The 52,770-nt window shown below is 49.8% G+C and carries 59 protein-coding genes, 4 tRNA genes and 1 riboswitch; of the genes, 59 read left to right on the top strand and 4 right to left on the bottom strand.

Going from position 1 to position 52,770, the window contains the following annotated elements; genetic code table 11:
- The 13 genes from OXH16_23710 to OXH16_23650 all read left to right on the top strand — a co-directional run.
- Nucleotides 1-810: acetate/propionate family kinase (locus OXH16_23710; protein ID MCY3684411.1), on the top strand; the 810-nt coding region annotated here is incomplete at its 5' end.
- Nucleotides 807-1,928 carry a mandelate racemase/muconate lactonizing enzyme family protein gene (locus tag OXH16_23705; protein ID MCY3684410.1) on the top strand — a complete coding sequence of 374 codons (1,122 nt, stop codon included), beginning with the start codon at nucleotides 807-809 and terminating at the stop codon, nucleotides 1,926-1,928. The genes OXH16_23710 and OXH16_23705, both read left to right, overlap by 4 nt.
- A 10-nt stretch (nucleotides 1,929-1,938) precedes the next feature.
- A complete protein-coding gene (locus OXH16_23700; GenBank protein ID MCY3684409.1) occupies nucleotides 1,939-3,333 on the top strand; it encodes a Gldg family protein in 1,395 nt (464 codons plus the stop codon).
- 84 nt (nucleotides 3,334-3,417) lie between these two features.
- Complete coding sequence (locus OXH16_23695; protein MCY3684408.1) at nucleotides 3,418-4,803, top strand: DUF4340 domain-containing protein; 1,386 nt, start codon at nucleotides 3,418-3,420, stop codon at nucleotides 4,801-4,803.
- 9 nt (nucleotides 4,804-4,812) lie between these two features.
- A complete protein-coding gene (locus OXH16_23690; GenBank protein MCY3684407.1) occupies nucleotides 4,813-5,730 on the top strand; it encodes a BatD family protein in 918 nt (305 codons plus the stop codon).
- Nucleotides 5,730-6,725: a VWA domain-containing protein gene (locus tag OXH16_23685; protein ID MCY3684406.1), complete on the top strand. Its 996-nt coding sequence runs from the start codon at nucleotides 5,730-5,732 to the stop codon at nucleotides 6,723-6,725. The genes OXH16_23690 and OXH16_23685 overlap by 1 nt, the downstream gene beginning before the upstream one ends.
- Complete coding sequence (locus OXH16_23680) at nucleotides 6,726-7,751, top strand: VWA domain-containing protein (GenBank protein MCY3684405.1); 1,026 nt, start codon at nucleotides 6,726-6,728, stop codon at nucleotides 7,749-7,751. It abuts the gene before it with no gap.
- Between the two features lie 17 nt (nucleotides 7,752-7,768).
- Nucleotides 7,769-8,485 (top strand): tetratricopeptide repeat protein, encoded by a 717-nt coding sequence (locus OXH16_23675; GenBank protein ID MCY3684404.1) that lies wholly within the window; start codon nucleotides 7,769-7,771, stop codon nucleotides 8,483-8,485.
- Complete coding sequence (locus OXH16_23670) at nucleotides 8,475-10,310, top strand: BatD family protein (protein MCY3684403.1); 1,836 nt, start codon at nucleotides 8,475-8,477, stop codon at nucleotides 10,308-10,310. Before OXH16_23675 ends, OXH16_23670 begins: the two co-directional genes overlap by 11 nt.
- Nucleotides 10,311-10,312: 2 nt before the next feature.
- Nucleotides 10,313-11,080, top strand: coding sequence for a tetratricopeptide repeat protein (locus OXH16_23665; GenBank protein ID MCY3684402.1), 768 nt, complete (start codon nucleotides 10,313-10,315; stop codon nucleotides 11,078-11,080).
- 25 nt (nucleotides 11,081-11,105) lie between these two features.
- A complete protein-coding gene (thrC, locus tag OXH16_23660) occupies nucleotides 11,106-12,455 on the top strand; it encodes a threonine synthase (protein ID MCY3684401.1) in 1,350 nt (449 codons plus the stop codon).
- A 93-nt stretch (nucleotides 12,456-12,548) separates the two neighbouring features.
- A riboswitch (SAM riboswitch) is annotated at nucleotides 12,549-12,624 on the top strand.
- Nucleotides 12,625-12,694: 70 nt separating this feature from the next.
- Entirely contained in the window at nucleotides 12,695-13,888 is a 1,194-nt protein-coding gene (locus tag OXH16_23655) for an aminotransferase class I/II-fold pyridoxal phosphate-dependent enzyme (protein ID MCY3684400.1), read from the top strand.
- Entirely contained in the window at nucleotides 13,875-14,648 is a 774-nt protein-coding gene (locus tag OXH16_23650) for a DUF4013 domain-containing protein (GenBank protein MCY3684399.1), read from the top strand. Before OXH16_23655 ends, OXH16_23650 begins: the two co-directional genes overlap by 14 nt.
- 71 nt (nucleotides 14,649-14,719) lie before the next feature.
- Here the strand turns inward: OXH16_23650 and OXH16_23645 are convergent, their stop codons facing one another.
- Nucleotides 14,720-15,634 carry a TIM barrel protein gene (locus OXH16_23645; protein ID MCY3684398.1) on the bottom strand — a complete coding sequence of 305 codons (915 nt, stop codon included), beginning with the start codon at nucleotides 15,632-15,634 and terminating at the stop codon, nucleotides 14,720-14,722.
- Nucleotides 15,635-15,797: 163 nt separating this feature from the next.
- Between OXH16_23645 and OXH16_23640 the strand changes: the two genes are divergently transcribed.
- From OXH16_23640 to rplQ, 44 genes are all read left to right on the top strand, one after another.
- Nucleotides 15,798-15,883, top strand: a tRNA-Tyr gene (locus OXH16_23640).
- A 215-nt stretch (nucleotides 15,884-16,098) separates the two neighbouring features.
- Nucleotides 16,099-16,175: transfer RNA gene (locus OXH16_23635), tRNA-Gly, on the top strand.
- A 24-nt stretch (nucleotides 16,176-16,199) separates the two neighbouring features.
- Nucleotides 16,200-16,275 (top strand) — tRNA-Thr (locus tag OXH16_23630).
- Nucleotides 16,276-16,287: 12 nt separating this feature from the next.
- Nucleotides 16,288-16,363 (top strand) — tRNA-Trp (locus OXH16_23625).
- Between the two features lie 15 nt (nucleotides 16,364-16,378).
- Nucleotides 16,379-16,564, top strand: coding sequence for a preprotein translocase subunit SecE (gene secE, locus OXH16_23620; GenBank protein MCY3684397.1), 186 nt, complete (start codon nucleotides 16,379-16,381; stop codon nucleotides 16,562-16,564).
- 29 nt (nucleotides 16,565-16,593) lie between these two features.
- Nucleotides 16,594-17,130: a transcription termination/antitermination protein NusG gene (gene nusG, locus OXH16_23615; GenBank protein MCY3684396.1), complete on the top strand. Its 537-nt coding sequence runs from the start codon at nucleotides 16,594-16,596 to the stop codon at nucleotides 17,128-17,130.
- Nucleotides 17,131-17,142: 12 nt separating this feature from the next.
- Nucleotides 17,143-17,568 carry a 50S ribosomal protein L11 gene (gene rplK / locus OXH16_23610; GenBank protein ID MCY3684395.1) on the top strand — a complete coding sequence of 142 codons (426 nt, stop codon included), beginning with the start codon at nucleotides 17,143-17,145 and terminating at the stop codon, nucleotides 17,566-17,568.
- 12 nt (nucleotides 17,569-17,580) lie between these two features.
- A complete protein-coding gene (rplA, locus tag OXH16_23605; GenBank protein MCY3684394.1) occupies nucleotides 17,581-18,282 on the top strand; it encodes a 50S ribosomal protein L1 in 702 nt (233 codons plus the stop codon).
- A gap of 17 nt (nucleotides 18,283-18,299) precedes the next feature.
- The gene (gene rplJ / locus OXH16_23600) at nucleotides 18,300-18,833 is read left to right on the top strand and encodes a 50S ribosomal protein L10 (protein MCY3684393.1); all 534 of its coding nucleotides are present in this window, start codon (nucleotides 18,300-18,302) and stop codon (nucleotides 18,831-18,833) included.
- Nucleotides 18,834-18,876: 43 nt separating this feature from the next.
- Nucleotides 18,877-19,245, top strand: a complete 369-nt coding sequence (gene rplL / locus OXH16_23595) for a 50S ribosomal protein L7/L12 (protein MCY3684392.1) — start codon at nucleotides 18,877-18,879, stop codon at nucleotides 19,243-19,245.
- A 73-nt stretch (nucleotides 19,246-19,318) separates the two neighbouring features.
- On the top strand, nucleotides 19,319-23,092 hold the full coding sequence (gene rpoB, locus OXH16_23590; protein ID MCY3684391.1) for a DNA-directed RNA polymerase subunit beta: 3,774 nt from the start codon (nucleotides 19,319-19,321) through the stop codon (nucleotides 23,090-23,092).
- 30 nt (nucleotides 23,093-23,122) lie between these two features.
- Entirely contained in the window at nucleotides 23,123-27,214 is a 4,092-nt protein-coding gene (gene rpoC, locus OXH16_23585) for a DNA-directed RNA polymerase subunit beta' (protein MCY3684390.1), read from the top strand.
- Nucleotides 27,215-27,269: 55 nt separating this feature from the next.
- Nucleotides 27,270-27,641 (top strand): 30S ribosomal protein S12, encoded by a 372-nt coding sequence (gene rpsL, locus OXH16_23580; protein ID MCY3684389.1) that lies wholly within the window; start codon nucleotides 27,270-27,272, stop codon nucleotides 27,639-27,641.
- Nucleotides 27,642-27,727: 86 nt separating this feature from the next.
- Entirely contained in the window at nucleotides 27,728-28,195 is a 468-nt protein-coding gene (gene rpsG, locus OXH16_23575; protein ID MCY3684388.1) for a 30S ribosomal protein S7, read from the top strand.
- 9 nt (nucleotides 28,196-28,204) lie between these two features.
- Complete coding sequence (fusA, locus tag OXH16_23570; GenBank protein MCY3684387.1) at nucleotides 28,205-30,298, top strand: elongation factor G; 2,094 nt, start codon at nucleotides 28,205-28,207, stop codon at nucleotides 30,296-30,298.
- A gap of 46 nt (nucleotides 30,299-30,344) precedes the next feature.
- A complete protein-coding gene (gene tuf / locus OXH16_23565) occupies nucleotides 30,345-31,538 on the top strand; it encodes an elongation factor Tu (protein MCY3684386.1) in 1,194 nt (397 codons plus the stop codon).
- A 20-nt stretch (nucleotides 31,539-31,558) separates the two neighbouring features.
- Nucleotides 31,559-31,867, top strand: coding sequence for a 30S ribosomal protein S10 (gene rpsJ / locus OXH16_23560; protein ID MCY3684385.1), 309 nt, complete (start codon nucleotides 31,559-31,561; stop codon nucleotides 31,865-31,867).
- A 2-nt stretch (nucleotides 31,868-31,869) separates the two neighbouring features.
- On the top strand, nucleotides 31,870-32,493 hold the full coding sequence (gene rplC, locus OXH16_23555) for a 50S ribosomal protein L3 (protein ID MCY3684384.1): 624 nt from the start codon (nucleotides 31,870-31,872) through the stop codon (nucleotides 32,491-32,493).
- Between the two features lie 17 nt (nucleotides 32,494-32,510).
- The gene (gene rplD / locus OXH16_23550; GenBank protein ID MCY3684383.1) at nucleotides 32,511-33,143 is read left to right on the top strand and encodes a 50S ribosomal protein L4; all 633 of its coding nucleotides are present in this window, start codon (nucleotides 32,511-32,513) and stop codon (nucleotides 33,141-33,143) included.
- Nucleotides 33,140-33,427, top strand: coding sequence for a 50S ribosomal protein L23 (rplW, locus tag OXH16_23545; protein ID MCY3684382.1), 288 nt, complete (start codon nucleotides 33,140-33,142; stop codon nucleotides 33,425-33,427). The genes rplD and rplW overlap by 4 nt, the downstream gene beginning before the upstream one ends.
- 3 nt (nucleotides 33,428-33,430) lie before the next feature.
- Nucleotides 33,431-34,255, top strand: a complete 825-nt coding sequence (gene rplB, locus OXH16_23540) for a 50S ribosomal protein L2 (GenBank protein MCY3684381.1) — start codon at nucleotides 33,431-33,433, stop codon at nucleotides 34,253-34,255.
- A gap of 16 nt (nucleotides 34,256-34,271) precedes the next feature.
- On the top strand, nucleotides 34,272-34,562 hold the full coding sequence (rpsS, locus tag OXH16_23535; protein MCY3684380.1) for a 30S ribosomal protein S19: 291 nt from the start codon (nucleotides 34,272-34,274) through the stop codon (nucleotides 34,560-34,562).
- Nucleotides 34,563-34,584: 22 nt separating this feature from the next.
- A complete protein-coding gene (gene rplV, locus OXH16_23530) occupies nucleotides 34,585-34,926 on the top strand; it encodes a 50S ribosomal protein L22 (GenBank protein MCY3684379.1) in 342 nt (113 codons plus the stop codon).
- A 10-nt stretch (nucleotides 34,927-34,936) separates the two neighbouring features.
- Nucleotides 34,937-35,587, top strand: coding sequence for a 30S ribosomal protein S3 (gene rpsC / locus OXH16_23525; protein ID MCY3684378.1), 651 nt, complete (start codon nucleotides 34,937-34,939; stop codon nucleotides 35,585-35,587).
- A 21-nt stretch (nucleotides 35,588-35,608) separates the two neighbouring features.
- Entirely contained in the window at nucleotides 35,609-36,028 is a 420-nt protein-coding gene (gene rplP, locus OXH16_23520; GenBank protein ID MCY3684377.1) for a 50S ribosomal protein L16, read from the top strand.
- The gene (gene rpmC, locus OXH16_23515; GenBank protein MCY3684376.1) at nucleotides 36,025-36,237 is read left to right on the top strand and encodes a 50S ribosomal protein L29; all 213 of its coding nucleotides are present in this window, start codon (nucleotides 36,025-36,027) and stop codon (nucleotides 36,235-36,237) included. Before rplP ends, rpmC begins: the two co-directional genes overlap by 4 nt.
- 20 nt (nucleotides 36,238-36,257) lie before the next feature.
- Nucleotides 36,258-36,518, top strand: coding sequence for a 30S ribosomal protein S17 (rpsQ, locus tag OXH16_23510; GenBank protein MCY3684375.1), 261 nt, complete (start codon nucleotides 36,258-36,260; stop codon nucleotides 36,516-36,518).
- A gap of 11 nt (nucleotides 36,519-36,529) precedes the next feature.
- Nucleotides 36,530-36,898, top strand: a complete 369-nt coding sequence (rplN, locus tag OXH16_23505) for a 50S ribosomal protein L14 (GenBank protein ID MCY3684374.1) — start codon at nucleotides 36,530-36,532, stop codon at nucleotides 36,896-36,898.
- A gap of 22 nt (nucleotides 36,899-36,920) precedes the next feature.
- Nucleotides 36,921-37,241, top strand: a complete 321-nt coding sequence (rplX, locus tag OXH16_23500) for a 50S ribosomal protein L24 (protein ID MCY3684373.1) — start codon at nucleotides 36,921-36,923, stop codon at nucleotides 37,239-37,241.
- 10 nt (nucleotides 37,242-37,251) lie between these two features.
- Nucleotides 37,252-37,800 carry a 50S ribosomal protein L5 gene (gene rplE / locus OXH16_23495; GenBank protein MCY3684372.1) on the top strand — a complete coding sequence of 183 codons (549 nt, stop codon included), beginning with the start codon at nucleotides 37,252-37,254 and terminating at the stop codon, nucleotides 37,798-37,800.
- 31 nt (nucleotides 37,801-37,831) lie between these two features.
- Nucleotides 37,832-38,017: a type Z 30S ribosomal protein S14 gene (locus OXH16_23490; GenBank protein ID MCY3684371.1), complete on the top strand. Its 186-nt coding sequence runs from the start codon at nucleotides 37,832-37,834 to the stop codon at nucleotides 38,015-38,017.
- Between the two features lie 21 nt (nucleotides 38,018-38,038).
- Entirely contained in the window at nucleotides 38,039-38,431 is a 393-nt protein-coding gene (gene rpsH, locus OXH16_23485; GenBank protein ID MCY3684370.1) for a 30S ribosomal protein S8, read from the top strand.
- Nucleotides 38,432-38,451: 20 nt separating this feature from the next.
- Nucleotides 38,452-39,018 carry a 50S ribosomal protein L6 gene (gene rplF / locus OXH16_23480; GenBank protein ID MCY3684369.1) on the top strand — a complete coding sequence of 189 codons (567 nt, stop codon included), beginning with the start codon at nucleotides 38,452-38,454 and terminating at the stop codon, nucleotides 39,016-39,018.
- An 18-nt stretch (nucleotides 39,019-39,036) separates the two neighbouring features.
- Entirely contained in the window at nucleotides 39,037-39,411 is a 375-nt protein-coding gene (gene rplR / locus OXH16_23475; GenBank protein MCY3684368.1) for a 50S ribosomal protein L18, read from the top strand.
- Nucleotides 39,412-39,427: 16 nt separating this feature from the next.
- On the top strand, nucleotides 39,428-39,943 hold the full coding sequence (gene rpsE, locus OXH16_23470; protein ID MCY3684367.1) for a 30S ribosomal protein S5: 516 nt from the start codon (nucleotides 39,428-39,430) through the stop codon (nucleotides 39,941-39,943).
- Between the two features lie 2 nt (nucleotides 39,944-39,945).
- On the top strand, nucleotides 39,946-40,134 hold the full coding sequence (gene rpmD / locus OXH16_23465) for a 50S ribosomal protein L30 (GenBank protein MCY3684366.1): 189 nt from the start codon (nucleotides 39,946-39,948) through the stop codon (nucleotides 40,132-40,134).
- 16 nt (nucleotides 40,135-40,150) lie between these two features.
- On the top strand, nucleotides 40,151-40,597 hold the full coding sequence (rplO, locus tag OXH16_23460; GenBank protein MCY3684365.1) for a 50S ribosomal protein L15: 447 nt from the start codon (nucleotides 40,151-40,153) through the stop codon (nucleotides 40,595-40,597).
- Between the two features lie 22 nt (nucleotides 40,598-40,619).
- Nucleotides 40,620-41,960: a preprotein translocase subunit SecY gene (gene secY / locus OXH16_23455; GenBank protein ID MCY3684364.1), complete on the top strand. Its 1,341-nt coding sequence runs from the start codon at nucleotides 40,620-40,622 to the stop codon at nucleotides 41,958-41,960.
- 27 nt (nucleotides 41,961-41,987) lie between these two features.
- Nucleotides 41,988-42,104: a 50S ribosomal protein L36 gene (rpmJ, locus tag OXH16_23450; GenBank protein MCY3684363.1), complete on the top strand. Its 117-nt coding sequence runs from the start codon at nucleotides 41,988-41,990 to the stop codon at nucleotides 42,102-42,104.
- 21 nt (nucleotides 42,105-42,125) lie between these two features.
- Nucleotides 42,126-42,500: a 30S ribosomal protein S13 gene (rpsM, locus tag OXH16_23445; protein ID MCY3684362.1), complete on the top strand. Its 375-nt coding sequence runs from the start codon at nucleotides 42,126-42,128 to the stop codon at nucleotides 42,498-42,500.
- 31 nt (nucleotides 42,501-42,531) lie between these two features.
- Entirely contained in the window at nucleotides 42,532-42,915 is a 384-nt protein-coding gene (rpsK, locus tag OXH16_23440; GenBank protein MCY3684361.1) for a 30S ribosomal protein S11, read from the top strand.
- Nucleotides 42,916-42,937: 22 nt separating this feature from the next.
- On the top strand, nucleotides 42,938-43,567 hold the full coding sequence (rpsD, locus tag OXH16_23435) for a 30S ribosomal protein S4 (protein MCY3684360.1): 630 nt from the start codon (nucleotides 42,938-42,940) through the stop codon (nucleotides 43,565-43,567).
- 26 nt (nucleotides 43,568-43,593) lie between these two features.
- Nucleotides 43,594-44,610: a DNA-directed RNA polymerase subunit alpha gene (locus tag OXH16_23430; GenBank protein ID MCY3684359.1), complete on the top strand. Its 1,017-nt coding sequence runs from the start codon at nucleotides 43,594-43,596 to the stop codon at nucleotides 44,608-44,610.
- 11 nt (nucleotides 44,611-44,621) lie between these two features.
- Complete coding sequence (gene rplQ, locus OXH16_23425; protein MCY3684358.1) at nucleotides 44,622-45,065, top strand: 50S ribosomal protein L17; 444 nt, start codon at nucleotides 44,622-44,624, stop codon at nucleotides 45,063-45,065.
- A 109-nt stretch (nucleotides 45,066-45,174) separates the two neighbouring features.
- On the opposite strand, the gene greA is transcribed toward rplQ, so the two are convergent.
- On the bottom strand, nucleotides 45,175-45,648 hold the full coding sequence (gene greA / locus OXH16_23420; protein MCY3684357.1) for a transcription elongation factor GreA: 474 nt from the start codon (nucleotides 45,646-45,648) through the stop codon (nucleotides 45,175-45,177).
- 231 nt (nucleotides 45,649-45,879) lie between these two features.
- Between greA and galT the strand changes: the two genes are divergently transcribed.
- Nucleotides 45,880-48,036 (top strand): galactose-1-phosphate uridylyltransferase, encoded by a 2,157-nt coding sequence (gene galT / locus OXH16_23415; GenBank protein MCY3684356.1) that lies wholly within the window; start codon nucleotides 45,880-45,882, stop codon nucleotides 48,034-48,036.
- Complete coding sequence (locus OXH16_23410; GenBank protein ID MCY3684355.1) at nucleotides 48,006-49,208, top strand: galactokinase; 1,203 nt, start codon at nucleotides 48,006-48,008, stop codon at nucleotides 49,206-49,208. Before galT ends, OXH16_23410 begins: the two co-directional genes overlap by 31 nt.
- A gap of 35 nt (nucleotides 49,209-49,243) precedes the next feature.
- On the opposite strand, the gene OXH16_23405 is transcribed toward OXH16_23410, so the two are convergent.
- Both OXH16_23405 and OXH16_23400 read right to left on the bottom strand, forming a co-directional pair.
- The gene (locus OXH16_23405) at nucleotides 49,244-51,532 is read right to left on the bottom strand and encodes a GWxTD domain-containing protein (protein ID MCY3684354.1); all 2,289 of its coding nucleotides are present in this window, start codon (nucleotides 51,530-51,532) and stop codon (nucleotides 49,244-49,246) included.
- Between the two features lie 39 nt (nucleotides 51,533-51,571).
- Nucleotides 51,572-52,770 (bottom strand): redoxin domain-containing protein (locus OXH16_23400; GenBank protein MCY3684353.1); only part of this gene is annotated, 1,199 nt, incomplete at its 5' end.

Here is a 52,770-nt window from a genome sequence, read left to right as displayed (position 1 = left end):
GCGATTCGCATTTTCGAGCAATGTGCTCCCAATCTGCCCCTGGTTGGACTTTTTTTTTTTTCTTTCCACGTCAACATACCCGATTATGCCTATATTTATAGTGTGCCCTACGACTGGTATGAAAAATACGGGGTTCGCAAATACGGCTTCCACGGCGCGTCCCATCGCTACGTTTCGCAACGCACGGCGCAAATACTCAACCGCGAGGATCTCCGCATGGTATCCTGCCATCTCGGCGGGAGTGCCTCTTTGTGCGCGGTTCGCAACGGTCAATCCATAGATACCACGATGGGCTTCTCGCCTCAAACAGGCATCATCAATAGCACGCGCATTGGAACTATTGATCCATTCATTATTCCCTATATAATGGACCAGGAAAATTTATCGACGAGCGAGATGAGCCGCATTCTGTCTGAAGAAAGTGGTTTGCTCGGCATTTCGGGTGTTAGTGGCGATGTGCGTGACCTCGAAGAAGCCGCTCAAAAGGGTCACGCGCGCGCACGTCTCGCTCTGGAGGCATTTTGTTATGGGATCAAAAGAGAAATCGGCGCTTGTTCCGCTGCACTGGGCGGTCTGGATGCGATTGCTTTTGCCGGGGGCATTGGCGAACGCGGAGCAAATGTGCGTCGGCGCGTCTGCACCGGGCTCGAATACCTGGGCGTTCACCTCGACGAGGTCGCAAATGCCGATCCTCCCACAGATGGGATGATCTCGACATCTGACAGCGCGGTTGTCGTTCTGATTGTCCAGACCGACGAGGAATGTATTGTCGCACGCGCTGTAGCCGAATACTTGAAGGAGCACGGATGAAAATCACCGAAGTTCGCACGATTCCGCTTTTTGGAGAAACGCCTATGACGGGCTGGACAGCCGAGCCTGGACCAGATGAAAATATGCACACGCTGGTCGAAGTTCAGACGGATGAAGGTGTGAGTGGTATTGGAAGTGTTTTTACCAGTAAATCCCTGGTTGATGGGGCGATGGGGCTGTTGCGCCCCAATATCATTGGAGAAAATGCGCTGGAACCCGAGCGCGTATCTGAAAAACTTCACCAGATGACCTTCTGGCAGGGACGCGGAGGTGCTGTTACCCATGCGATTAGCGGTGTTGATATCGCGCTATGGGATATTTTGGGCAAAGTGGTTGGGCAGCCCGTTGGGCGCTTGCTCGGGGGATATTATCGCAAAAAAATAAAACCTTACGGATCGATTCTTTTTGAAGACCCCGAAACATTTCCCAACACTTTGCAAGACGCGCTCGACCGCGGTTTCAGGGCACTCAAACTCGGTTGGGGCGCTTTTGGGCGCGTTGACCGCCATATGGATGAACGCCTCATCAAAATCGCCCGAGACACCTGTGGCCCCGATGTGGAACTCATGGTTGATGCGGGCGGCAGCGATGCCTTTTGGCCTCACAATTACAAATGGGCGATTGAAACCGCTCGCATGCTCGGCGATTACGATATCACCTGGTTTGAAGAAGCCCTCCCGCCCGACGATATTGAAGGCCACATCAAATTGCGAGAATATTCACCTGTCCGCATTGCCGGTGGAGAAGTTTTTACTCGCCGCCAGAGTTTCATGCCGTGGATTGAATGTGGCGCATATGATATTATTCAGCCCGATGTCACGAAAGTGGGGGGTATTTCTGAAGTGCGACGCCTGATATGGTATGCGTATGACCACAATGTTCTGGTCGTCACACACGGCTGGAACACCGCTATTGGCCTCCTGGCAGATCTCCATCTGTCTGCCGCACATCCCATTGCGCGCTGGGTCGAATATATTACCCCATCGCCTTATATCGAAGATATTGTCACTACGCCGTTTTCACTCGATGAAGACGGATTGCTTACTATTCCCACTGCGCCGGGTCTCGGTATAGAACTCGATTGGGATGCCGTGCGCCATTACTCGGGTGAGAAATAGAGATAGATTTATGCCCAAATTTTTATCACATCGGATATTGAAATACGGGTCTAATGCCCTTGTGGCGGTGTTGATCACGCTGGGTATTCTGGCGGTGATTAATTTTTTAACCACGCGGTATCACGCGCGCTTTGACCTGACGGCTCGCGGTCTTTATACGCTATCGCCCCAAACGATTTCTCTTTTGGAAAATTTGTCTGAGGATGTCAATGTTGTGGCGTTTTTCCGCGAAGCAGAGCAGCGCGATTACGAGCATTTGCTCAAGCAGTATGCCTATCATTCGAGACGTTTTGCGTACCGGTTTGTCGATCCCGATAGAGAGCCGATTGAGGCCAGGCGATATACTGTGACGCGGTATGGTGTTTCGGTGATCGAATATGGCAGTCGGGAAGAGAGGATTCAGGAAACGTCTGAAAAAGCGTTGACTAATGGCATTGCGCGTTTGATGAGCGAAGAGCGGCAGGTGGTATATTTTGTGGGGGGACATGAGGAGGCGCATCCCGACGACCAATCGGAGCAGGGATTTTCCGGGATCAAGCAGTTGCTCATTGAAGGCAACCACGATGTGCGTCCATCCCTGGTGCTGGCGCAATCACAGCGCGTGCCCAAAGATTGTGATGCGCTGATTATCGCGGGACCAAAACGCCCGTTTTTGCCAGCAGAGATCGATATTGTAGCAACGTATCTCAATCGGGGAGGCGCGGCATTCTTTTTGCTGGATCCGCTCATCGATACGGGGCTTGAGCCGCTGTTGCGAAAGTGGTCTATTGGCCTGCGAAATGATTTTGTGGTCGATAAAAGCCAGGTGCTGACGGGCGCAGATTTTTCGGTTCCTGTGACGACGCATTATAGCAAACATCCCATCACAGAGAAGCATTCGGGATTGCAGACGTTTTATCCATTGGTGCGCTCAATGGAACATGTGGGGTCTTTGCCGGGTGCCGATGTTTCTTCGCTGGTTCTGTCTTCGCCGAATAGCTGGAGTGAGACCAATCTGGATGCCATTTCGGCTAAGGATAAAGAGGCGGTTCAATATACATCCGGGGCTGACCAACCGGGGCCGCTGTGGTTGGCGATGGTTGTGGAAGGTCCGGCCACTATTGCCGCGAAAGCGGGTGATGATCGACGTGGGGGGCGGGCGCGGATTGTGGTGTTTGGCGATTCGGATTTTGCGAGCAATCGCTTTGTAGAGGTACCTGGGGCTGGCAACGGCGATTTATTTATGAATGCAGCAAATTGGTTGCTCAGAGCGCGCGATAAAATTACGATTCGGCCCAAGAGTACGCTCTTTCGCCCGCTGGTATTGAACCCTGGCGATGAATTTTGGATTCGATGGGTGTATTGGCTGGTGTTGCCAGGCGTTCCGATTGTTGCGGGTGTACTGGTCTGGTGGCGCAGGCGATGAGAAGGGTGATCCGCAGATGGCGCAGATGAACGCAGATGAAAGAAGACGAACTGGTTGGGTGGGGTAACTGACAACTGACAACCGATGACAAATGAGGAAATTGTGGGTTTTAAGGTGACAGCGATTTTGGCGGTTTTGCTTTTGGGGTTGGTGGGGTTTGTCTTTTTGTTTGAACGTCCTCGCATGGCAGAGGAACAACGCGAGGTTGAGGCGAAGAATGCGTTTATTGAAGTTCAGCGGCATCGCGTTGCGCGATTGACATTGACCAATGAATACGGATACTTTGTAGCAGAGAAGCGCGGCAATGAGTGGGAACTGATCAAGCCGCTGGAAGTGCCCGCCGATTGGATAGAATTTGAGGGTATGATCGAGATCGCACAGATTGTTGAACGCGGTCGGGCTGTGGTTGATGAAGGCGATTACGCAGGGGTTGATCTCGCCGGTTTTGGGCTGAATCCGCCCGTGGTTGAAGTGCGATTTGAACCCATATCGGGCGATCCCGTTTGGTTGTTTTTCGGCAATGATATTCCCTCCAAGCAAGGGTGCTATTTTACATGGTCGGGCGGAAACACGGTCGTGTTGACCAAAAAACAATATCGCGCGCGGTTTAATCGTCCGCTGATGGCATTGCGCGATACGCGGGCGTTTTCCTTTGATCCCGATCTGGTCTCGCGGGCGTATTTCCAAACGCCTGAAGGTGTTTATGAGGTCGTGCGGGATGGGCTGAAGTGGCATCTCGTTCAGCCAGTAAAAGAGCGGGCTGACGCGCGCGAGGTTTTGACGCTGTTGGGGCACTTGAAAGACGAGCGCGTCGAATCCTTTTACAAAGAGGTAGTGGATGATCCCACAATTTACGGATTCGACGATCCGGATTACAAAGTTGTGTTGTATACAGAAGACAATGAAGTGCCCAATACGCTGTTGTTGGGCAAGCGCGTTCCCGATAATCGGCGGAAATTGTGGTATGGGCGTATAATGAATCGTCCACAGGTGTTTATCGTCGAACAATTGATCGCAGAATCTCTGGATATTCCATTGAACCAGTTGCGTTACAAGCGCGTTTTTGAGTTTGATCGCGCGGGTGTTGACCGCGTGCGGTTGGCATATCGAGACAGTGTAGTGAATTGCGCGAAGGATGGCGATGATTCGTGGCAGGTGGTGATGGGGGATGGGCGTGTTGTAGAGGGAGGTGTAGGCGTTGAGGATTTGATTGATCGCGTTCACCATCTGGTCGTTGCCGAGTTTCCCGATCAAGTGGATAAATCTGTCGCAGATAGTCTGGATGATCCCGAGTTGACGGTTTTTCTGTGGCGGGGCGAAACACTGGTGCAAGAGCTGATCATTGGGCAGGCCAACAATTTTTGGTACGGCACGGCCAAAACGCACCGGGAGGTGGTTGTGCTGCCGTATTCGGTGATGTCGTGGCTGCGGCTCAATTTGACTTCGGGCGCGATACAAGAAGGAGCATAATGGACGGCAATGCGTGCGATTTATTTTTTATTCGCAATATGGATCGGGACACAAACGGTTCCGACCGATGCAACGGTAGAATTTTTGACAGGGGTTGACCGCGATACAATTGCAATTGGCGACCCTTTTGTTTTGCGTCTGCGCGTTCATCGCGGGGCTGATGATAAGGCGGAAATCTCGTATGGGAAAGATTTTCCCCAACCATTTGAGATTCGGCACACGGGTGGGGTTGAAACAGAGCAACTCGAAAATGGACGGGTGCGGGAAACGCAAGACCTCGTGCTGGCGATTTATCAGGTGGGCGCGTTTCGCGTGCCACCCGTTTCCGTGCATTTTGTCAATGCAGAGGGCGATTCTGGAAAAATTACGTCGCAACCTATTGATGTGCTGGTGCAGAGTGTAAAGCCAGAAGGCACGACGGATATTCGAGATGTAAAGCCTCCGATGGTTGTGGTAGCACAGATTCCAGTGTGGTTTTGGCTGGCGGTTGGCGGACTGATTCTATTGCTTGCAGGGTTGGTCTGGTATATTTATCGACGCAGGCATCGTCCAGGAGTCGAGTTGCCACCACCGCCGGTCAACTGGTTAGAGGAATTGGACAGGGTGGGGCAGTTGGGGCTGATAGAGCGGGAAAACTACCGGCAGTATTATTCTCTGTTATCGGTTGTTTTAAGGCGGTGTTTGGAAGCCAAAACTCCCGTACATGCAGTGGAGCGCACGACGTTTGAGATTGGGCGAGATTTGCGTGTCCAGGCATTTGACGATCAATTGGTGATGGCTATCGAAGGCTTTTTGAATGAAGCAGATCGGGTCAAGTTTGCCAAATTTACACCGCGTGATTACATGGCGCGCGAGGCGATGGATGGCGTGCGCGACATTGTGAATACTCTGGTTACACCCTCTGTGACGCAGGAGGCAGATAGGTGATGCGTTTTGCCAATCCAGAGTGGTTGCTGCTCCTGTTGTTTATTCCGGTGCTCATTTATCGCTATATTGGGCGCGAAAGGCGCAAGTCGGGGCGCATTCGGTTTTCCGATACGCGCCTTTTTCGGCGTATTGGCCCATCTTTTTCGCTGAAGTTGCGGCACAGTTTGATCGCGTTTCGCTGTGTGGCTCTGGCCTTGCTCATCGCGGCGATGGCGCGGCCCCAGTCTGGGCGCGAGGGCCGCGAAATTTTGAGTCAGGGCATTGACATTGCGCTGGCGATTGATGTGTCGAGCAGTATGGAGGCCAAAGATCTGGCAGACCAGCGCAAGACCCGGTTGGCAGTGTGTAAAGAGGTGGTGGCGCAATTTGCACAGGGGCGTGCCAATGATCGCCTGGGGCTTGTGGTCTTTGCCGCAGAATCCTATACACAATGCCCACTCACGCTGGATTACGGCGTGTTTTTGAGTTTTCTCGATGGTGTTGAAATTGCCAGCAAGGACTGGGATGGCACTGCGATTGGTTTGGGGATCGCAACTGCGGTGAATCGCTTGCGAGAATCTGAGGCCAAGAGCAAGGTGATTATTTTATTGACAGATGGGAAGAATAATCGCGGCGAGATCGATCCGATGACTGCAGCGCGCGCAGCAGAGGCCGTGGGTATCCGTATTTATGCAATTGGTGCGGGCAGCAGGGGGACGATTATGCAGGAGGTTGATGGGATTTTTGGTAAGCGATTTGTACCGGTCAAAGTTGAGATTGATGAAGAGACGCTTAAAAAAGTGGCAGATGCTACGGGCGGGAGATATTTTAGAGCGACGAGTGAAGAAAAGCTGGAGGAGATATACGCCGAGATTGGGGAAATGGAAAAGACCGAGATCAAAGTGCGCGAATATGTGGATTATCGCGAGTTGTTTCACCTGTTTCTCTATCCCGGTTTGGCATTGCTTTCATTGGAATTGGTGCTGGGGAATACGCGATTTCGGAGGTTGCCTTAGATGCGATTTGGCGATCCACAGGCTTTTTATTTTCTTTTTTGCGTACCGATTTTCGCGCTTTTTTTCTGGTGGGCTTTTCGACGTAAACGCAGAGCGCTGTATGCATTTGGCGCCCCCGAGTTGATGGATAAACTCGCTTCAGGTGTCAGTCGCATGCGGCAAGGCATAAAATCCGCACTGATGTGTGTCGGATTTGTTTTTCTGGTTCTGGCACTGGTGCAGCCGCAGTTTGGCACTGAGTTGGAATTGATTCACCGTCGGGGCGTCGATCTGGTGATTGTTCTGGATACGTCATTGAGTATGTTGGCCGAGGATATTAAACCCAATAGGCTGGGACGTGCGCGTTTTGAAATTGAGGGGTTGATCGATCGCCTTGAAGGCGACCGCATCGGCCTGGTGGCTTTTGCCGGTTATAGCCATGTGCTTTGTCCGCTTACGCTGGATTATGGTGCGGCAAAAATGTTTTTGGGTCAGGCCAATGCCACATTGATTTCAGAGCAGGGTACAGCGGTTGCAGAAGCAATTCGCGCTGCGATTCGGGGTTTTGGGTCGCGCAATGGGAAATACAAAGCGCTCATTTTGATTACGGATGGCGAGAATCACAGTGGCGATCCCATTGCAGCAGCGCGAGCGGCAGCGGAGGAAGATGTGCGAATTTTTGCGGTAGGTGTAGGGACTGCAGAAGGTGAGTTGATCCCCATTCGCGATGGCGATAGAGTAGATTATTTGAAGGATGACGAGGGCAAGATTATCAAGACGCGGTTGGATGAGGCAACACTGAAGGAGATTGCGCGTGTGACCGATGGATTATATGTGCGTGCCAGCGGTGGGGGAATTGGATTGCAGGCTGTGCATGAACGGATTGCGGAGATGGAGAAGCGCGATTTGGGTACGCAGCGTTACGCACAGTATATTCACAGGTTTCAATGGCCTTTGGCTTTCGCGCTGTTGTGTTTTGTGAGCGAAGCTCTGTTATCGGATCGACGACGCAGTGAGGAAGTATGGCGTGGGCGATTTGAGACATAGACTATGGACGTGAGGTTATGACGCGATTTTTATATGTTTTGCTGGCAGTGCCATTCCTGGGGTGGACATTTCTCGATCCCGTGGCAAAAAAGAATGAAGAGGGCAATGCGCTGTTTGAGAAGGGGGAGTACGAAGCGGCATTGCGCCGGTATCTGGAAGCGCAACAAGAGGGGCAACTCCGACCGGAGTTGCATTTTAATGCTGGCGATGCCCTCTACAAGCAAGGGAAATATGCCGAGGCTTTGCAGGAGATGGGGCGTGCCACCGAAGACACCCATCCGGATATGTCTGCCGCTGCACATTACAATTTGGGCAATGCGCTGTTTCGGCAGGAGAAGTTCCAGGAAGCTGTGGGGGCTTATAAAAAGTCACTGGAACTGAAGCCGGATGATATAGATGCCAAAATTAATCTGGAATTGGCATTGGAAAAACTGGATCAGGATGGGCAGGATGGGCAAGATGAACAGGATGAAAATCAAGATCAAAACCAGGATCAGCAGGACCAAAGTCAAAATCAGGACCAGAATCAGCAGGATGGGCAGGACCAGGATCAAGATGGGCAGGATCAGCGAGATCAGCAGAAACAACAGCAGGGCCAACAGCCCGATCCCAGAGAAATGACGCCCGAGGAGGCGGCGCGGATTCTCAATGCGATGAAGGCGCGAGAAGAAGAATCCCAGAAGCGACGCAAGTTGAAGTTGCGAGGCAGGCGATATGATGGCAATGCCTGGTAGAAAAAGATGGATATTTTTGTGCAGTGTTTTGTTTTTCCTGTCGCAGGTACAGGGAACTGATGCACAGGATGTGGCGATGCAAGCTTCGGTGGATCGCACTCGGGTCGAAGTTGGCGACCTGATTCAGTTCACTGTGGAGGTTGAGGCTGCGCAGATGGGGAGTGTATCTGCACCTCAGGTTCCCACACCTGATGGGTTGCAATTGACGGGGAGTACGTCTTCTACGTCGATGTCGGTCAACATTGTCAATGGTGCGATGACAACAAAGCGCACGACGACGTATGTTTTCTCTTTTCGCGCACAAGGCGTCGGCACTTATGTGCTCGGGCCAGCGCAGTTGACCCATGAAGGTAAGACGATTCGGTCTGATCAGGTGCGCGTTGAGGTGGCGAAAAGGAGTGGTCGCCCACAGACGCGTCCTGCGCCATCAACGGGTCGGTCAATGGGACAGTCAGAGATTCAGGAGATTGAACAAAACTTGTTTTTGCAGGCGGTTCCCGAAAAGCGAGTGGTTTATGTGGGTGAACAGGTGGGTGTGACATATAAATTGTTTACGCGCTATGATTTGCGAAATGTGCAATACGGCCATGTGCCGACATTTACCGGGTTTTGGACAGAGACTGTATTTGATGCCCAGCGTTTGAATATGCAGCGAGAGGTTGTCGATGGGCGCGCGTTTAATACGGCATTGCTCAAGCGTTTGGCGCTATTTCCGACAACGGCAGGTAAGCACACCCTGGAGCAACTTGAGGTGAATTGCGAAATTGTTGCGGGGCGACGGCCGCGCAGTCTGTTCGATTTTGATCCATTTGGTACATTTGATGCGCAGCAGGTGAAGGTGCGGTCAGGCGATATTGAAATTGAGGTGAAGCCATTGCCCGCTGGTGCGCCGAAGGGATTTGGGGGTGCTGTTGGGCAATTTGAGATTCGCGCAGAGGCGGTTCCAGGTACGGTGAAAGCCGGCGATCCCGTCGCAGTGAAGGTGGTGGTGCAGGGTGCGGGAAATTTGCACGCGATTGACGAGCCTATTCGTCCTGAACGGTCGGGTTTTAAGTTTTATGATCCCAGGACGAATTTGGAAACGCGAAAGCGTGGTACGCGCATAAGCGGGCAAAAAACTTTTGAGTATGCAGTGATTCCGCATAAAACGGGCCAGGTAATATTGCCGCCTTTTACCCTGGCCTATTTTGATCCTGTGCAGCGGCGGTATAAAACCGCGCAGACCAAACCGATTCCTTTGCAGGTGACGCCGGGTGAACAGATGCCCCAGCCGGTTGCTGGGTTGCCGGGTGAAGAAGTGCGCGCGCTGGGGAGCGATATCCGGTATATCAAACCCGACCGGATGCATTTGGCCGATCAGGGCTTGTTGCTCTATCAGCGCAGTGGGTTTTGGTTTTTGCAACTCATTCCTATTTTGGGAGTGGCTGGTGCTTATGCTTATCGCCGTCATCGCGTGCGTTTAGAAGGCGATGTGGCTTATGCGCGCAGAAGACGTTCGCGTTCGGAAGCACAACGGCGTTTGGGCAAGGCGAAAGGGTTAATGGAAGCGGGCGATAGCGCGGGTTTTCACGGTGAAGTCCACAGGTCTTTGGCGCAGTTTGTCGCAGATCGAACCAATCGCGCAGCGGCTGGTTTGACAGCGGACCAGATTGGTGCTGTGCTGGTGGAATGCGGTGTAGATACACAGGTGATTTCGGGCGTTCAAGACGTATTTTATCAATGCGATCAGGCGCGGTTTGCGCCGGGGCAGATTTCGGCAGAGCAGATGCAGGCGTTGTTCGCGCAGACCGAAGATTTAATCGGTGCGCTGGAGCGGTGTATTTAGTTATGAGGACGGTGATAGAACGGCTGTTATATTCCGTTGTCGCGGTTGCGATACTTGGCGCAGATATAGTATTTGCTTCAGAAGCTGTTGTCGCGCTGTACAATCGGGGCAATGAATACTATCGCGCCGGGGATTTTGATGCGGCGATTTCGGCTTATGAGCGCGTTATTGCACAGGGGCTGGACAACGGTGAGGTGTATTATAATCTGGGCAATGCGTATTTTAAAAACGCGCGGCTCGGGCGTGCGATTTTATCTTATGAACGCGCTTTGAAATTGATGCCGGGCGATCGGGATGTTCTGGCGAATTTGCAGTTTGCCAATGCGCAGAAGATAGATCGAGAAAACGAAGATGAGGTCAATATTTTGACGCGGGTTTTGCAAGCGACTTTTGCGTTTTTTACCCTCGATGCGCTGGCAGTTATGGTTTGTGTGTTTGTTTTTTTGCTGGGCGGTGTGGCGGTGTGTTGGATTTTTGTGCCTGTCCGTCGTTTGCTGTGGGGTGGGTTGCTGGTGGTTTTTGCAGGCGGACTTTTGGGCAGCGCGGCTATGCTGGCGTTTAAGGCGCATCAACACAGCATTCCCAAAGCTATCATTCTGGTGGATGAGGCCATTGGCCGCAGCGGGCCAGGGCCCGACTTTTTACAGGTGTTCGCACTTCACGAGGGCACGAAGGTCGAGATTGAACGCGTTGAAGGTAGCTGGTTGCTGGTGCGCCTGCGATCGGGTCTCGGCGGCTGGATTGAAGCGCGTGCGCTGGAGCGGATTTGAGGAATCATCTATAATGGCGGTGATTATGGACGATACAACTTATAATGCGTGGTTTCGGTGTTTTGGTGGGTGTGAAGGGCGATATGCGTTGACGGATGTGATTTACGCATGCCCAACGTGCGGGGGATTGCTTGAAGTGGCGCACGATATGGAGGTGCTCAAACGCAAGTCGGGCAGTTATTGGCGCGGGTTGTTTGATAAGCGCTATATGACGACAGAATGGCCTTATGGCAGTTCGGTGTGGGGGAAAAAAGAACTGGTCTGCCCCGTAGTTCACGAAGACAATGTGGTGTCGATGTACGAAGGGGGAAGCAATCTGTTTTGGGCCGAGCGTTTGGGCCGAGAAATTGGCGTTGAGGATTTGTGGGTTAAGCAATGTGGTAACAGCCATACGGGGTCGTTCAAAGATTTGGGCATGACGGTGCTGGTATCCATGGTGAAACAGATGCTGTTTGAGGGGGCGCGTATTCCGGCGGTTGCGTGTGCATCTACTGGGGACACCTCGGCGGCATTGGCTGCGTATTGTGCGGCGGCAGGCATACAATCGGTGGTCTTTTTGCCGAGGGACAAAATCTCGACCGCACAACTTTTGCAACCCCTGGCCAATGGTGCGCTGGTGCTGAGTTTGGAGACGGACTTTGATGGATGTATGAGGCTCGTGCAGGAGATTTGTCGCGAGGAGAATATTTATTTGGCCAATTCGATGAATTCACTGCGGGTAGAGGGACAAAAAACGATCAGCATCGAATTGGTGCAACAATTTGATTGGGACGTGCCCGATTGGGTTGTGATTCCCGGCGGAAATCTGGGCAATGTGAGTGCGCTTGGTAAGGGGTTTCTCGAAATGGAAGCCCTCGGTCTCATTGACCGGTTGCCGCGCATTGCGGTTGCCCAGGCCGATAGGGCAAACCCGCTCTACCAGAGTTTTGAAAAGAATTTTGATAGTTTTGAACCGATTCAGGCACAGCCGACATTGGCGAGTGCGATCCAGATCGGCAATCCAGTGAGTCGGGAAAAGGCGATTCAAACGCTCAAAATATTTGGTGGTGTCGTGGAGCAAGCCAGCGAGGAGGAATTGGCCGATGCGGCTGCGCGTGCCGACCGCACGGGTTTGTTTGCCTGCCCGCATACCGGGGTGGCTTTCGCAGCATTGTTCAAGTTGGTTGACAGGGGTGTGATTCAGAAAAGCGATCGGGTGATCGTGATTTCAACGGCTCACGGGTTGAAGTTTAGCGAATTTAAGCTCGGGTATCATCGGGATCAGTTACAGGACTGGGGTGTCGGCCCGCATTACCAAAATGAACCCGTTGTGTTGCCTCCTGAAGTCGATGCGGTAAAAAAGGCGATTTTCGATCGGATTGAAGCCAACCGATAGTTGACAGGTATCCGCAGATGGACGCAGATAAAATCAGATACTCAATGCGGAAGTTGACAGGGTTGAAGGTTTTGTTTACATTCCAGAAATATACCTATAGCAAGTGGTGATTTGCGGCATATTGCAGCCACTTTAAACAAGTCGCTAAAAAGTTATTCCCAAAACCGGGCTTTTTAGTCCGGTTTTTTTGCGTACTGCGCGGGCTTTTTTAGCTCCGCTTTTTTTTTGGGAGATGGCGCATGTCTGAAAAGTGCGAGACGCACGCGCCCTGTTCGGGGACACGGGCCGTTCATGCAGGTGAAGAAAGGGGACACTGGGGAAAATCTCTGACAGTGCCCATTGCCCAGACATCGACTTATGTATTTGAAGATACGCATGCGGTTAAAGCATTTGTAGCGGGCAAAAATCCACAGATCGACTATGGGCGCTACGGCAATCCAACACAGCATGCCGCCGAATCCAAGCTCGCAGAGTTGGAAGGCGCAGAGGCCGCTATTTTATTTTCTTCGGGTATGAGTGCTGTGACAACGACACTGCTGGGCATGCTGTCAACAGGGCACCACGCGGTGATTATGGATGACTGCTATCGCAAGACCGCGCAATTTTGCCAGATGGTGTTGCGAAAATTTGGTATTGAAACCACATTTGTACACGCGGGTGATTACGCCGAATTAGAAGGCGCAATCAGGAATAACACACGGGTGATTATTTCCGAATCTCCGACAAATCCACATCTCAATGTGATCGATTTGGAAAAGCTGGTCGATATTGGAAAAAGGCATCGGGTCAAGACGATTATTGACAGTACATTTGCCACGCCCTTAAACCAGCGCCCGCTCGAATTTGGCGTCGATCTGGTCATTCATTCGGCGACCAAGTATTTGGGAGGTCACAACGATTTGATGGCTGGTGCTGTGCTGGGCAATGCGCCCCTTGTGGGTGCGATTCGCGACTATCGAGGTATTTTGGGAGGGGTGATCGATCCGCATTGTGCTTATTTGCTGATCCGGGGGATCAAGACTTTTCCATTGCGAATGGTCAGGCAAAATGAAACGGCACTGGTGCTGGCGCGGTTTTTGGAAAAGCACGATCGGGTAAAGCGCGTGTATTATCCCGGTTTGGAAAGCCACCCACACCACGATGTTGCCAAAGCGCAGATGCGTGGATTTGGTGGGCTGGTGAGTTTTGATTTAGATGCGAATGAAGCAGGGACGCTGGATTTTATTGACCGCTTGAAAATCCCGTGTATCGGGGCCAGTCTGGGAGGTGTGGAGAGTCTCGTTTCGCATCCCGCATCTATTTCGTATTACGAATTGGCGCGCGAAGACCGATTGGCTATTGGCATTGCCGATGAACTGGTGCGCTATGCAGTAGGGATAGAAGATACCGAGGATATTATTGCCGATGTTGGACAGGCACTTGACGCAGTCTGACATGTGGAAAGCTATGTTTGGCATTATTTTGTTCAATACGCTTCGCACTCTGTTTCAGACGCCCCGCTGGTGGGGAAAAATTATTCCTGGCGGCGTATTAAATTTGCCGCCTGCACTGGTGCTGGCGCTGATTTTCACCGAGCAAATCGGGCTTGGGATGGGGTGTGTGTTGCTGATTGTGACCATAGGACTTTTGTGCATTGCCTGGGGCTACTTATACCGGATTTTTGTCGATGCGCTCAACGGTACTGAATCACTACACTTGCCTTCGTGGGGCAATTGGTGGGCTTATGGCGTTGCGGGCTTCTGGTTGTTTCTCATTGTCCTGGGATATAGCGTCATTGGCGTTGCGGGTTTTGTAATGGTGGTTTCGGTATTGGGGTTGATACCGAGTTCTGTAGAAGAGGCCGGGTCTCTGGCGCTGTTGTTGCTATTCACGGTTATCTTTTTTTATGGTTTTTTCCCCATTGTATTTACGCGATTTGCTGCCGAAGGGCGCGTGTGGATGGCATTCGAACCGGGGCCTGTTTGGCGGGATTTGCGCCAGATTGTCAGGGTCGATTATATTCAAGCGTGTTTTGGTCTGTTTGGGATCTCTCTGCTCGGCAGTTTGATATTGGGACAGTTGTCCCTGGTAGGGGTGGTTCTGACTGCTGTGTTTAATTTTTTTTTAATGGTGGTTTTCACCCGGGTTTTAGGCCTGTTGATCCGCAGGGCATTAAAGCCTGGACCGCCCGCACGAAGTGAATATTGGAATTGAGCATTTCGCGATAAAAAAATAGCCGGACCTTACCCTTTTGGGAAAGCCCGGCTATTGTAGTTTGTGTGCGTTTAGACTTGTGCCCACGCCTCGTCGAGTACGCGCTTGGCATTGGCAATAATGATTTCCGAGGATTCTCCTTCCATCGGGGCGACCTCAAAGCTCAAAATGGGGCGCTTATCGGGGTCGAGATAACCGATGTTGAGCAGTTCGCGGAGAAATTCCACAACTTCGGGTACATCGTTTTCGCCATCTTCGCAGCCAAAGCGAGGATGGTTATCGCCATAGGCCGGATGATTGGGGTTGGACATCACGCAATTGCCAACGTGCATGTGGACGATGTGATCCCGAGCGATGTTGATGGCGTAAACCGTGCTTTCACCCTGAAGTGGAAAATGGCTCAAATCGAGCATCAGGCCAAAATGGGGATACTGGCGTCTGAGGCGGTTTGAGACTTCAACGGCGAGGGCATTGGGTCCTACAATACAATTTTTGCCGTAAGGTACGCGGTCAAAGGTCTCAAGTACAATATCCATATTCTTTTCGCCGGCATAGTCGCAGAGTTGGCTCAGTGAATCTACCAGCAGGTCGAGACCTTCTTCGCGGCCTTCGGGTCCTGGGTCTAAGCCTGAAAGCAGGGCACAGCCAGGCGCACCGAGTTCTTCAGCCTGGTCAATTCCCGCTTTGACAGCGTCAACAGCACTTTGACGGTGGGCGACATCAAGGGAATTGATATTGAGCTGGTTGCCCAGTAGAATGGGTTGCGCGCCAAAAGCCACATCCATGTGGGCAGCGGTGAGCAAGTCGCGTGCTTGTGCTCGCACTTGCGGATCTTTCATGTGGGTGACTTCAACGACCTGAAAATAGGGATCAAGGGCGATTTTTTCCAGGGTTTCCAAAATGGGCCCTTCGCCGCCAATGCAAGCTTTATAGGCCATAAAGTGAACAATACCAATACGCGCATAGTTTTGGATGGGGTCGGTCATTTTGCTCCTTTCACACCAGGCATCTGATAGTAGGTTAAATGCGGAAAATTGAACTCGGAAAATAGCAAAGGTAGGCAGATTTGTCAATCTGCAATTGGCGTTGAGCGATTTTAGCCTTGACTATCAAAATATCTTCTGGTATTTTTTTCAGGCTGTATAGACTGGGGGGTTACCAAAGCGGCCAACTGGGGCAGACTGTAAATCTGCTGGCTTATGCCTTCGGTGGTTCGAATCCGCCACCCCCCACCAAAACTTCAATAGTTTCTTCCCCAAGACACAGCGGGCGAGTCAGACCTACAAAACACCGACTTCCCATTTTTTAGATCTATTTACAGGTTGGAGTTTATACAAAATTCTCTTGACCTGAGACCGCCTTTTTCATATCTTACCAATTCTCGGAAAAATATTTTTTAGTAATACCGAATCCCTTTTGTAGAAAAGGGTTGTTTTTTATACATAGCCGGGCGGGAATAGCTCAGTTGGCCAGAGCGTCAGCCTTCCAAGCTGAGGGTCGCGGGTTCGAGTCCCGTTTCCCGCTCCAGAACCTCAAGTGGGATTGCCCAACGCCCATGTAGCTCAGACGGTAGAGCACTTCCTTGGTAAGGAAGAGGTCACCGGTTCAAGTCCGGTCGTGGGCTCCATTGTTTTTGGGTAGGTCAGTAGCTCAACTGGTAGAGCATCGGTCTCCAAAACCGACGGTTGCGGGTTCAAGTCCTGCCTGGCCTGCCATTTTTTTATTTTCTTATGTTTAGCAAAATCAGTCAATTTCTCGGTGAAGTGCGCGTTGAAATGGGAAAGGTCACCTGGCCTACTCGTGACGAACTCAAGTCATCGACTACAATTGTGCTTATATTGTCACTTGCACTGGCCGGATTCATTTATATTGTGGATACTTTTTTGGCGAGTATTATGGAGTTTATCCTGATTTAAGGAATTTTTTGTTGGGGAGTCTTTGACCGATGAAATGGTACGTTGTCCACACCTATTCTGGGCACGAGAATAAGGTCAAGAGCTATATTGAGGCCGCCAAAGAAAACATCGATGTTGGCGACAAAATTGGTCGGGTGATCGTGCCAACTGAGGAAGTCGTCGAGATGAAGGATGGACGGAAAACGACTTCCCTCAAGAAATTTTTACCCAGTTATCTTTTGGTTGAACTGGATATGGACAAGGAGTCCCTATATTTTGTTACCAGTGTGCCGGGTGTGACGAGCTTTGTTGGTCCTGGTCGAAGACCACAACCTCTGCGCGAAGAAGAAGTGAACCGCATTTTGGGGCAAATTGAGCGTCGTCCCGTTGAGGAAACTTCTGATGTGCCCTATCAAGTGGGCGATCGGGTCAAGGTGATTGATGGGCCTTTCAGCGATTTTATTGGTCTGGTTGACGACATCAATCCAGAAAAAAGCAAGATCAAAGTGATGGTTAGCATCTTTGGGCGCAACACACCTGTAGAATTAGATGTTTTACAGGTTGAAGAGGCAGTCGAATCGCGATAAAGAAAGGCACCAATGGCCAGAAAAATTCTCACAACAATCAAGTTACAAATTCCCGCTGGACAGGCGACGCCCACACCACCTGTTGGCCCAGCTTTGGGACAGCACGGCGTCAATATTATGGAATTTTGCAAAGCTTTTAATGCACAAACCCAGGATAAACAGGGTTTGATAATTCCCGCGATCATCACGGTTTATGCCGACAGGAGCTTTTCTTTTGAGTTGAAGAGTCCGCCTGCAGCCGTGTTGCTCAAGAGGGCGGCGGGGATTGTCAAAGGGTCGCCGGAATCCAACCGGGAAAAAATGGGCTCCGTGACCGATGCGCAACTCCAGGAAATTGCAGAAATGAAAGTTCAAGACCTCAACGCGGGTAGCATCGAAGCTGCCAAGCGCATGATTGCTGGAACGGCTCGCAGTATGGGCCTGACCGTCAACAATTGACCGGAGGTATGTATGGCACGAGGGCAATCCAAACGCTATAAACAAGCGGCCGCGCTTTTTGACCGCCAAACGCATTACGGTCTGGCAGAAGCCGTTGATATATTAAAAAAAATGCCCACTCGCAAATTTGACGAAACAGTTGAACTCTCGTTTCGATTGGGCGTTGATCCGCGGCAAGCCGATCAACTCGTGCGCGGCACAGTCGCCTTGCCACACGGGCTGGGCAAGTCCGTGCGCGTTGCTGTTTTTGCCAGAGGTGAGCCCGCCGCTGCTGCCGAAGAGGCGGGAGCAGATTTTGTAGGTGCCGAAGACCTGGTGGAAAAGATCAATGGCGGATGGACAGATTTTGATGTGGCGATTGCCACGCCCGACATGATGGGGCAGGTCGGGCGATTGGGGCGCATTCTCGGTCCTCGAGGCCTGATGCCCAATCCCAAGAGTGGTACGGTGACACCCGATGCGGCTCGTGCTGTGCAGGAAGCCAAAGCGGGGCGGGTAGAATACCGGGTCGATAGAACGGCCAATGTGCATACGCCTGTGGGCAAAGCGTCTTTTGATGCAAAGCGTCTTCAGGAGAATGCTCAGGTATTGATCGATGCAATTGTCAGAGCGCGTCCATCTGCTACGAAAGGACAATACATGCGCTCGGTCACATTATCTACCACAATGGGACCGGGAATACGCCTGGATCGTACGGCACTGACGGCTAATTGAACAAGGAAGGTACAGAAATGCCAACTGCTGAAAAAGAGGCTACTGTCGCCGAGTTGACAGATATCTTAAAACGAGCCAAAGGGTTGTATCTAACTGACTTTACGGGATTGGATGTTCCTTCATTTACCCTGTTGCGCAAGCAACTCCGCGAAGAGTCTATTTCTTATCTGGTAATAAAGAATCGCTTGGCTAAATTGGCGGTTAAACAAGCCGGAGTTGAGGGGCTCGACGATGTGTTCCGCGGTCCCACTGGGCTTGTCTGCGCCGATGAAGATCCCGTAGCACCGGCTCGCGTATTGGCCAAATTTGCCGAAGAGACCGAAGGCAAGCCCGCGATTAAAGCCGGGTATATCGATGGCGAGGTCTTTGTCGCAGAGCAGATTGAGCGACTGGCTGAAATACCTTCGCGCGATGTTCTGCTGGGCCAGATGGTATCTGCAATACAAAGCCCGATAAGCGGCCTTGCCTTTACGCTGAATGGCATTTTGCAAAAACTCGTTGGTACACTTCAAGCTGTTGCAGATAAAAGAAAAGAAGAAGGCGGCGAATAGACCGCTTATCACACCCAATTCATTGTTGGATGGAGGCATATTCATGGCTGTTGAATCTATCATTAGCGAAATTGAAAAACTCTCGGTGCTCGAGTTGGCTGAATTGGTCAAAGCACTTGAGGAAAAGTTTGGTGTGACTGCACAGGCAGCTGTTGTTGCAGCACCCGGTGGCGATGCTGCTGCTCCCGCTGTTGAAGAGCAGACGGAATTCGATGTTATTTTGTCTTCTTCTGGAGACAAAAAAATCCAGGTGATCAAGGTTGTCCGCGGCATTACCGCGTTGGGGCTTAAAGAAGCCAAAGCTCTTGTTGATGGGGCCCCCAATGCCGTTAAAGAAGGCGTAGAAAAAGAAGAAGCCGAACAGATTAAGGCAGAACTGGAAGAAGCCGGTGCGGTGGTGGAACTCAAGTAGGGTTGTTGTAAGTTTGTGCAGCAATTAAAATCCGTAACTGACCGTTAGCCTTCCAGCACAGGAGCGTGAGCCCTTGGCAGATAGAGGATTTATTGACCGGAAATCGTACGGAACTCTCACGTCTGCAATCGAAATGCCGAATCTGCTGGATATCCAGCTCGATTCTTATGACTGGTTTTTACAGAAGGATTTACCGCCTGGAGCACGCGAGAAACAAGGCCTCCAGGCGGTCTTCCACGGTATCTTCCCGATAACAGACGCCCACAATCTCTATTCTTTAGAGTTTGTCGATTATTCCGTTGGAACTCCCAAATACGATGTACAGGAATGTCTCGAACGCGGTACGACTTATGCCGTGCCTCTGCGTTCAACGCTTCGTCTGATTTCTCGAGAAAAGCAGGGAAATGGCGAATTTCGCGTTAAAGATATCGTCGAGCAGACGGTGTTCTTAGGCGAATTGCCGCTGATGACCGATGAAGGCACATTTGTCATCAACGGTTCAGAACGCGTGATCGTGAGCCAATTACACAGGTCTCCTGGCGTATTTTTTGACGATGCTATTCATCCAAATGGCAAGCGTTTATTTTCCGCCAGAATCATTCCCGACAACGGAGCCTGGCTCGAATTTAGTCTCGATATCAACGATATTATGTACGTTCATATCGACCGCAAACGCAAATTGCCGGTCACGACTTTGTTGAGAGCGTTGGGATTTGACAAGTCCGAGGAAATTCTGGGCATTTTTCACGGTGATACCAGCGTCAAATTTTCTGAAGAACTCGTCGATCACATTGTTACCGAAGATGTGGTAAATAAAAAGACGGGAGAAGTGATTGTCGAAGCATATACCACGTTGACAGAAGAGCATCTCTTAGCCCTTAACGAAAATCGGATCGGCAAAGTCACAGTGATGGATATCGATCCCGAAAATGATGGCGGGATTATTACCAATACGCTGGACAAAGATCCGTGTGACAATGAAGAAGAAGCGCTCTCGCGGATTTATAGCCTGCTGCGCCCTGGCGACCCGCCGAATATTGAAACTGCGCGCGGATTGCTCGAGCGAAATTTTTTCAGTCCCAGGCGGTATAATCTGGGTACTGTCGGGCGCTATCGCATTAACCAGCGTCTGGATATGGTCGATAATATTCCGCTTGACTTCACCATGCTGTGTATTGATGACTTTATCAAAGTCATTGGGTATCTACTCACTCTGGCTATGGGGGAGGGGTTTACCGATGATATCGATCATCTGGGCAATCGGCGGGTGCGCTCTGTAGGCGAGTTGCTTTCCAAGCAATTTAGTATTGGTTTAGCACGCATGGCGCGCACGATTAGGGAGCGCATGAGTTTACGCGACTCCGAGCAACTTACGCCCCACGATCTGGTCAACGCACGGACGGTATCTACTGTGGTTCAGGCTTTTTTTGGCAGTAGCCAATTGTCGCAGTTTTTACAGCAAATCAATCCGCTTGACGAATTGACCCACAAACGCCGTTTGTCGGCATTAGGGCCGGGGGGATTAACGCGCGACCGGGCGGGGTTTGAGGTGCGCGATGTGCATCACACACACTACGGCCGCATTTGTCCCATCGAAACGCCCGAAGGCCCAAATATCGGCCTGATTGTGTCTGTGGCAACTTATGCCAAGGTCAATCCCTTCGGATTTCTCGAGACGCCCTATCGAAAGGTCAAAAAAGGCAAGGTTACGCGGGATATTGCATATTTGCCTGCTGACGAAGAAGATCGTCATACCATTGCGCAGGCCAATCTAGCTCTTGGGGACAAGGGCGAGTTTCAAAATAATGTCGTGCAGGCGAGGCGGCGAGGTGATTTTCCCGTGGTCGATCCCGAAGCGATTGATTATATGGATGTTTCGCCTTTCCAGCTTGTGAGTGCCGCCGCCGGACTCATTCCTTTTCTCGAGCACGATGAGGCCAACCGCGCGTTGATGGGGTCCAATATGCAGCGGCAAGGTGTACCTCTCTTAATCACGGATGCCCCGCGTGTTGGAACGGGTCTCGAGCGCAAAGTAGCCGTTGATTCAAAAGCTGTGATCGTCGCGAAAAACGCTGGCGTTGTGACGTATGTCAGTGCCGACAAAATTGTCGTTAAGCGCAGAAAGGGGCGCAGCGTTGAAACCATTTCGCTGTCTGATGAAGACATTTACGATCTGACCAAATTCAAGCGATCCAATCAAGATTTTTGTATCAACCAGCGTCCGGCCGTACAGGTTGGTGATAAGGTTGAAAAAGGTCAGTTATTGGCTGATGGTTGTGCCACAGATAGAGGAGATCTCGCACTTGGTGCCAATGTGCTCGTGGCATTTATGTCGTGGCACGGTTACAATTTTGAGGATGCCATTATTGTTTCTGAGCGGCTCATTAAGAAGGATATTTTTACTTCGATTAGTATTGAAGAATTTGAGCTTCAGGTGCGTGATACTAAACGCGGCACAGAAGAAATCACGCGTGAAATTCCCAACGTGAGTGAGCAGGCTGTTCGGAATTTGGATGAGCACGGCATCATTCGCGTGGGAGCAGAGGTCAATCAGGGGGATATTCTCGTTGGGAAGGTGACCCCGAAGGGCGAAACTGAATTATCGCCTGAAGAGCGTTTGTTGCGCGCGATTTTTGGCGAAAAGGCTGGCGATGTGCGCGATGCATCGCTCAAAGCCCCTCCGGGAATGGATGGCGTGGTTATGGATCGCAAAGTTTTTTCTCGCAAAGAGCGCGATGAAAAGACGCGAAATGAAGATAAAGAAAAGACCAGAGTTGCCCAAAAACGCATTGCCGACAAGATTGAGTCATTAAAACAAAGCCGTGATCAGCAGGTTTTAGCTCTTCTCAAAAACCGCAGAGTCAATACCCTGCGCGATGAAGATGGTACGGTAATAGTAAAGGCTGGCACGGCGTTGAATGAAAAAACGCTGGAAAAATTTGCCCTGGGCACAGTGACACCCGATGGGGATTGGTGTGACAGCCCAGCGACAAGTCAAAAGGTGGATCGATTAGTTGAACTGGCCGACCACTTGATACAGCAGGCGGAAGAAGAACTCGAGCGAGAGCTTGAAAAAATCGCGCGCGGAGATGAACTTCCGCCGGGCATTGTGCAACTGGTGAAGGTGTATGTCGCTCGCAAAAGAAAGCTGATGGTAGGGGATAAAATGGCTGGTAGGCACGGCAACAAGGGTGTAATTTCGATTATTGTGCCCGAAGAAGATATGCCCTATTTGCCCGATGGTACGCCCATTGATCTGGTTTTGAATCCGCTCGGTGTACCATCTCGCATGAATCTTGGCCAAATCCTCGAAACTCATTTGGGTTGGGCTGCCCACAAACTGGATCTCCACTTTGCAACCCCTGTGTTCGATGGCGCGAGTATGGACGATGTCCAGGATATGTTGCAAAAAGCAGGTTTGCCCGAAAATGGAAAAACACTCCTTTACGATGGACAAACCGGGGAACCGTTTGATAAAGAAGTGATGGTCGGTATTATTTATATGTTAAAACTGTCGCATCTGGTCAGCGATAAGATTCACGCGCGTTCAATTGGACCCTATTCACTGGTCACGCAGCAGCCTTTGGGCGGCAAAGCCCAATTTGGCGGACAGCGCTTTGGTGAAATGGAAGTTTGGGCGCTCGAAGCTTATGGTGCTGCACACATGTTACAGGAAATGCTCACTGTCAAATCCGATGATGTGGCAGGCAGATCCAAAATTTACGAGACCATTGTAAAGGGAGAAAATCCACCCGAACCCGGCGTGCCGGAATCATTTAATGTTCTGGTCAAAGAATTGCAAAGCCTGTGTTTGGACGTGGTACTTGAAAACGCGCAGATTGACTGACGACATAAGATTTGAAAAGGGGGTTCTCTCGTGGCCGATACCAATTTTGCCAATCAACCCTTAGATTTTAATTCTATTCGCATTCAACTAGCTTCGCCGGATACCATCCGCGGGTGGTCGCGCGGCGAGGTTACCAAACCCGAAACTATCAATTACCGGTCTTTTAAGCCCGAGCGCGATGGATTATTTTGCGAATGCATTTTTGGGCCTGTCAAAGACTGGGAGTGCCATTGTGGTAAATACAAGCGCATTCGGTATCGAGGTGTGGTATGCGACCGATGTGGGGTAGAAGTGACCCAATCAAAGGTCAGACGGGAGCGGCTGGGACACATCGAATTGGCGGTTCCGGTGACACATATCTGGTTTTTTAAGTCTCTCCCATCCCGCATGGGGTATTTGCTCAATCTTTCCGTTCGCAATCTCGAGCGGATCATTTACTACGAATCGTATGTGGTGCTCGATCCCGGCGACGCGCCCGATCTCAAATCCAAGGATTTGCTCACTGAAGATGAGGTGATTGATCTCGAAGATGAAGGGTATTCATTTGAGGTCGATATGGGGGCTGGTGCGATCAAAAAACTGCTGTCTGCGATCGATATTGAGGATTTGTCTGCGGAACTGCGAACGCAAGCTCGTTTCGAGACTTCGGTGCAACGCAAGCAAGAAGCGCTCAAACGCCTCAAGGTCGTCGAGGCGTTCCGTCAATCGGATAATCAGCCCGATTGGATGATCCTAGATGTGATTCCCGTCATTCCGCCCGACTTGCGTCCTCTTGTACCCTTAGAGGGGGGGCGGTTTGCAACTTCTGATCTCAATGATTTGTATCGCCGCGTGATCAATAGAAATAATCGGCTGAAAAAACTGATTGAAATCAAAGCACCTGAAGTCATTTTACGCAATGAAAAACGCATGCTTCAAGAGGCTGTAGATGCTCTGTTTGACAATGGTCGTCGGTCTCGCGCTGTTCGCGGTGACGGCAATCGATCCCTCAAGTCGCTTTCCGATCTACTCAAGGGTAAACAGGGCCGATTCCGCCAGAATCTTTTGGGTAAACGCGTCGATTATTCGGGTCGTTCTGTGATTGTGGTCGATCCTCATTTGAGGCTTTATCAATGCGGGCTTCCCAAACATATGGCTCTGGAATTATTCAAGCCATTTATTATTCGACGGCTTGAAGAAAAGGGCCTTGTTCAAACCGTTAAAAGTGCGAAGAAATTAGTCGAACGCGAGCGCGTTGAAGTATGGGATATCCTCGAAGAAATTATCCAGGATCACTGCGTTTTGCTCAATCGCGCCCCAACATTGCACCGCCTGGGTATTCAGGCGTTTTTACCCGTGCTCGTAGAAGGCAAAGCCATTCGCATTCATCCGCTGGTCTGTGCGGCATTTAATGCCGATTTCGATGGCGATCAGATGGCCGTGCATCTGCCGCTTTCTTTCGAAGCCCAGATTGAAGCACGGGTATTGATGTTGTCGTCAAACAATTTGCTCAAACCCGCCGATGGATCGCCTGTTGTGGTCGATAAACCCCAGGAAATAGCTTTAGGCCTTTATTATTTGACAAAAATTGTTCACGGCAAGGAAGAAAATCTCAAAACCTTTAGCAGTACCAATGAAGCTCGCATGGCGTATGATTTTGAACGCATTGACCTGCATGAAGCCGTGCGCGTTCGCATAGATGGTGGACTTTTGACAACCACGGTTGGGCGTGTCATTTTTAATGAAATTATACCCGAAACGATGCCCTTTATCAATGAATTGATCGATGACAAAGGCATCCGCAAAGTTTCTTCTGAAGTCCACAGTCGGTATGGCAACCGCATTACGACAGATTTTCTCGACGGCTTGAAGCAACTGGGATATGATTATGCGACGCGGTCGGGTATTTCGATTGCAGTGAGCGATGTAGTCGTGCCTCCCGAAAAGGAAGAGTTGATTACCGATGCTATGGACGAAGTCGAAAAAATTATCGAACAACACGCAATCGGGGCTATTACTGAAGGCGAACGCTATAACAAAGTGATTGATGTGTGGCAGCATACGACCAATCACATTGCGCAGGCCATGATCGGTGCATTTGAAAAAGCCGAAGATGGCTTCAATTCTATCTGGATTATGAAGGATTCGGGCGCGCGAGGAAACGACGATCAGATCAAGCAACTCGGCGGTATGCGCGGGTTGATGAATAAACCGCAAAAGAAATTGACGGGAGCGATTGGCGAAATTATTGAAACGCCTATTATTTCGTCGCTCAAAGAAGGTCTGACCGTACTCGAGTATTTTATTTCGACACACGGCAGTCGCAAAGGGCTGGCAGATACAGCCTTGAAGACCGCTGAAGCGGGCTACTTGACGCGTCGCATGGTGGATGTATCGCAAGATGTGGTTATTTCTGAATCCCATTGCGGAACGATATTGGGCATTGAAATGGAAGCCCTGAAGGAAGGCGAAGAAGTTGTTGAATCGCTGTCTGACCGCATTGTAGGACGTACAGTGCAGGAAGATGTCGAAGACCCCATTACGGGTGACCGCATTGTTGAGGCAGGCGTTTTGTTAAATGAAGAATTGGCCGACAAAATTGCCGATGCAGGTATTGAGCGCGTCTTTGTACGGTCCGTATTGACGTGTGAAACTCGACGGGGGGTCTGTATGGCCTGTTATGGTCGCAACCCCGCCACCGGGCTACCCGTTGATATTGGAGAGGCCGTGGGTGTTATCGCAGCGCAGAGTGTGGGCGAACCCGGAACGCAATTGACATTGCGCACTTTTCATATAGGGGGTACTTCCAGTCGCATTGCCGAGCAGGCCGAGATTGGTGCAAAGCGTGCGGGCAAAGTCATCTTTAAGCATCTCGAGTTTGTGCAGCGCGATGCAGATTCATGGGTTGTGGTCGGTCGGAATGGCGAGATCGAAGTGCAAGATGATCAGGGTCGCGTAAGGGGAGGGCACTACCATGTGCCGCATGGAGCTGTGTTGCGAGTGGCAGAAGGACAAGATGTGGAAGAGGACCAGGCACTCTACGAATGGGACCCTTATAACAATGTAATCGTATCGCCCAAAGCTGGTAAGGTTCAGTTTGGAGACCTCGTAGAAGGGGTGACATATCGCGAAGAGATCGACGAAACCACCAGTATTGCCGGACTGGTCGTGATTGAGCACCGAGACCGCACCTTATCTCCGCACATTAAGGTTGTTGGTGAAGATGGCGAAGATCTAGGGCATTATATCATTCCCCTGGGAGCGCGACTGGTGGTGCGCGATGGCGACCAGGTAGCAGATGGCGATACGCTGGCTAAAATTTCGCGTGAACGCAGCAAAACACGAGATATTACAGGTGGTTTGCCGCGTGTAGCTGAGCTTTTTGAGGCGCGTCGCCCCAAAGAGGCTTCAGTGGTAACAGAAATTAATGGCTCGGTGCGCTTTGGTCGCATGGTGAGAGGCTCGCGAGTTGTCCTGGTTACGGCTGATGAGGGCGAAGAAAAAAAATACACCATTCCCTATGGACGACATCTGCGGGTACAAGAAGGGGATCGCGTAACTGCGGGGGATCGCCTGTCTGAGGGTTCGGTAAATCCACACGATATTCTGGCCATTTTGGGGGATCGAAAAGTTCAGGAGTATCTCGTCGATGAGATACAGCAAGTTTATCGGCTCCAGGGTGTGAAAATCAATGATAAGCATATTGAAACCATCGTTCGACAGATGTTGCAGAAAGTGCAGGTGACAGATCCTGGCGATACCAATTTTCTCGAAGACGAACTCGTTGACCGATTCCGCTTCCTCGATGAAAATGATAAGGTTATTGCCGAGGGGGGTGATCCCGCAACATTTAATCCCGTCTTGTTGGGGATTACTCGAGCCTCTCTTTTGACCGAGAGTTTCATTTCTGCAGCTTCTTTCCAGGAAACGACCCGGGTACTTACTGAAGCAGCAGTACAGGGTAAGGTTGACACGCTGTTGGGATTAAAGGAAAATGTGATTATCGGACACCTCATTCCCGCCGGTACAGGTGCTTTGAGATACCGCGATTTGGATACAGATGTGGTGGAAGAATCGCAGGTTTTTGATACCCTTGCAGAAGAGAACACGGAAAGCATTGGTTTACCTCCAATTAATGCTTGACAGCTACCATTATACCAGGTATATTACAAGTCTCCCATAATTAAGGAGGTTGAGTTTGCCCACAATTAATCAACTGGTTCGGAAGGGGCGAAAAGCCAAGCGCAAGCGTTCTTCTGCACCTGCTCTGAGAGCATGTCCTCAAAAACGCGGTGTTTGTACACGTGTTTATACTACAACACCCAAAAAGCCCAATTCAGCGTTGCGCAAAGTCGCGCGTGTCAGGTTGACCAATGGCCTTGAAGTAACGGCTTATATTCCGGGTGAAGGGCACAATCTCATGGAGCACTCTGTGGTACTCATCCGGGGCGGTCGCGTCAAGGATCTTCCCTCTGTTCGGTATCACATTCTTCGGGGCGTACTCGATACAACTGGCGTGGAAGACCGCAAACAGGGTCGTTCCAAATACGGCACGAAAAAGGCGGGTTGATCTCAAGTGCCTATTATTCGATAAAACATGGGGGATACCACCTTGGTGGCGTATCCCCCTTATTGTAAAAAGAGGTAGATTTCGATATGCGAAAGCGGCGCGCGGAAAAACGATACCTGGCCCCAGATCCCAAATACAGCAGCCTGTTGGTGACGCGTTTTGTCAACTGCCTGTTTCGCAAAGGGAAAAAGAGTGTGGGAGAACGAATTTTTTACGAGGCACTTGATCTGGTTGAAGACCGCAGTGGAAATTCCGGCTTAGAAATTTTTGAAAAAGCACTTGACAATGTCAAACCGGTTGTCAAGGTGAGATCGCGCCGCGTCGGTGGTGCGACTTACCAGGTGCCTGAAGAAGTCCGTCCCGATGAGCGTCTTGCGCTGTCTATTCGCTGGTTAATTTTATTTGCCAGAGAACGAGGCGAAAAGACAATGGCTCAGCGTTTGGCAGGTGAATTTATGGATGCAGCAAATGGGCAAGGGCGTGCCATGCAGCGACGTGAAGAAACGCACCGCATGGCAGAAGCTAATCGCGCATTTGCGCATTATCGCTGGTAAGTGACTAAGATGGCGAGAAAATACGACTTAGAGCGCACCCGAAATATCGGGATTATGGCGCATATCGACGCAGGTAAAACCACGACAACCGAGCGCATTCTCTATTATACGGGTATTTTGCGCAGGATGGGTGAAGTGCACGATGGTGCAGCCACGATGGACTGGATGGCTCAAGAGCGCGAGCGTGGCATTACCATTACATCGGCGGCTACAACGTGTTTTTGGGATGACCATCGCATCAATATTATCGATACGCCAGGACACGTAGATTTTACCGCCGAAGTCGAGCGATCATTGCGCGTTTTAGACGGGGCAGTGGGACTATTTTGTGCAGTTGGGGGCGTTGAACCCCAAACTGAAACTGTCTGGCGTCAGGCGGACAAATATTCAGTGCCCCGGATTGCATTTGTCAACAAAATGGACCGCACGGGTGCCGATTTCGACCGCGTAGTAGAGATGATGCGTGAAAGGTTGGCGTCCAATTTTGTTCCCGTTCAGTTGCCTGTTGGATCCGGTGAGATGTTTACGGGTTTGATTGACTTGATCAAGATGAAACTCGTAACCTACGAAGACGATTCTTTAGGCACTATGTTTACGGAAGATCGTATTCCAAACGATCTGGAAGAACGCGCCTATGAAGGCCGCGAACAATTGCTGGAAGCCGTCTCCGATTTTGATGATACCTTGATGGAAAAATTTCTCGAAGGCGAAGATATCAGCGAAGATGAGATTAGAGTTGCTTTGCGCCAGGCTGTAATCAACAGCGCTGCTGTGCCTGTACTCTGTGGGTCGGCATTTAAGAACAAGGGCGTACAGCGGTTGTTGGATGCCATTGTCGCATATTTGCCTTCGCCCCGCGATGTGCCCGAAATTGTGGGACACGATCTCAAAAATTTCGACATTGGGGTTTCTCGTCCAGTTTCCACCGAAGTGCCTTTTGCTGCTTTGGCTTTTAAGGTGATGACAGATCCTTATGTCGGACGGTTGACTTATTTCCGTGTATATTCAGGCCAGTTAAATACGGGCTCTTATGTTCTCAATGCCAACAAAGGCAAACGCGAGCGCATCGGACGTGTGTTGCAAATGCACGCGAATAAACGGGAAGAGATCGATGCGGTGTCCGCGGGTGATATTGCTGCTGTTGTTGGGCTGAAAGACACGGCAACAGGAGAGACGCTTTGCGATGAAAAAGAGCCTGTGATATTGGAATCAATGGATTTTGCCAAGCCCGTGATTTCTGTGGCAATTGAACCGAGAACCAAAGCTGATCAGGATCAACTTGGTGTCGCGCTGAACAAGCTGACTGAAGAAGATCCGACTTTTCACGTAGCTATTGATCCAGATACAGGACAGACCATTATTTCGGGGATGGGTGAGTTGCATCTGGAGATTATTGTGGATCGCCTCAAGCGCGAATTCAGGGTTGAGGCCAATGTTGGCAAACCACAGGTCACTTACAAAGAGGCCATCCGCAACGCTGTCCAAAATATTCACGGTCGCTTTGTCCGCCAAAGTGGAGGTCGGGGTCAATACGGTCATGTGGTTATCAACCTGGAACCCGGTGCGCCCGGTACAGGACTTGTTTTTGAGAACAAAATTACAGGTGGTGCAATTCCGTCTGAATATATCCCTGCCGTGCGAGCTGGAATTCAGGAGGCAATGACGGGTGGCGTCCTGGCGGGGTACCCAATAGATGATGTCAAAATCGAGTTGTTTGACGGTTCCTATCACGATGTTGATTCTTCTGAAATAGCCTTCAAGATTGCTGGTTCAATAGCTTTTCAAGAGGCCGCCAAAAGGGCTAAAACTTATCTTATGGAACCTGTTTTTGATGTGGAAGTCGTTGTGCCCGAAGACTATATGGGCGATGTTATGGGTGATTTGAATGCGCGTCGAGGGCATATTGTTGGCATTGTCAACCGCCCCGATGCACAGGTTATCTCGGCCACTGTGCCGCTGAGTGAAATGTTTGGTTATGCAACAAAGTTGCGGTCTATCACACAGGGCCGCGCGATTTATTCAATGGAATTTTCCAAATTTGAGGAAATGCCGCAGAGCATCGCTGAAGACATTCTCTCTTCAGTCAATGTATTTGCAACGTAAGCGAACGCGTTTTTTTAATTTCGTTCGATCTTTTTAGGAGGAAAACATGGCGAAGGAAAAATTTGAACGGGACAAACCCCATGTCAACATCGGCACAATCGGGCATGTCGATCACGGCAAAACCACGCTGACAGCCGCTATTACCAAGACGCTGGCAGCCAAGGGACTCGCCGATTTTATGCCCTTTGACGACATTGACAAAGCACCCGAAGAAAAAGAGCGTGGTATCACCATTAATACAGCTCATGTGGAGTACCAGACGGAAAATCGACACTATGCCCACGTAGATTGTCCCGGACATGCTGACTACGTAAAAAATATGATCACGGGTGCCGCGCAGATGGATGGCGCGATTCTGGTCGTTAGCGCTGCAGATGGCCCCATGATTCAGACCCGCGAGCATATCCTGCTTTCGCGTCAGGTCAATGTGCCTTCTATCGTGGTATTTATGAATAAGGTCGATATGGTCGATGATGAAGAATTGCTCGAACTCGTTGATTTGGAAGTCCGCGAGTTGCTGGATCAATACGATTTTCCCGGCGATGATGTGCCAGTGATCCAGGGATCCGCTCTCAAAGCTCTGGAGTCTGATGATCCCGATTCCGAAGATTGTGCCTGTATCTGGGAGTTGATGGAAGCCGTAGATGAAAATATTCCGGAGCCTGTGCGCGAGATAGATAAAGATTTTCTGATGCCAGTTGAGGACGTATTTACGATCACGGGACGCGGTACGGTAGGTACTGGACGCATTGAACGCGGCATAGTCAATGTCGGTGAGGAAGTTGAGATTGTGGGCATTCGCGAGAGTCGCAATACAACGGTTACGGGCGTGGAAATGTTCCGCAAACTGTTGGATGAGGGCAGGGCTGGTGACAATGTCGGTTTATTGCTCCGAGGTGTTGACAAAGATGAAATTGAACGCGGTATGGTGGTTGCCAAGCCAGGTTCTGTGACCCCCCATAAAAAGTTTAAAGGCGAGGTTTATGTGCTGACAGATAAAGAAGGTGGGCGCAGCAAACCTTTCTTTACGGGCTATCAACCCCAGTTCTATTTTCGCACAACGGATGTGACTGGCAAAGTCGAGTTGCCCGAGGGCGTAGAAATGGTGATGCCCGGCGATAATGTGACTATGTCTGTGGAACTGCTTACGCCAATTGCTATGGAGACCGAACTGCGATTTGCCGTGCGGGAAGGTGGTCGAACCATTGGCTCGGGTGTGATTACTGAAATTGTTGAATAAGCACAGTAAGGGGATGCCTCGTGCCTGCACAAAAAATTAGAATTAGACTAAAAGCATACAACCACAATGCATTGGATCGTTCTGCTGAAGAAATCGTTCGGACAGCAAAACGGACTGGGGCGCTTATTTCAGGTCCCATTCCTCTGCCGACGAGGCGCTCGCTCTATACTGTATTGCGATCTCCACATGTCGATAAAAAATCGCGCGAGCAGTTTGAGATGCGCGTACACAAAAGGTTGATTGACATTCACAATTCAACGCCCCAAACGGTAGATGCTCTGATGAAGCTGGACCTGCCTGCGGGTATAGATATTGAAATCAAGGTGTAGTCGTGCTGGGATTGATAGGAAAAAAAATCGGTATGACACAGGCATTTGATGACGCAGAAATGTTGACGCCTGTCACGGTTCTCGAAGTTGTTCCGTGTCCCATAGTGCAGATCAAAGATGGGGATTCGGATGGGTATATGGCATTGAGGGTTGGGTACGATGAGACTCAGTCCAAGCGGCTAAATCGCGCAGATCAGGGGATTTTCAAGAAGGCAGGGGTTAATCCTCATCGAGGCCTTGTGGAATTCCGAGTTGATGATATCTCCGAATATGCTATAGGCGAGACCCTTGATGTCAGCATGTTTGAGGCTGGCGAGGTTGTCGATGTTACGGCTCGATCAAAGGGTCGTGGATTCCAGGGGGGTGTCAAGCGTCACGGATTCCGAGGTGGCCCCAAAACCCATGGACAATCCGATAGACATCGCGCGCCAGGTTCAATAGGTCAAAGTTCAAGTCCTTCGCGGGTGTTTAAGGGAATGCGTATGGCAGGTCATATGGGGAATCAGAGGGTAACCGTTCGGGGCTTGAAGGTCCTGAGTGTAGATACCGGAAACAATTTGCTTCTCTTAAAAGGTGCCGTACCAGGAGGTAAAGGGGCTACGGTTGTTATTGAGAAACGCAACTGATTTGAGGTAAGGCGATTATGGCATCTGTTGGAGTTTGCAATCTCGAAGGCGAAGAAGTTGGGTCGATGGAGCTACCCGAAACAGTTTTTGGAGTTGAACCATCGGCTGACGCGATCTATTATGTCATTAAAGCGTATTTGACCAATCAGCGGCAAGGCAATGCCTCGACAAAAACCCGCTCAGAAGTCAATCGGTCAAAACGGAAGATGTACCGGCAAAAAGGTACGGGACGTGCCCGTAAGGGAACAGCTGGGTCGCCTATATTGATCGGTGGTGGGGTGGCTCACGGCCCCAGACCGAGATATTTTCGGGAACGGGTGCCCAAGAAAGTCAAAACGCTGGCCATACGCTCGGCATTTTCGCAAAAAGCACTCGGTGAATCCATATCTGTCCTGGAAGACTTTGAGCTTGAGGTGCCCAAAACAAAGCGAATGGCACAAATGACACAAATGTTTGAAATCCAGGGCCAAAAGATATTGCTGTTGACGGATGGTATCGCTGAAAATACCGTCAAATCTTGTCGGAATATCCCCAGGCTTTCCGTATTGCCCGTTTCGCAAGTTTCCACTTATGACGTGGTCAATGCAGATGTCCTGGTTCTCACACGCAGTGCAGTGTCTCGCATTCAAGCTTTGTGGGGTGCCTCGTGAAGAATTCTAAGCAGATTATCCGGCGTCCCGTTATTACAGAACGGGCTTCCAATTTGCAGGAAAATCACAACAAATATGTATTTGAAGTTCTCAAAGGTGCAAACAAAGTCGATATTCAGCGTGCAGTTGAAGCCATGTTCGATGTCGAAGTCATAAAGGTCAATACGAGTACAATGCACGGCAAGATCAAGCGGCTTGGACGGTTTCAGGGACGCCGTTCCAACTGGAAAAAGGCTGTTGTCACCCTTGCCGATGGACATATTATCGACTTTTTTGAAGGATAACTCATGCCCGTTAAGAAGTTTCGCCCAGTAACGCCTTCATTGCGATTTAAGACAGTCTCTTCTTTTGAAGAGATTACAAAAGGTTCGCCTGAAAAATCCCTTGTTGAACCCAACAAAAAATCTGGAGGACGCAATAATCGGGGGCGTATCACGAGCCGTCGTCGCGGTGGCGGACATCGGCGCAAGTATCGCCAAATTGATTTTAAGCGCGATAAAGCAGGTGTGCCTGCAATTGTGCATAGCATTGAGTACGATCCGAATCGATCGGCACGCATTGCACTCCTGCATTATGTCGATGGTGAAAAACGCTATATTCTGGCACCGATTGGTTTAAGTGTTGGCGATGAGGTTGCCTCAGGTGCAGATGCAGAGATCAGACCAGGTAATGCGCTTCCTCTGGCAAATATCCCTTTGGGGAGCAATGTACACAATGTTGAACTCAAGCCAGGAAAAGGCGGGCAGATGGGTCGCTCGGCAGGTGCTGAAATTCAGGTGATGGCTAAAGAAGGCAATTTTGCAACTCTCCGCCTGCCTTCTGGCGAACGTCGGTTAGTCCAGGTGTCGTGTTATGCGACCATTGGACAGGTTGGAAATTTAGAGCATGAAAATGTCGTTGTCGGAAAAGCAGGACGGACTCGCTGGTTGGGCAAACGTCCCAAAGTGCGTGGTGTTGCTATGAACCCAATTGATCATCCTCACGGTGGAGGAGAAGGTCGAGCAACGGGTGGCAGGCATCCGGTAACCCCCTGGGGACAACCCACAAAGGGATATAAAACGCGCAAAAAGAAAAATAAATCTGACCAAATGATCATTCAGAGACGCAAGTAATCAGGAGTATTATTTTATGGCACGGTCAATTAAAAAAGGGCCTTTTGTTGAGCCGAGTCTTATAAAAAAGATTGAGCAAATGAATAAAGCTGGTAATAAGCGGGTTATTCAGACGTGGGCGCGACGATCGACAATTGCGCCAGAGTTTGTGGGGCATACCCTTGCTGTACACAATGGAAATAAATTTATCCCCGTTTATATTACAGAAAACATGGTTGGACACAAACTCGGTGAATTTGCTCCTACGCGTACGCATCGGGGAGCGCGCGCGGGGCGATCTACTGAACGCGCCACTTCTTTACAGTGATATTTTGAGACGGGAATTTTAAATGGAAGCTCGGGCGGTATTGCGCTATTCAAGAATTTCACCGCGCAAGGTGCGACAGGTGGTTAATCTCGTGCGGGGTAAAGATGTGGAGGAAGCTTTCCACATTCTGCAATTTACACCCAAAAAGGCCGCGCGTATTGTAGAGCGGACCTTGCAATCCGCGGTTGCAAATGCGGTCAATCGCGAAGAAGAATCCGCAGTCGAAGAAGCGCTCTTTGTGAAAGAAGCGTTTGTAGATGGTGGCATTGCGTTAAAACGGTTGCGTCCTCAGCCGCGCGGTGCTGCCGGCATGATTCGCAAGCGATATAGCCACATCACGCTGGTTATTTCAGACGAGGAATAGGAGAATCACTTTGGGCCAGAAAACGCATCCAATCGGAGTGAGGTTAGGGATTGTCAAAGACTGGCGTTCCCGCTGGTTTGCCAATCGCGATTTTGCCAACCTGCTTCAAGAAGATCTCATGCTCAGGCGATATATTACGAGTCGTCTGCAGCGGGCAAGCGTTGCACAAATAGACATTGAGCGAGCGCCCAAGCGGGTGACAATTTCGATTCACACCGCTCGTCCAGGCATTGTAATTGGACGCAAAGGCGCAGAGGTCGATAAATTGCGGGACGAATTAAAACACCTGACAGGCAAAGAAATTTATATCAACATCAATGAAATTAAGCGACCTGAACTCAACGCCCAACTCGTCGCCGATAATATCTCCCGACAACTCGAGCAGCGCGTTTCATTTCGCCGTGCAATGAAAAAAGCCGTTGCATCAGCGGTGCGCATGGGGGCTGAAGGAATTAAAGTCGTGTGTGGGGGGCGCCTTGGCGGAGCGGAAATGTCTCGCGTTGAAAAATCAGAGCCTGCAGGACGCGTTCCACTCCACACTCTGCGCGCCGATATAGACTATGCCAGATCTACTGCTTATACAACTTCGGGTACTGTAGGGGTAAAAGTCTGGATCTGTCACGGAGAAAAGATGGGTCAAGACGCCCATCTGCCAACTTAAGTCGGGACAGGAGCGGCTATTATGTTAATGCCAAAACGGGTCAAATGGAGAAAGCAGCAGAGGGGACGTCGCAAAGGTACAGCCACTCGGGGAGCCACTATTTCTTTTGGCGAATACGGTTTGCAGGCTCTTGAACCAGGCTGGATTACCAACAGACAGATCGAAGCTGCCCGCGTGGCGATTACCAGATCATTGGGACGCGGTGGAAAAATTTGGATTCGCGTTTTTCCCGATAAACCCCTTACGGTTAAGCCCGCAGAGACCCGTATGGGCAAGGGCAAAGGCAATCCCGAATACTGGGTGGCAGTCATCAAACCCGGGCGGGTCATGTTTGAAATTGAGGGCGTGCCACGCGAAAGCGCGCAACGCGCGATCAAATTGGCCAGCCAGAAATTGCCCATTAAAGTCCGTTTTGTAGAGCGCGGAGGGCACGACGAATGAAACCGAGTGAAATTCGAGATCTAACAGCAAACGATGTAAGGGAAAGAATAGCTGAACAAGAGGACGAACTCGTGAATCTCCGCATTCTGTTGGCTACGCGCCAGCTCGATAATCCAATTGCATTTCGAGATGCATGCAAGGATCTCGCTCGGCTTAAAACCGTATTGCGCGAACACGAGTTAGGCATTCGAGAACTTCCCAATGCGTAATTTTTAAGGAGAATCGGTGTATGGTGGAAACTCGCAGGCACCGCAAAACACGTGTAGGGCTGGTGGTCAGTGACAAATCTAATAAAACAATAGTCGTTGAGGTACGGCGGCAGGTGCCACACCCCCTCTACGGAAAAGTTATGCAAAGACGTTCAAAATTGTCGGCGCACGATGAGAATAATGAAGCCAGAGCCGGTGATGAAGTGATGGTAGTGGAAACGCGACCTTTGAGCAAAACCAAGCGCTGGCGGTTGGTGGAAATTATAAAAAAGGCGCATTAGGTGGAGAGAACATGGTCCAGGAATATTCGGTATTGAATTGTGCAGATAACACAGGTGCCCGAAAGGTGATGTGCTTTCGCATTTTAGGAGGCACTAAGCGCAAGTATGCCAAACTCGGTGATACTGTTGTGGTTTCAGTTAAAGATGCACAGCCAAACAGTGGTGTAAAGCGCGGTGATGTTGCTCGTGCCGTGATCGTCCGTACAAAAAAAGAAACGCGAAGGGCCGATGGGTCCTATATTCGTTTTGATGACAACGCCGCTGTTTTGATCAGCGCGGAGGGAGAACCTCGCGGGACGCGCATATTTGGACCAGTGGCCCGCGAATTGCGCGAGAGACGATTTATGCGCATTGTATCTTTGGCGCCTGAAGTGATATAAAAAGAAAGGCAAGTGTATTGAGATGAGGATTCGCAAGGGTGATCAAGTTGAGGTGATAAGCGGGGTTTATACCGGTCAACGGGGACGGGTTTTACATGTATGGCCCAAGAAAGAACGCGTGCTGGTGGAAGGGATCAATAATGTCAAGCGCCATACGCGCCCCAATCCCAATAATCAGCAAGGCGGCATTGTGGAAAAGGAAGCCCCCTTGCATGTGTCCAATCTCATGATTGTCGATTCACAAACCGATGAGCGGACCAGGATTCGCATTCAGCGCCTCGAAGATGGGGCGCGTGTGCGGATTGCTCAAAAAAGTGGTGAGCAAATTCCAGAAGTTGAATAACGAGGACGACATGGCAACGCGATTACAAGAATACTATGAGAACGAAGTTGTGCCTGCGCTCATCCAAAAATTTGGGTATAAAAATCGCATGCAGGTGCCCAAATTGGAAAAGATTGTCTTAAATATGGGTGTTGGTGAAGCTGTTCTCAATGCCAAAGTCATTGAAAGTGCTGTTGAAGATATGACCCGCATTGCAGGACAGCGGCCCTCAATTCGCAGGGCGCGAAAAGCCGTTTCAAACTTTAAGCTACGACAGGGTGTACCCATTGGCTGTGCCGTCACTCTTCGCAGATCTCGTATGTACGAATTTCTCGATCGATTTTTCAATTTCTCTGTACCGCGTATTCGCGACTTTCGCGGCCTTTCAATGCGCTCATTTGATGGCCGGGGTAACTATACGATCGGTATTCAGGAACAGATTATTTTTCCCGAAATTGACTACGATCAAATCGACAAAATTCGCGGCCTTGATGTAACCCTGGTTACCACGGCCCCTACGGATGAAGAGGCTTTTGAACTGCTCAACAAAATGGGCATGCCGTTTCAAAATCAAGAATAAATAAAAGAATCAAGACGAGGTCAGATCTAATATGGCTAAAAAATCTATGATTGCCAAAGCAAAGCGCAAACAGAAATTTGCAGTCCGCCGTTATAATCGATGTCACAGATGCGGCAGGCCACGCGGTTATTTGCGCAAATTTGGTATTTGTCGTATATGTTTTCGCGAGTTGGCCCTCGCTGGTGAGATTCCCGGCGTGACAAAGGCCAGTTGGTAAATTGAGGGAGAAGCTCACATGATGACGGATCCGATTGCCGATATGTTGACGCGCGTGCGAAATGCATGTCGCGCCGGACATCGCAAGGTGGATATTCCGAGTTCCAGTATGAAGCGCGAGATTGCCCGCATCTTAACAGAGAGCGGCTTTGTTCACAATTATGCGTATATCGATGATAATCGACAGGGTTATTTACGCCTTTATCTCAAGTACAGTCCCGATGAGGAAAGCGTGATTCAAGGGCTGAAGCGCGAAAGTCGCCCCGGTCTGAGAAAATATGTGGGTAAAGACGAAATTCCTCGAATACTCAATGGATTGGGCGTCGCCATTTTATCGACATCAAAAGGTATTTTAACAGATCGAACCGCGCGTCGAGAAGGCGTTGGCGGCGAAGTTATTTGTAGCGTCTGGTAGAGGCATAGAAGGAGTGCATTGTGTCGAGAATAGGTCAACAGCCGATTGACGTTCCAGAGGGCGTCAATGTGAAAATTGGAGCAACAGAGGTGGATATAAAAGGTCCTAAAGGGGCTTTGCAGGTACCTTTACATTCGCTCACGAAAGTCGTGCAAGAGGGCGAATCCCTTTCTGTCACAGTGCAAGATCCCGAAGACCGGCATCACAAAGCTATTTGGGGCCTCACGCGTGCTTTGTTGGCAAATGCTGTTCAGGGCGTGTCGGCTGGTTTTGAGAAGCACCTCGTTGTCGTTGGCGTGGGGTATCGCGCGGAGATGAAAGGAAAAAATTTAGACATCAACGTGGGGTTCAGTCATCCGGTAATGGTTGAAGCTCCTCAGGGGATTGAATTTAGTATCGATGCGCCTCCTTCAGAGATCGAAAATTCCCAGGCGCTGGTTAAGATTAGCGGAGCCGATAAAGAACTCGTGGGACGCACTGCGGCGAATATTCGCAATATTCGGCCTCCCGAACCCTATAAGGGGAAAGGTATTCGCTATAGCGGCGAATATGTGCGGCGCAAGGCTGGCAAGGCAGCAGTGGCTTAAATTTTGAGGTTGTTCAATATGGCAGATAAGCAAATTAAAAAGATCAGGATGCACAGACGTCGTCAAATGCGCATTAGAAAGAGGCTTTTGGGAACGGCTGATCGCCCTCGTCTGACGATTTTCAGAAGTCTAAAACATATTCAGGCGCAATTGATTGATGATGTGAATGGATGTTCCATAATGGGCATATCCTCAAATGCCCCGCAGCTCAAAGATCAGTTGCAAACTCTTGAAGGCAAATGCGATAAAAGTCGTGAAGTGGGCAAAGCTTTGGCGGAGCGCGCGCAGGAAGCTGGAATCTCTCAGGTTGTTTTCGACCGCGCAGGTTATCTCTATCACGGTCGTGTCAAAGCATTGGCAGAAGGTGCACGCGAAGGTGGGTTGAAATTTTAATGTTAAGGAGTCGATTTTGAGCAGAATTGAAGCCACGGGTTTAGACCTGACGGAAATCGTCATCAACAATAGCATCAAACGGGTATCTCATGTTCGCAAAGGTGGACGACGTTTTGCTTTTAATGCTCTTTGTGTGATTGGTGACAAAAAAGGCATTGTTGGGATTGGAATGGGGAAAGCAGGCGAAGTTTCTGAAGCCATTCGCAAAGCTGCCGATGATGCCAAAAAGAATCTGGTGCGCGTGCCGGTCGTTGATGGAACATTGCCCCACGAAGTTATTGGACGGTTTGGCGCTTCTCGCGTTTTGCTCAAACCCGCCGCCCCCGGCACGGGAATTATCGCAGGAGGCGGTGTGCGTGCGGTTTTGGAACTGGCTGGCGTTCAAAATGTGCTGACGAAGTCATTGGGATCTCAAAATCCTCAGAATGCCGTTAAAGCCGCAATGGAAGGATTAACGCGGTTGAAAGACGCGAGAATGTTTGCCCTATTGCGAGGCATAGAAGAATCCGAATTGGTTTCTGTACGGGGGTAGTGATGGCCGATCAAAAAACACTGCGGATTACACAGACTCGCAGTGCAATCAAGCGGCAAAAAAAACAACAACGGACGCTGGATGCGTTGGGAATTCGCCGCATTCGGCATACTGTGGAACACGCTGATTCTCCCCAATTGCGCGGCATGCTGGCGGCTGTTGCACATCTGGTCAAAGTTGAAGAAACTTGAAACACGGGATGCGAGAATGAAACTTGGAAATCTCTCTCCGCCCCAAGGGGCAACTTTTAAAAAGAAGCGTTTGGGCATTGGTCCCGGCTCTGGAACAGGCAAGACTGCGGGTAAAGGGCACAAAGGGCAGCGGGCGCGTTCGGGATCCAAACGCAAAGTTGGGTTTGAAGGGGGACAAACACCCCTGCACCGGCGCTTGCCGAAAGTTGGGTTTAACAATCCTTTTCGGGTGACCTATCAGGTCGTAAACCTCGACGATTTGGCAAGCAGGGAGTTTTCGGGTGAGATTACTCCCGAAGTGCTCAAAGATGCGGGTTTGATTGCCTCTACAAAACGCCCTGTGAAAATTTTGGGGCGAGGCGAAATTTCTGTACCATTGCAGATTCGGGTTCAGGCAATATCAGCTGCAGCAGAAAAAAAAGTTCTTGCAGCTGGCGGAGATGTCGAGGCCAAAACCGGCTGAACTCGGCTGAGAGGAGGCGGTGTTGCTCGAGAGCGTCAAGAGCGTTTTTAAAATTCCGGAACTGCGATATAAGGTGTTATTTACGCTGGGGATTCTGGCGATATATCGCCTGGGGGGGCAGATTCCCATACCCGGAATAGATCGGGTTGCCCTGGGGGAATTTTTTGCAGGTACCAGCCAAACGATCTTTGGTCTCTACGACATGTTTGTAGGTGGGGCATTTACCCGTGCGACGGTATTTGCACTGGGTATTATGCCTTATATCAGTGCATCCATCATTTTTCAATTGATGGGTGCTGTCGTGCCATCTCTTCAAAAGTTGCAAAAAGAAGGTGAAGCGGGGCGAAAAAAGATCATTCAATATACGCGATATGGCACTGTTGCCCTGGCTGCGGCGCAGTCTCTGGGCGTGAGTTTTTTTCTGGAGAGCCTTCAGTCGCCAGCGACGGGGCTTTCGGTTGTGCTCTATCCCGGTTGGGGGTTCCGGCTGTTGACTGTATTGACAATTACTGCCGGAACCGTGTTAATTATGTGGTTGGGCGAACAGATTGATGCGCACGGTATTGGCAATGGGATGTCGCTACTCATTTTTATTGGCATTATTGCGGCATTGCCCTTTGTCGTGCGACAGGAATATCGGGATTTTGTGACCAATGACAAATCAATTTTGATTGAATTAGCTGTTTTAGTTATCGTTGTTGCATTGACCGCCCTGGTGGTGCTCATCACACAGGGCACGCGTAGAATTCCAGTACAATACGCCAAACGCGTCGTTGGACGGCGGGTATATGGCGGGCAAAGCACACATATACCACTCAAAGTCAATACTTCTGGCGTGATGCCTATTATTTTTGCTCAGGCCATTATGTTTTTACCTGCGACAATGGCTGGCTTTGCGCCTAATAATGAATTTATGCAAAATCTCGCGGCTGCTTTTACGCCGAGTATGTCCTGGGTGTCATTGCCCTACTGGTCGATTTACTCATTGCTGGTTATTTTCTTTGCTTACTTTTATACTGCAATTGTGTTTAATCCGATTGATCTCGCTGATAATATGAAACGGCAAGGCGGATTTATTCCCGGTGTCAGACCGGGCAAACGCACGTCGGACTTCATTGACCGAGTGCTTACGCGAATCAACATGCCAGGTGCGATTTTTTTAGCTGCAATAGCCGTTGGCCCATACTTTATTATTAATTCTATGGGGGTTCATCCGGGGCTCGAACAAGTGTTTGGCGGTACGGGTTTGTTGATTATGGTCGGTGTGGCACTTGACACTTTACAGCAGGTTGAATCGCATTTGCTGATGCGTCACTACGATGGGTTTATGAAAAAAGGCCGCATTCGAGGACGCCGAGCTTGATTTACTCAAAATGCTGGAGATTTTTTTATGAAAGTCCAATCATCAGTTCGCCGTCGTTGCAGTCACTGCAAGATCATTCGCCGACGCGGTGTTGTGCGCGTGATTTGCAAAGTCAATCCACGACACAAACAGCGACAGGGATAAATTCATAGGAGACGCAATCGCATGGCCCGAATAGCAGGTGTAGATATTCCCAGAGAAAAGCGCGTGGAAGTTGCGTTGACATATATTTTGGGCATTGGTTTGAGCACGTCACAAAAAATTTTGACACAGACGCAGATTTCGCCTGATACGCGCGTAGATGCTTTGACTGACGAGGAAGTCACCAAATTGCGCTCAGTGGTCGAAGGTGAGTACAAGGTTGAAGGAAACCTGCGAAGCGAAGTTGCAATGAACATCAAGCGACTGATGGATATTGGGTGCTATCGCGGTTTGCGCTGGCGTCGCGGGTTGCCGGTGAGAGGTCAGCGGACGCGCACCAATGCCAGGACGCGCAAGGGAAAGAAACCCGGTATTGGCAGTCGCAGACGAACCGTATAGATAAACGCAGGACAATCAAAGGAGGAGTCGTTTGGCAGTCAGAAGAGGAAGACGACGGAATAGACGCGTTGAAGCTCATGGCGTCGCACACGTCAATGCCAGTTTTAACAATACTATTGTCACTCTAAGTGACCGTGAAGGAAGAGTTATTTCCTGGTCATCAACGGGGAAAGTCGGGTTTAAGGGGTCGAGAAAAAGTACGCCCTATGCTGCTCAGTTGGCTGCCACTGATGCGGCGCGAGAAGCCATGGCAATGGGTTTGCGCCGGGTGGAAGTCTGGGTTAAAGGACCTGGCGTTGGGCGAGAAGCCGCTGTGCGGTCGCTGCAGGGCGCTGGATTGGAAATTTCAGCGATCAAAGATGTTACCCCAATTCCACACAATGGGTGTCGCCCTCCTAAGCGCCGCCGCGTTTAACACAGAAAACAGGAGTTATTGAATGGCGAGATACACTGGCCCAAGTTGTAAATTGTGTCGCCGAGAAGGCATGAAGTTGTTTCTTAAAGGTGCGCGATGTCATATGGACAAATGTTCATTTGACCGGCGCAGTTATGCGCCCGGCATGCATGGACAAAATATGCGTCGAAAGCCATCGGAATACGCACTTCAGCTTCGTGAAAAACAAAAAACAAAGCGTATCTACGGCGTGTTGGAAAAACAGTTTCGCACGTATTATTCAAAAGCCGCTCGCAGAAAGGGTGTGACGGGTGAGTTGCTTTTGCAGATGCTTGAATGTCGTCTGGACAACATGATATATCGCCTGGGTTTTGCGCCCTCTCGAAAATCAGCGCGGCAACTCGTGAGACATCGCCATATCGCTGTCAATGGACGAACCGTAGATATTCCTTCATTTCAGGTTTCGCCAGGAGATACTGTACAGGTACGGGAAAAGAGTCGCCAATTGCAACTCATTCACGATGCACTCAAGCGCACTGGTGATGCAGGTCAATCGGCCTGGTTTTCGGTAGATAAAGTGAATTTGAGCGGTACGCTTGTTGAATATCCAAAGCGAGATGATATACCAACGCCTGTTGAAGAGCAACTCATCGTTGAGCTTTATTCCAAGTAATGGACGCGCACCGGGAGCTTTTGTTTATGAACGCAAAAAATTTTCAAATGCCTCGATTTGTACAGATCGATGAAGAAAGCCTGAGTGATAATTACGGCCTGTTTAGTGTTCAGCCCCTTGAGCGCGGGTTTGGAGCTACGATTGGGAATGCACTGCGTCGCGTTTTGCTTTCCTCCATTGAGGGGGCTGCGATTAAGGCCGTGAAAATCGAAGGAATTCAGCACGAGTTTACCGTGGTTGAAGGCGTCGTTGAAGATGTGACTGAAATCGTTCTAAATCTCAAAGAAGTTTGCCTTCGTGTGCATACAGATGAGGACAAATTGCTATATGTAAAAAAAGAAGGTCCAGGCGAACTCAAGGCTGGCGATTTGCAAGTCGATGCCGATGTCGAAGTACTGAATCCCGATTTGCATATTGCGACACTCGACAAAGACGGTGTGCTCGACATAGAAGTCACCGTTGGAAAAGGTCGGGGCTATGTGCTGGCAGAAGCAAACAAGCAGATAGACCAGCCTATGGGGACCATTGTGTTGGATGCCGCTTTTTCCCCAATCCGAAAAGTGCATTATGAAATCGATAATGCGCGCGTGGGGCAGCAGACCGATTACGATAAACTTTCGTTGGCTGTTTGGACAAACAGCGTTGTGCGACCCGACGATGCGGTGGCTCATGCTGCGAGAATATTGAAAAATCATCTCGAGTTGTTTATCAACTTTGAAGAAGAGCCAGAAGAAGAATTGGAAGAAGTTGTCGATGAGGAAACTCGCCGCATTGCAACACTGCTCAAGATGCCTGTAGATGAACTGGAATTGTCGGTGCGGTCGGCAAATTGCTTAAAAGCTGCCAATATTATAACACTTGAGGATCTCGTTCAAAAAACGGAAAACGAAATGCTCAAATTCCGCAATTTTGGACGAAAATCGCTCAATGAATTGACAGCTATTCTCGAAAATTTGGGTATTGCCTTTGGCATTGATGTAAGCAAATATCAAGATGTCGCTTCCAAATCTGATCATATCTCGATTTTGGACGACGAATTTTAACGAGGAAACCAATGAGGCACGGGAAAAGGGGTAGAAAGCTGAATCGTACGGCGAGCCATAGAAAAGCCATGCTCAACAATATGGCTACGTCTCTGTTTGCTAACGGCAAGGTGCGTACTACACTGCCAAAGGCGAAAGAATTGCGCGGCGTGGCCGAACGGTTGATCTCTTTTGCCAAGCGTGGCGATTTGCATGCGCGGCGTCAAGTTTTGCGGCGTATTCAGAATAAGGTGGTGCTCACAAAGTTATTTGAAGAAATTGGTCCCTCATTTGCCGACCGAGGTGGCGGATATACGCGTATTCTCAAGCTCGGTTCCAGGCGAGGTGATAGCACCGAATTGTGTTTGATTGAGCTGGTGGCCGATGACGCAATAACCGAATCCAATGTTGAGGAAACCGAGTCTGACGATTCTACTGAAGAAGAGGAAGTTGTAGAGGAAAAGAAAGACGCTTAAGCGTGTCTATGCATTGTTTAAAGGGCAAACCGACATCTGTCGATTTGCCCTTTTTTATTTTTTAAAAAAAGCGACACTGATAATGTCGCCTTTTGGTTTTATGAAAAATTCAGTCTCTTGAGATATCGAGAATCTCATAAGTGAGTAGGCCGACGGGCACTTGCACATCGACGACCTCGCCAACGCCTTTACCCAACAGAGCTTTGCCAATGGGAGATGCTGTCGATATTTTATTCTGGTCAAAATCGGCTTCATCTACGGTGACCAGTGTGTACTGCATTTCTCTACCATTTTTTTTGTCCTGTAATTTGACCGTCGCGCCCAGATAGGCTTTGTCTTTGGGGATTTGGCTTTCGTCGATAATTTCCGAATTCGTGAGTTTTTCCTGCAATTCGGCAATTTTCTTTTCGAGAAATGCCTGCCGCTCTTTGGCTGCATGGTATTCAGCGTTTTCGCTCAGGTCGCCAAACTCGCGCGCCTTTTTTATGGCTGCAATGACAGTTGGTCGCTCTTTGGTTTGCAGACGGATCAACTCTGTTCGAATTTTCTCATACCCATTTTTGGTCAGGTAAACGCGATTCATAATAATATTCCCATGAAATGAAAAATCTATCTCGGAAGCCAATAGTGGAGTTTCGAGATAGACTTTTTTACACACATAACAGTGTATTGTCTATATATACAAAAAGTAAGACGTTTATGGTGAGATGTCAAGCTCAAAACAAATACGAGGTATGAAAATAGTTCGGTTCTGTTTGTGTGATGTGTATATTTAATTTGTGCGGATTGATAATCACAGATCAGAGGAGCTGGTATGATGGACGCTGTTTTGGTGACAGGCGGAGCGGGCTATGTTGGCAGTCACACGGTTCGGCGTCTGTTGGAAGATCATCGCCGGGTTGTGGTGTTGGATGACCTGTCAACGGGACACCGGGAAGTTGTCACCTTGTTTGAACGGGTGTATGGGCCGGAGCAATTTTGTTTCGAGTATGTCAATCTGCTCGATCACAGCGCTCTGGCCTCTGTTTTTGAGAGACACAATTTTTGCGGCATTATCGATTTTGCCGCCAGGACGCTGGTGGGAGAATCCCAGGAGAAGCCGTACAGGTATTTTGAGAATAATGTGATTGCTTTTCAGAATTTGTTGGATGCAGGTAAAGGATTGCCCGTTGTGAAATCATCTACGGCGGCGACGTATGGCGAACCCCGCGCAGAACACATTCCACTGAAGGAAAATTATCAGCGGAAGTGTATCGCGGATGGTGGTTTTGAGAAAAGCCAGTTGATGCCCGCTGCGGTGGATTTTGAGACGCTTTTGAGGTGGTATGAAAAACACATCGCTTTCGAACTTTGTGAAGAAGATATCGCCTTGCTAAAAATCCCTGCGAATGTCTATGGCATTACTAAAATGATGGATGAACGCATGTTGCTCCATGTCGAGCGAGAGGCTGGTGGAAGATATGTTGTTCTCCGTTATTTTAATGCCGCAGGTGCCGATTCTTCGCGGTTAATCGGCGAAGATCACGATCCCGAGACGCATTTGGTCCCCCTTGTTTTGCAAGTGGCTTTGGGGCAGCGCGAGAAGATAACCGTATTTGGCGATGATTATGCAACCCCTGATGGCACGGCTGTGCGAGATTATATTTCTGTGGTGGAATTGGCCGATGCACATATTAAGAGCCTGGATATGTTACTGGCAGGGGGACAGTCTGCGACGTACAATCTCGGCAGGGGGAAGGGCGTGAGCGTGAAAGAGATTTTGGAGGTTGTACGCGAGGTGACAGGTCATGAGATTCCCGAAGCGATTGGACCGCGGCGAAGCGGCGATCCCGCAACGCTGATTGCCGATGCGAGTTGCATTCAGCGCGATATGGAATGGGTTGCGAGAGAGACACTACATGAGACGCTGGAATCTGCCTGGCACTGGCATCGGCTTCATCCCAATGGGTATCGGGTTGTGCAGGAGGAGCGATTCAATCCTTTTTGGAATCGGTGGGTCAACATCGCAGCCCATCGCGCAGACAGGCCATGGCGTGGAGAAACGCAGCTTATAGAGAGGGCAGATGATAAGGCTTATGATCCCGAATGCTATCTCTGTCCTGGAAATACACGGGCGGCAGGCGATGTAAATCCCGATTACAAAGGGGTGTGGACATTTGAGAACGATTTTTCCACGCTGGTATTGGACGCCTATCAAACGCAGGCGCAGTTGGGACCCTATCTCTCTCGCACATCTCGGGGTGTGTGTGAGGTTGTGGTCTATGCGCCCAATCACGCCCAGCGTTTGTCCACGCTGCCCGTAGATGCGCTCGTTCAGGTGATTGACGCCTGGGCAGAGATTTATGATCGGTTGGGAAAGGTACCTGAGATTGTGTATCCGCTCATTTTTGAGAATTCGGGCACAGTGATGGGCAATTCTCAACCGCATCCGCACGGACAGGTTTATGCGTATTGCGAGATTCCCGATTTGATGGTGAAACCGCAATTGTCTATGTTTGAATCCCACCGCAAGAAAACGGGACACTGTTTTGTGTGCGATGCCAGTCGCGTCGAAACTGGGGATGGACGGCGAATTCTCTTTGATCGCCCCCATGTGTTGGCTTATGTTCCGTTTGCCGCACAATTTCCCTACGATGTGATCATTGTGCCGAAGGCACACGCTGCGAGTTTGCTGGATTTGGATTGGGAAGAACGGCGCGATCTGGCTGCGGGATTGCGCGATATTCTCAGCGGGTTAGACGGGTTGTTTGCCGCGCCGTATCACTACACTCTGGCGTTGATGCAAGCTCCGACAGATGGCGTGGATCGCGATTATCACATGCAAATTCACATTACGTCGCTTTTGCGGGGACCTGGTTTGCGGAAACATGTGGTGGGAGCGGATATTTTTGGCAATCTCATCAATCCCTCAGATCCGGATATGACGGCAGAGGAGATCCGATGGGCGATGCGGAAAGTCGAGAAGAGGTAATTTCAATGTTGCATCCTATTATCACACAGGCGCAAGACGCATTTGAATCGTTTTTTGAGGATCAGGCAGATGTCGTTGTGCAGGCGCCTGGGCGCGTCAATTTGATTGGGGAACACACGGATTACAATGCGGGCTTTGTATTTCCCGCAGCGATTGACCGCTGGGTGGTTGTTGCTGTGCGGTCGAGGGTTGATTCGCGGGTGCGGATTTACTCGGCGATGCACGAGGAGGTGGCTGAGTTCCGGGTTGATGATGTATTGGAGGCACAGGGCAATTGGGCGGATTATCCAAAGGGCGTGGTGCGCGAGTTTCAAAAGCTCGGGTATTCGCTGTGTGGTTTTGATGCGGCGATTGTGGGCAATGTGCCTATGGGAGCGGGATTGAGCAGTTCGGCTGCTGTGGAGATGGCGGTGGGGAAGGGGATCGTTGTGTTAAACCGCATTGAAATCAGTGGACCTGATCTGGCTCTTTTGGGACAGCGTGCTGAGAATCATTTTGTGGGTGTCAATTGCGGGATCATGGATCAGTTTATTTCGGCAAATGGCCGGGCAGGTCACGCGCTGTTTCTCGATTGCCGCGATCTCTCGTTTGAACTTGTCCCTCTTTTTGGCGATGATGTGCAGATTGTGATTTGCAACTCGGGCGTGACGCGCGGGCTGACAGATTCGGCATATAATGATCGGCGGTCTGCGTGTGAAAGTGGGGTTTCGCTTCTCGCACGGGCGATGGAGGCGGATATACGGGCACTGCGCGATGTGTCGATGGAGGTGTTGGATACTTACGGTGGTGTGCTGTCGGATACAGTGCTGAAGCGGTGCCGCCATGTGATAGCTGAAAATGAACGCACGCAGCGTGCAGTTGTATTGCTCAAGAATGGGGATTTGTCGGGGTTTGGACAGTTGATGGTCGCATCTCACGAGAGTTTGCGAGATGATTACGAGGTGAGTGGCAAAGAACTCGATCTGCTGGTGGAAATTGCTCTAAGTGTGCCCGGGGTGCTCGGTGCTCGGATGACTGGCGCAGGCTTTGGAGGATGTACTGTGAATATCGTTGAACGAGACGCTGTGCCAGCACTGAGAGATGCGATAAATGAGCGGTATCCCGAAACAACGGGTTTGACGCCTGAGATTTACGTTTGTTCAGCGGTCAATGGGGCAGAGTTGGTGGAGTGAAGGTCAGTATATAATTCGAGAGTAGTATCCGCTCTTTACTCTACAATACGAAAATATACGTATTTTCTATCCGTCTGATCCGTCTGTTTATCCTTTGCCAATACCGTCAATTGATAAATCCCCGCAGGTACCTGGTTCACATCAATCTGCAAATACGTGAAATCATTCTCTCGATTGCCTTCGTAATTCGCTGTCACTGTACGCGTCAAATCGCCTTCTTTTAATCGCTTGATCTTCAAGCCTTCGGCAGCGATGTGATGGACTTGCCCCCCGCTCGTATAAACCTTTGTCTCGCCCCATATATCGCTATCGGCGAATACGTTGCCGATCCCATCTCTATCCTCTGACCGCCCGGTCTGCAATCCCTGAGCTTCTGCTGTTTGTCCGCTTCTCAGATCTATCTCTGTTTTTCCCATTGTAGAAATCAGACTGTGAGAGGCGAATAAGGTCGGAGACAGGGTATCCTTCTCTGGCTTGCCGATGGTGTAGGAGATCTCATACTGCGTACTACCAAAATCGTCGCGCTTGAGATCGTACAGTTCCAGATAGATGAAGACCGATTCAGATGGTGAAAATGTACGGACAGGATTGGGCGTGATGATCAGATCATCGCGGCTTTCTGGCAATGCTTTCTTCGCTTGAATATCGCTGCCGACGAGCAGATCGCTCAGATGGAAGGTCTCCTGGTTATATACGAAGGTTTTCTCATCGCGTGCCACACCAATGAGACCGGATGTTTGATCCATAAATTCTATAGAAAAATGATAGCTGTCCTGGCGTACAGATACCGTGCGCGAGATCAACAGATGATCGTTGCGATGTTGTGCTGCGGCGTTTTGTACCGGCTTCGGCTTCGGCAAGGTGAGGGTCTTGAACTTGCGATAGTTATACATATCGCTCCACTGCTGATCAAAGAAGAAGACGCCGTCCCAAAAACTCACCTTACTCGTTTCTGGATTTTCTGTTAATTGGTTTTTGGGAATCATATAGCTGAGTTCGACGCGCATCCTATTTTGCTCTTCAAAGGTAGCGATCTGATAGGGGAGGGTATATTTGCGATTGAGGTAAGGATCGACAAAGCGTTGGGCTGTTTTTTTAAAGGTATGATGCGAGGCTTCGTCGAAGTAGTCCGGGTAATAACGGGAACCAAGTTGTCCTATCTCAAATCCACCACAGAAGCTCCAGCGATCACTGCCATTCCCACAATATTCGATCTTAAATGTTTCGTAATACCAGGTTTCCATCATTCTGTGAAATGCCCTATACGGGTCACTGCCTACAGAAAAGAAAAAGGTTTTTCTTTTTCTATATCTTCCAAATTTTATATAGGTCTTCCCCATATCCGTCCGCCAGCCCTCAACATCATCGGAAAACCGCCTGAATCGCAAATTCGCATACGCCATACGACCAAAGTGCGCCATCTTTCTTTCGTTAAAATCAGACAAATAGAGCGGGTCCTGGCGCTTCCAAAACATCTCGCGTTTCAAGAGCGTATCAATCGTCTGTGTCGCGCGGGATGCCTGCTCTTTTTCGGTCACAAGCAGGTCGATAGAGTCCAGCAACTCGCGTTCTTCTATACTCATCAAGTCAAGGGCGCGTTGATAGTATTCATGTGAGTCATCGAATTCGCCAATCTGATAGGCGGCAAGGCCGCAGAATAACAGCGCATTTTTATTATCTGGATATTGCGCGTGCAGGGCTTGCATCAGGGCATGGAAGGCATCCCAGTATTTATCTTCAAAGTAGAGTATGCCCAACAAATAATAGGGTTGATGGTTGGTTCCATCCAATTGGATGCTTTTTCGCAGGATCTGAATAGCTTCTTGTTTGGCTTCCTGAGCAAATCCCCTGAAATCCCGGGTTTGGGTATTATCTTTTACTCTGAGAAACTCATATACCCAGAACATACCCAACCCATTGAGGACATCTGTATTGTCGGGATGCTTTTTGATCACGCCCTTGAATTGGTGGAATGCGCGTGACCGAAAGCCTTGATGCCACAAAATTTTTCCGCGTGTTAACCGATACTCAATATTGTCGGGGTCACTTGCGATTGCCTGCTGTATCATCCGCATTGCGCGCTGTCGGCTGTTTACGCTGTGGTCCAATAGATGTAGTTTGGCCAATTCGTTGTATGCAGGTGCATACTTTTTGTCTTTGGAAATAATCTCCTCCAAAGCCACAATGCTTTCTCGATGGCTCACCTGACCGACTTGCTCTATTGCATTCTGAAACAGTGCGTCTATTGTGGTTTCCCCGTTGGACAAGCCAGAACTAAATAGGCAGGCCAAAGCAATCAGTCCAATGCGAATTGTGAATCGCATTCTTCTCCCTTTCAAATGATCATCAACGACATAAAAAGTTTATCGCGAATTTCCATCAGCCGTCTGTAGATCAGTGGCTAATAACGCCCTCACAGCCGCTTCCGTGCGAGTTCCACGCAGCTTTAGCGCGTTGATGACGCCATTTTTATCTATCAGAAATACCGATGGGATGCCCCATACACCGTAGGATTTTGTAATCGTCCGCGCTTTTTCTTTTTCAAATACCTGAACATAGCTCAGTTTTTCTCGTTTTACAAAATCTCGTAATGCCTTCTCTTCGCGATCCAAACTGATGCCCACGACTTCCAATCCTTGATTGCGATAGGTTTCGGCAATTCTTTTGATCGTCGGAATTTCATCGACGCACGGTGCACACCACGTTGCCCAAAAGTCAATCAACACAGCTTTTTTGCCCCGGTAATCTGCGAGTCGAAATGTTGACCCATCCAGCCGTTTGGCTTCAAATTCAGGGGCTATGTCTCCCAGGCTCAGGGTCGGGCGTTCCTCCATTTTTAGTTCGGTTAGATAACGCAATTCTTTTTTGTTCATCAGATCAAGTGTATCGACTTTGCTCCAGCGTTTTCCTGATCTAGGATTACTAAAGAAACGGATTTCAATCCGCGCAGAAGGCAGATTGCGCAATTCAAACCGTCCCTCTTTGTCTGTTTGAGTACCGCCTGTTGAAATCGTTTTTTGGGGATCATCAGCCAACACACGGCTATTTACATAAACCCCTGAAACAGGCTGCCCTTTATAAGTCGCAACACCAGTGATTCGCGCATCGCCCAGGGGTTCAAAGTTCAGCGTCACATCTCGGTCTTCAATTACCAGCCTCCGAGATTGAATAGTGCGATATATGATGACCCTTCGCTCTCCCATTTCCAATTCTTCGGATGCCCTGATCGAAATTATATATTCCCCCGGCTCAAGGTCGTCGAAGCGATATGCGCCAGTAGCATCTATAAAATCCCTTTTGGACCGAGCAGGTCCACTTGTAGATGGGCGTTTGGTGGAAATTATGCTGATTTCCAGCCCTTCTACAGAACCCTCGTTTAAAGACATCACGCCTGAAACTGAATACAAACGCAAACGCTCTACGCGGATATCTATCACATCATCGGCTGGTATAATCTCTTGATTCACAATTCTGATCTCGGGATGATTCACCCATATGTGACCACCCGCTACGTCATTTAGAGTGAACAGACCCGATACATCGGTGTACGTATTGCGCTGAA

This window comes from Gemmatimonadota bacterium (genome assembly GCA_026705765.1).
Lineage (GTDB): Bacteria > Latescibacterota > UBA2968 > UBA2968 > UBA2968 > VXRD01.
This window is presented reverse-complemented; position numbering and strand designations above follow the sequence as displayed.

Coding starts and splice junctions, on each gene's coding strand:
- OXH16_23700 (MCY3684409.1), top strand. CDS start 1,939: ATGCCCAAATTTTTATCACATCGGATATTGAAATACGGGTCTAATGCC.
- rpmJ (MCY3684363.1), top strand. CDS start 41,988: ATGAAAGTCCAATCATCAGTTCGCCGTCGTTGCAGTCACTGCAAGATC.
- OXH16_23675 (MCY3684404.1), top strand. CDS start 7,769: ATGACGCGATTTTTATATGTTTTGCTGGCAGTGCCATTCCTGGGGTGG.
- rpsS (MCY3684380.1), top strand. CDS start 34,272: ATGGCACGGTCAATTAAAAAAGGGCCTTTTGTTGAGCCGAGTCTTATA.
- OXH16_23705 (MCY3684410.1), top strand. CDS start 807: ATGAAAATCACCGAAGTTCGCACGATTCCGCTTTTTGGAGAAACGCCT.
- OXH16_23685 (MCY3684406.1), top strand. CDS start 5,730: ATGCGTTTTGCCAATCCAGAGTGGTTGCTGCTCCTGTTGTTTATTCCG.
- rpmC (MCY3684376.1), top strand. CDS start 36,025: ATGAAACCGAGTGAAATTCGAGATCTAACAGCAAACGATGTAAGGGAA.
- rplL (MCY3684392.1), top strand. CDS start 18,877: ATGGCTGTTGAATCTATCATTAGCGAAATTGAAAAACTCTCGGTGCTC.
- galT (MCY3684356.1), top strand. CDS start 45,880: ATGATGGACGCTGTTTTGGTGACAGGCGGAGCGGGCTATGTTGGCAGT.
- OXH16_23680 (MCY3684405.1), top strand. CDS start 6,726: ATGCGATTTGGCGATCCACAGGCTTTTTATTTTCTTTTTTGCGTACCG.
- thrC (MCY3684401.1), top strand. CDS start 11,106: ATGGACGATACAACTTATAATGCGTGGTTTCGGTGTTTTGGTGGGTGT.
- rplP (MCY3684377.1), top strand. CDS start 35,609: ATGTTAATGCCAAAACGGGTCAAATGGAGAAAGCAGCAGAGGGGACGT.
- OXH16_23490 (MCY3684371.1), top strand. CDS start 37,832: ATGGCTAAAAAATCTATGATTGCCAAAGCAAAGCGCAAACAGAAATTT.
- rplD (MCY3684383.1), top strand. CDS start 32,511: ATGGCATCTGTTGGAGTTTGCAATCTCGAAGGCGAAGAAGTTGGGTCG.
- rplO (MCY3684365.1), top strand. CDS start 40,151: ATGAAACTTGGAAATCTCTCTCCGCCCCAAGGGGCAACTTTTAAAAAG.
- OXH16_23405 (MCY3684354.1), bottom strand. CDS start 51,532: ATGCGATTCACAATTCGCATTGGACTGATTGCTTTGGCCTGCCTATTT.
- OXH16_23670 (MCY3684403.1), top strand. CDS start 8,475: ATGCCTGGTAGAAAAAGATGGATATTTTTGTGCAGTGTTTTGTTTTTC.
- OXH16_23655 (MCY3684400.1), top strand. CDS start 12,695: ATGTCTGAAAAGTGCGAGACGCACGCGCCCTGTTCGGGGACACGGGCC.
- rpsM (MCY3684362.1), top strand. CDS start 42,126: ATGGCCCGAATAGCAGGTGTAGATATTCCCAGAGAAAAGCGCGTGGAA.
- OXH16_23645 (MCY3684398.1), bottom strand. CDS start 15,634: ATGACCGACCCCATCCAAAACTATGCGCGTATTGGTATTGTTCACTTT.
- rpsG (MCY3684388.1), top strand. CDS start 27,728: ATGCGAAAGCGGCGCGCGGAAAAACGATACCTGGCCCCAGATCCCAAA.
- rplX (MCY3684373.1), top strand. CDS start 36,921: ATGAGGATTCGCAAGGGTGATCAAGTTGAGGTGATAAGCGGGGTTTAT.
- greA (MCY3684357.1), bottom strand. CDS start 45,648: ATGAATCGCGTTTACCTGACCAAAAATGGGTATGAGAAAATTCGAACA.
- rpsD (MCY3684360.1), top strand. CDS start 42,938: ATGGCGAGATACACTGGCCCAAGTTGTAAATTGTGTCGCCGAGAAGGC.
- rpsH (MCY3684370.1), top strand. CDS start 38,039: ATGACGGATCCGATTGCCGATATGTTGACGCGCGTGCGAAATGCATGT.
- rpsQ (MCY3684375.1), top strand. CDS start 36,258: ATGGTGGAAACTCGCAGGCACCGCAAAACACGTGTAGGGCTGGTGGTC.
- OXH16_23410 (MCY3684355.1), top strand. CDS start 48,006: ATGGGCGATGCGGAAAGTCGAGAAGAGGTAATTTCAATGTTGCATCCT.
- rplR (MCY3684368.1), top strand. CDS start 39,037: ATGGCAGATAAGCAAATTAAAAAGATCAGGATGCACAGACGTCGTCAA.
- rplA (MCY3684394.1), top strand. CDS start 17,581: ATGGCACGAGGGCAATCCAAACGCTATAAACAAGCGGCCGCGCTTTTT.
- nusG (MCY3684396.1), top strand. CDS start 16,594: ATGAAATGGTACGTTGTCCACACCTATTCTGGGCACGAGAATAAGGTC.
- fusA (MCY3684387.1), top strand. CDS start 28,205: ATGGCGAGAAAATACGACTTAGAGCGCACCCGAAATATCGGGATTATG.
- rplN (MCY3684374.1), top strand. CDS start 36,530: ATGGTCCAGGAATATTCGGTATTGAATTGTGCAGATAACACAGGTGCC.
- rplE (MCY3684372.1), top strand. CDS start 37,252: ATGGCAACGCGATTACAAGAATACTATGAGAACGAAGTTGTGCCTGCG.
- rpmD (MCY3684366.1), top strand. CDS start 39,946: ATGGCCGATCAAAAAACACTGCGGATTACACAGACTCGCAGTGCAATC.
- OXH16_23430 (MCY3684359.1), top strand. CDS start 43,594: ATGAACGCAAAAAATTTTCAAATGCCTCGATTTGTACAGATCGATGAA.
- rplJ (MCY3684393.1), top strand. CDS start 18,300: ATGCCAACTGCTGAAAAAGAGGCTACTGTCGCCGAGTTGACAGATATC.
- OXH16_23690 (MCY3684407.1), top strand. CDS start 4,813: ATGCGTGCGATTTATTTTTTATTCGCAATATGGATCGGGACACAAACG.
- OXH16_23665 (MCY3684402.1), top strand. CDS start 10,313: ATGAGGACGGTGATAGAACGGCTGTTATATTCCGTTGTCGCGGTTGCG.
- rplK (MCY3684395.1), top strand. CDS start 17,143: ATGGCCAGAAAAATTCTCACAACAATCAAGTTACAAATTCCCGCTGGA.
- rplV (MCY3684379.1), top strand. CDS start 34,585: ATGGAAGCTCGGGCGGTATTGCGCTATTCAAGAATTTCACCGCGCAAG.
- secE (MCY3684397.1), top strand. CDS start 16,379: ATGTTTAGCAAAATCAGTCAATTTCTCGGTGAAGTGCGCGTTGAAATG.
- rplQ (MCY3684358.1), top strand. CDS start 44,622: ATGAGGCACGGGAAAAGGGGTAGAAAGCTGAATCGTACGGCGAGCCAT.
- OXH16_23695 (MCY3684408.1), top strand. CDS start 3,418: ATGACAAATGAGGAAATTGTGGGTTTTAAGGTGACAGCGATTTTGGCG.
- rplB (MCY3684381.1), top strand. CDS start 33,431: ATGCCCGTTAAGAAGTTTCGCCCAGTAACGCCTTCATTGCGATTTAAG.
- tuf (MCY3684386.1), top strand. CDS start 30,345: ATGGCGAAGGAAAAATTTGAACGGGACAAACCCCATGTCAACATCGGC.